This window comes from Sinorhizobium alkalisoli (assembly GCF_008932245.1).
GTDB classification, from domain to species: Bacteria; Pseudomonadota; Alphaproteobacteria; order Rhizobiales; family Rhizobiaceae; genus Sinorhizobium; species Sinorhizobium alkalisoli.
The window spans coordinates 115,343-170,416 of sequence record NZ_CP034911.1 but is presented as its reverse complement, the minus strand read 5'-3'; the positions used below and the strand labels follow the sequence as shown (position 1 = coordinate 170,416).

General features: G+C 60.3%; 56 protein-coding genes and 8 pseudogenes (2 of these 64 only partly in view). 30 read left to right on the top strand and 34 right to left on the bottom strand.

Translation table 11 applies throughout. The annotated features are described in order from the left end of the window. The 3 genes and pseudogenes from EKH55_RS27900 to EKH55_RS30215 all read right to left on the bottom strand — a co-directional run. Positions 1-272, bottom strand: partial view of a hypothetical protein gene (locus tag EKH55_RS27900; RefSeq protein WP_069456596.1) — the beginning only. The gene continues 319 nt to the left of window position 1, outside the view; the window shows 272 of its 591 coding nt (coding positions 1-272); the start codon lies at positions 270-272; the stop codon falls past the left edge of the window. Positions 273-561: 289 nt separating this feature from the next. Next, positions 562-1,260: a hypothetical protein gene (locus EKH55_RS27895; protein WP_245314443.1), complete on the bottom strand. Its 699-nt coding sequence runs from the start codon at positions 1,258-1,260 to the stop codon at positions 562-564. A 456-nt stretch (positions 1,261-1,716) separates the two neighbouring features. After that, positions 1,717-2,031 (bottom strand): annotated as a pseudogene (locus EKH55_RS30215) (hypothetical protein). A gap of 673 nt (positions 2,032-2,704) precedes the next feature. Here EKH55_RS30215 and EKH55_RS27885 point away from each other — a divergent pair. Then, positions 2,705-3,622, top strand: a complete 918-nt coding sequence (locus EKH55_RS27885; protein WP_069456578.1) for a recombinase family protein — start codon at positions 2,705-2,707, stop codon at positions 3,620-3,622. Here the strand turns inward: EKH55_RS27885 and EKH55_RS30115 are convergent. Beyond that, positions 3,609-3,734, bottom strand: a complete 126-nt coding sequence (locus EKH55_RS30115; protein ID WP_269808430.1) for a hypothetical protein — start codon at positions 3,732-3,734, stop codon at positions 3,609-3,611. The two genes, EKH55_RS27885 and EKH55_RS30115, sit on opposite strands and share 14 nt — an antisense overlap. 65 nt (positions 3,735-3,799) lie before the next feature. On the opposite strand from EKH55_RS30115, the pseudogene EKH55_RS29565 reads away from it, so the two are divergent. Next, positions 3,800-4,838: pseudogene (locus tag EKH55_RS29565) on the top strand (site-specific integrase). 6 nt (positions 4,839-4,844) lie between these two features. Here EKH55_RS29565 and EKH55_RS27870 read toward each other — a convergent pair. The 11 genes and pseudogenes from EKH55_RS27870 to EKH55_RS27820 form a co-directional block, all read right to left on the bottom strand. Then, positions 4,845-5,186: a hypothetical protein gene (locus tag EKH55_RS27870; protein WP_069456598.1), complete on the bottom strand. Its 342-nt coding sequence runs from the start codon at positions 5,184-5,186 to the stop codon at positions 4,845-4,847. Between the two features lie 166 nt (positions 5,187-5,352). After that, entirely contained in the window at positions 5,353-5,559 is a 207-nt protein-coding gene (locus tag EKH55_RS27865) for a cold-shock protein (RefSeq protein ID WP_069456580.1), read from the bottom strand. Positions 5,560-5,706: 147 nt separating this feature from the next. Further along, a pseudogene (locus EKH55_RS27860) lies at positions 5,707-6,359 on the bottom strand (NYN domain-containing protein). A gap of 137 nt (positions 6,360-6,496) precedes the next feature. Continuing rightward, positions 6,497-7,711, bottom strand: a complete 1,215-nt coding sequence (gene repC, locus EKH55_RS27855; protein WP_069456581.1) for a plasmid replication protein RepC — start codon at positions 7,709-7,711, stop codon at positions 6,497-6,499. Positions 7,712-7,914: 203 nt separating this feature from the next. After that, positions 7,915-8,937 (bottom strand): plasmid partitioning protein RepB, encoded by a 1,023-nt coding sequence (gene repB, locus EKH55_RS27850; RefSeq protein WP_069456582.1) that lies wholly within the window; start codon positions 8,935-8,937, stop codon positions 7,915-7,917. After that, positions 8,934-10,196, bottom strand: a complete 1,263-nt coding sequence (repA, locus tag EKH55_RS27845) for a plasmid partitioning protein RepA (RefSeq protein WP_106407720.1) — start codon at positions 10,194-10,196, stop codon at positions 8,934-8,936. Before repA ends, repB begins: the two co-directional genes overlap by 4 nt. Before the next feature lie 416 nt (positions 10,197-10,612). Beyond that, a pseudogene (locus EKH55_RS27840) lies at positions 10,613-11,526 on the bottom strand (DUF2493 domain-containing protein). 401 nt (positions 11,527-11,927) lie between these two features. Then, positions 11,928-12,227, bottom strand: coding sequence for a hypothetical protein (locus EKH55_RS27835; protein ID WP_069456583.1), 300 nt, complete (start codon positions 12,225-12,227; stop codon positions 11,928-11,930). Next, positions 12,202-13,422 (bottom strand): transglycosylase SLT domain-containing protein, encoded by a 1,221-nt coding sequence (locus EKH55_RS29970; RefSeq protein ID WP_246232054.1) that lies wholly within the window; start codon positions 13,420-13,422, stop codon positions 12,202-12,204. Before EKH55_RS29970 ends, EKH55_RS27835 begins: the two co-directional genes overlap by 26 nt. 77 nt (positions 13,423-13,499) lie before the next feature. After that, a pseudogene (locus EKH55_RS27825) lies at positions 13,500-13,841 on the bottom strand (antitoxin of toxin-antitoxin stability system); the annotation flags it as partial. 400 nt (positions 13,842-14,241) lie between these two features. Then, positions 14,242-15,351: a site-specific integrase gene (locus EKH55_RS27820; protein WP_083265180.1), complete on the bottom strand. Its 1,110-nt coding sequence runs from the start codon at positions 15,349-15,351 to the stop codon at positions 14,242-14,244. A gap of 124 nt (positions 15,352-15,475) precedes the next feature. On the opposite strand from EKH55_RS27820, the gene EKH55_RS27815 reads away from it, so the two are divergent. Then, positions 15,476-16,429, top strand: a complete 954-nt coding sequence (locus EKH55_RS27815) for a DUF1403 family protein (protein WP_246232052.1) — start codon at positions 15,476-15,478, stop codon at positions 16,427-16,429. Between the two features lie 2 nt (positions 16,430-16,431). Then, complete coding sequence (scpB, locus tag EKH55_RS27810; RefSeq protein ID WP_151613995.1) at positions 16,432-17,112, top strand: SMC-Scp complex subunit ScpB; 681 nt, start codon at positions 16,432-16,434, stop codon at positions 17,110-17,112. A 59-nt stretch (positions 17,113-17,171) separates the two neighbouring features. Here scpB and EKH55_RS27805 read toward each other — a convergent pair whose 3' ends face one another. Continuing rightward, positions 17,172-17,549 (bottom strand): PIN domain-containing protein, encoded by a 378-nt coding sequence (locus EKH55_RS27805; RefSeq protein ID WP_151613994.1) that lies wholly within the window; start codon positions 17,547-17,549, stop codon positions 17,172-17,174. Positions 17,550-17,587: 38 nt separating this feature from the next. Between EKH55_RS27805 and EKH55_RS27800 the strand changes: the two are divergent. Further along, a pseudogene (locus EKH55_RS27800) lies at positions 17,588-17,863 on the top strand (helix-turn-helix domain-containing protein); the annotation flags it as partial. Between the two features lie 125 nt (positions 17,864-17,988). Here the strand turns inward: EKH55_RS27800 and EKH55_RS27795 are convergent. The 6 genes from EKH55_RS27795 to EKH55_RS27770 all read right to left on the bottom strand — a co-directional run bounded on the left by EKH55_RS27795 (position 17,989) and on the right by EKH55_RS27770 (position 22,607). After that, positions 17,989-18,909 (bottom strand): Kiwa anti-phage protein KwaB-like domain-containing protein, encoded by a 921-nt coding sequence (locus tag EKH55_RS27795; RefSeq protein ID WP_151613993.1) that lies wholly within the window; start codon positions 18,907-18,909, stop codon positions 17,989-17,991. A 2-nt stretch (positions 18,910-18,911) separates the two neighbouring features. After that, entirely contained in the window at positions 18,912-19,511 is a 600-nt protein-coding gene (locus EKH55_RS27790; RefSeq protein ID WP_151613992.1) for a hypothetical protein, read from the bottom strand. Then, the gene (locus EKH55_RS27785; RefSeq protein ID WP_151613991.1) at positions 19,496-20,395 is read right to left on the bottom strand and encodes a hypothetical protein; all 900 of its coding nucleotides are present in this window, start codon (positions 20,393-20,395) and stop codon (positions 19,496-19,498) included. Before EKH55_RS27785 ends, EKH55_RS27790 begins: the two co-directional genes overlap by 16 nt. A 12-nt stretch (positions 20,396-20,407) precedes the next feature. Next, entirely contained in the window at positions 20,408-21,484 is a 1,077-nt protein-coding gene (locus EKH55_RS27780) for a DUF4417 domain-containing protein (protein WP_151613990.1), read from the bottom strand. Positions 21,485-21,681: 197 nt separating this feature from the next. After that, positions 21,682-22,032, bottom strand: coding sequence for a hypothetical protein (locus tag EKH55_RS27775; protein ID WP_151613989.1), 351 nt, complete (start codon positions 22,030-22,032; stop codon positions 21,682-21,684). Next, the gene (locus tag EKH55_RS27770; protein WP_151613988.1) at positions 22,032-22,607 is read right to left on the bottom strand and encodes an STAS-like domain-containing protein; all 576 of its coding nucleotides are present in this window, start codon (positions 22,605-22,607) and stop codon (positions 22,032-22,034) included. Before EKH55_RS27770 ends, EKH55_RS27775 begins: the two co-directional genes overlap by 1 nt. 366 nt (positions 22,608-22,973) lie before the next feature. Between EKH55_RS27770 and EKH55_RS27765 the strand changes: the two genes are divergently transcribed. From EKH55_RS27765 to EKH55_RS27755, 3 genes are read left to right on the top strand one after another with little or no spacing between them, the layout of a single operon-like run. Continuing rightward, positions 22,974-23,894 (top strand): S1 family peptidase, encoded by a 921-nt coding sequence (locus tag EKH55_RS27765; protein ID WP_246232049.1) that lies wholly within the window; start codon positions 22,974-22,976, stop codon positions 23,892-23,894. Positions 23,895-23,904: 10 nt separating this feature from the next. Further along, positions 23,905-24,873 (top strand): DNA-processing protein DprA, encoded by a 969-nt coding sequence (locus tag EKH55_RS27760; protein WP_246232048.1) that lies wholly within the window; start codon positions 23,905-23,907, stop codon positions 24,871-24,873. Between the two features lie 12 nt (positions 24,874-24,885). Next, positions 24,886-26,130 (top strand): phosphoribosyltransferase family protein, encoded by a 1,245-nt coding sequence (locus EKH55_RS27755; protein ID WP_151613987.1) that lies wholly within the window; start codon positions 24,886-24,888, stop codon positions 26,128-26,130. 33 nt (positions 26,131-26,163) lie between these two features. Here the strand turns inward: EKH55_RS27755 and EKH55_RS27750 are convergent, their stop codons facing one another. The 5 genes from EKH55_RS27750 to EKH55_RS27730 all read right to left on the bottom strand — a co-directional run bounded on the left by EKH55_RS27750 (position 26,164) and on the right by EKH55_RS27730 (position 30,361). Then, positions 26,164-26,823 (bottom strand): hypothetical protein, encoded by a 660-nt coding sequence (locus EKH55_RS27750; protein WP_151613986.1) that lies wholly within the window; start codon positions 26,821-26,823, stop codon positions 26,164-26,166. Beyond that, positions 26,786-27,697: a DNA-processing protein DprA gene (locus tag EKH55_RS27745; protein WP_151613985.1), complete on the bottom strand. Its 912-nt coding sequence runs from the start codon at positions 27,695-27,697 to the stop codon at positions 26,786-26,788. The genes EKH55_RS27750 and EKH55_RS27745 overlap by 38 nt, the downstream gene beginning before the upstream one ends. Positions 27,698-28,154: 457 nt before the next feature. Continuing rightward, positions 28,155-28,622, bottom strand: a complete 468-nt coding sequence (locus EKH55_RS27740) for a thiol-disulfide oxidoreductase DCC family protein (protein ID WP_069456662.1) — start codon at positions 28,620-28,622, stop codon at positions 28,155-28,157. 62 nt (positions 28,623-28,684) lie between these two features. Then, positions 28,685-29,062 (bottom strand): DUF3861 domain-containing protein, encoded by a 378-nt coding sequence (locus EKH55_RS27735; RefSeq protein WP_245314448.1) that lies wholly within the window; start codon positions 29,060-29,062, stop codon positions 28,685-28,687. 186 nt (positions 29,063-29,248) lie between these two features. Then, a complete protein-coding gene (locus EKH55_RS27730) occupies positions 29,249-30,361 on the bottom strand; it encodes an S-(hydroxymethyl)glutathione dehydrogenase/class III alcohol dehydrogenase (RefSeq protein WP_069456661.1) in 1,113 nt (370 codons plus the stop codon). A gap of 364 nt (positions 30,362-30,725) precedes the next feature. Here EKH55_RS27730 and EKH55_RS27725 point away from each other — a divergent pair, with 364 nt between their 5' ends. Both EKH55_RS27725 and EKH55_RS27720 read left to right on the top strand, forming a co-directional pair. After that, entirely contained in the window at positions 30,726-31,082 is a 357-nt protein-coding gene (locus tag EKH55_RS27725; RefSeq protein WP_069456660.1) for a DoxX family protein, read from the top strand. A 68-nt stretch (positions 31,083-31,150) separates the two neighbouring features. Then, complete coding sequence (locus EKH55_RS27720; RefSeq protein ID WP_069456659.1) at positions 31,151-31,753, top strand: TetR/AcrR family transcriptional regulator; 603 nt, start codon at positions 31,151-31,153, stop codon at positions 31,751-31,753. Positions 31,754-31,929: 176 nt separating this feature from the next. On the opposite strand, the gene EKH55_RS27715 is transcribed toward EKH55_RS27720, so the two are convergent. After that, complete coding sequence (locus tag EKH55_RS27715) at positions 31,930-32,346, bottom strand: DoxX family protein (RefSeq protein WP_069456658.1); 417 nt, start codon at positions 32,344-32,346, stop codon at positions 31,930-31,932. Between the two features lie 350 nt (positions 32,347-32,696). On the opposite strand from EKH55_RS27715, the gene EKH55_RS27710 reads away from it, so the two are divergent. The 12 genes from EKH55_RS27710 to EKH55_RS27655 all read left to right on the top strand — a co-directional run bounded on the left by EKH55_RS27710 (position 32,697) and on the right by EKH55_RS27655 (position 43,425). Next, positions 32,697-33,503, top strand: coding sequence for an ABC transporter ATP-binding protein (locus tag EKH55_RS27710; RefSeq protein ID WP_069456657.1), 807 nt, complete (start codon positions 32,697-32,699; stop codon positions 33,501-33,503). Next, positions 33,496-34,200 carry an ABC transporter ATP-binding protein gene (locus tag EKH55_RS27705; RefSeq protein WP_069456656.1) on the top strand — a complete coding sequence of 235 codons (705 nt, stop codon included), beginning with the start codon at positions 33,496-33,498 and terminating at the stop codon, positions 34,198-34,200. Before EKH55_RS27710 ends, EKH55_RS27705 begins: the two co-directional genes overlap by 8 nt. Position 34,201: 1 nt before the next feature. Further along, positions 34,202-35,083, top strand: a complete 882-nt coding sequence (locus EKH55_RS27700; RefSeq protein WP_069456655.1) for a branched-chain amino acid ABC transporter permease — start codon at positions 34,202-34,204, stop codon at positions 35,081-35,083. Next, on the top strand, positions 35,080-36,090 hold the full coding sequence (locus EKH55_RS27695) for a branched-chain amino acid ABC transporter permease (protein WP_069456654.1): 1,011 nt from the start codon (positions 35,080-35,082) through the stop codon (positions 36,088-36,090). The genes EKH55_RS27700 and EKH55_RS27695 overlap by 4 nt, the downstream gene beginning before the upstream one ends. Position 36,091: 1 nt before the next feature. After that, positions 36,092-37,333 (top strand): ABC transporter substrate-binding protein, encoded by a 1,242-nt coding sequence (locus EKH55_RS27690; RefSeq protein ID WP_069456653.1) that lies wholly within the window; start codon positions 36,092-36,094, stop codon positions 37,331-37,333. 207 nt (positions 37,334-37,540) lie between these two features. Beyond that, positions 37,541-38,215 carry a 4-carboxy-4-hydroxy-2-oxoadipate aldolase/oxaloacetate decarboxylase gene (locus EKH55_RS27685; RefSeq protein WP_069456652.1) on the top strand — a complete coding sequence of 225 codons (675 nt, stop codon included), beginning with the start codon at positions 37,541-37,543 and terminating at the stop codon, positions 38,213-38,215. Further along, positions 38,205-38,762, top strand: coding sequence for a cupin domain-containing protein (locus tag EKH55_RS27680; RefSeq protein WP_069456651.1), 558 nt, complete (start codon positions 38,205-38,207; stop codon positions 38,760-38,762). Before EKH55_RS27685 ends, EKH55_RS27680 begins: the two co-directional genes overlap by 11 nt. 74 nt (positions 38,763-38,836) lie before the next feature. Then, complete coding sequence (locus EKH55_RS27675; protein ID WP_069456650.1) at positions 38,837-40,051, top strand: NAD(P)/FAD-dependent oxidoreductase; 1,215 nt, start codon at positions 38,837-38,839, stop codon at positions 40,049-40,051. A gap of 27 nt (positions 40,052-40,078) precedes the next feature. Then, positions 40,079-40,396 carry a 2Fe-2S iron-sulfur cluster-binding protein gene (locus EKH55_RS27670; protein WP_069456649.1) on the top strand — a complete coding sequence of 106 codons (318 nt, stop codon included), beginning with the start codon at positions 40,079-40,081 and terminating at the stop codon, positions 40,394-40,396. A gap of 60 nt (positions 40,397-40,456) precedes the next feature. Further along, on the top strand, positions 40,457-41,605 hold the full coding sequence (locus EKH55_RS27665; protein WP_069456648.1) for a Re/Si-specific NAD(P)(+) transhydrogenase subunit alpha: 1,149 nt from the start codon (positions 40,457-40,459) through the stop codon (positions 41,603-41,605). Next, positions 41,605-42,015 (top strand): NAD(P) transhydrogenase subunit alpha part 2, encoded by a 411-nt coding sequence (locus EKH55_RS27660; protein WP_069456671.1) that lies wholly within the window; start codon positions 41,605-41,607, stop codon positions 42,013-42,015. The genes EKH55_RS27665 and EKH55_RS27660 overlap by 1 nt, the downstream gene beginning before the upstream one ends. A 9-nt stretch (positions 42,016-42,024) precedes the next feature. Continuing rightward, positions 42,025-43,425, top strand: a complete 1,401-nt coding sequence (locus EKH55_RS27655) for an NAD(P)(+) transhydrogenase (Re/Si-specific) subunit beta (protein WP_069456647.1) — start codon at positions 42,025-42,027, stop codon at positions 43,423-43,425. A gap of 400 nt (positions 43,426-43,825) precedes the next feature. On the opposite strand, the gene EKH55_RS27650 is transcribed toward EKH55_RS27655, so the two are convergent. Then, positions 43,826-44,935 carry an alcohol dehydrogenase catalytic domain-containing protein gene (locus EKH55_RS27650; RefSeq protein WP_069456646.1) on the bottom strand — a complete coding sequence of 370 codons (1,110 nt, stop codon included), beginning with the start codon at positions 44,933-44,935 and terminating at the stop codon, positions 43,826-43,828. Positions 44,936-45,218: 283 nt separating this feature from the next. Between EKH55_RS27650 and EKH55_RS27645 the strand changes: the two genes are divergently transcribed. The 7 genes and pseudogenes from EKH55_RS27645 to EKH55_RS27615 all read left to right on the top strand — a co-directional run bounded on the left by EKH55_RS27645 (position 45,219) and on the right by EKH55_RS27615 (position 51,390). Then, positions 45,219-46,409: a cytochrome P450 gene (locus tag EKH55_RS27645; RefSeq protein ID WP_069456645.1), complete on the top strand. Its 1,191-nt coding sequence runs from the start codon at positions 45,219-45,221 to the stop codon at positions 46,407-46,409. Further along, positions 46,409-47,434, top strand: coding sequence for an amidohydrolase family protein (locus EKH55_RS27640; RefSeq protein ID WP_069456644.1), 1,026 nt, complete (start codon positions 46,409-46,411; stop codon positions 47,432-47,434). Before EKH55_RS27645 ends, EKH55_RS27640 begins: the two co-directional genes overlap by 1 nt. Before the next feature lie 27 nt (positions 47,435-47,461). Continuing rightward, the gene (locus EKH55_RS27635) at positions 47,462-48,367 is read left to right on the top strand and encodes an ABC transporter substrate-binding protein (protein WP_015887573.1); all 906 of its coding nucleotides are present in this window, start codon (positions 47,462-47,464) and stop codon (positions 48,365-48,367) included. An 80-nt stretch (positions 48,368-48,447) separates the two neighbouring features. Continuing rightward, positions 48,448-49,281, top strand: coding sequence for an S-formylglutathione hydrolase (gene fghA / locus EKH55_RS27630; protein ID WP_069456643.1), 834 nt, complete (start codon positions 48,448-48,450; stop codon positions 49,279-49,281). 191 nt (positions 49,282-49,472) lie between these two features. Beyond that, entirely contained in the window at positions 49,473-50,327 is an 855-nt protein-coding gene (locus EKH55_RS27625; protein WP_069456642.1) for a hypothetical protein, read from the top strand. A 16-nt stretch (positions 50,328-50,343) separates the two neighbouring features. Beyond that, positions 50,344-50,925, top strand: coding sequence for a YceI family protein (locus EKH55_RS27620; protein ID WP_083265189.1), 582 nt, complete (start codon positions 50,344-50,346; stop codon positions 50,923-50,925). Positions 50,926-51,097: 172 nt separating this feature from the next. After that, positions 51,098-51,390: pseudogene (locus EKH55_RS27615) on the top strand (type II toxin-antitoxin system RelE/ParE family toxin). Positions 51,391-51,562: 172 nt separating this feature from the next. On the opposite strand, the gene EKH55_RS27610 reads toward EKH55_RS27615, so the two are convergent. From EKH55_RS27610 to EKH55_RS27600, 3 genes are all read right to left on the bottom strand, one after another. Beyond that, positions 51,563-52,201, bottom strand: coding sequence for an ROK family protein (locus tag EKH55_RS27610; protein WP_069456640.1), 639 nt, complete (start codon positions 52,199-52,201; stop codon positions 51,563-51,565). A gap of 166 nt (positions 52,202-52,367) precedes the next feature. Then, positions 52,368-52,901, bottom strand: a complete 534-nt coding sequence (locus tag EKH55_RS27605; protein ID WP_069456639.1) for a LysR substrate-binding domain-containing protein — start codon at positions 52,899-52,901, stop codon at positions 52,368-52,370. A 754-nt stretch (positions 52,902-53,655) separates the two neighbouring features. Next, positions 53,656-53,985 carry a hypothetical protein gene (locus EKH55_RS27600; protein WP_069456638.1) on the bottom strand — a complete coding sequence of 110 codons (330 nt, stop codon included), beginning with the start codon at positions 53,983-53,985 and terminating at the stop codon, positions 53,656-53,658. A gap of 55 nt (positions 53,986-54,040) precedes the next feature. Between EKH55_RS27600 and EKH55_RS27595 the strand changes: the two are divergent. After that, positions 54,041-54,298: pseudogene (locus tag EKH55_RS27595) on the top strand (helix-turn-helix domain-containing protein); the annotation flags it as partial. Between the two features lie 63 nt (positions 54,299-54,361). On the opposite strand, the gene EKH55_RS27590 reads toward EKH55_RS27595, so the two are convergent. Together EKH55_RS27590 and EKH55_RS27585 are read right to left on the bottom strand one after the other, a co-directional pair. Next, complete coding sequence (locus EKH55_RS27590) at positions 54,362-55,063, bottom strand: response regulator (RefSeq protein WP_069456637.1); 702 nt, start codon at positions 55,061-55,063, stop codon at positions 54,362-54,364. Further along, on the bottom strand, positions 55,060-55,074 hold the 3' portion of the coding sequence (locus EKH55_RS27585; RefSeq protein WP_069456636.1) for a sensor histidine kinase. The gene runs 2,682 nt beyond the window's last position; 15 of the gene's 2,697 nt are visible here — the last part of the coding sequence; its start codon lies off the right edge, out of view; its stop codon occupies positions 55,060-55,062. The genes EKH55_RS27590 and EKH55_RS27585 overlap by 4 nt, the downstream gene beginning before the upstream one ends.

Below are 55,074 nucleotides of genomic sequence, written 5' to 3'. Positions count from 1 at the left end.
GCAGATTCAGTATGGATCGGCGGTCTTAACGCCTGTGCGACATCGTCATCGCTATTCGCCTTAACCGATGCCACCGACCCTTGATCCGCCGAGATGTTCTCATCGTGAGCAGGTGGACGGGCAGCTACCGTCAAACTGGTCGGATGTGCGGACGTATCCACTTCGCTCTCGTGAGCCTTAGGATCAGTATCATTCCCGATCGAACTCCCTTGCGCTTTCGCCGATGGTCGCCGCGACGTCAATCGGGCAAGGAATTTCCACGGTGTCTTCATAGTGTTCCCCACCTTGAGCATGCCGGACTGCGATCCTGCTGCAGCTGTTGCTTCTTCACAAGTTTCGAGACCGGCAATACTATCGCGGTAACGAGCCTGCACAACCGCTTGCTACGGCCTAAGAGAACGCCATAGGAACCGTCCGGGGCGTTGAAGCGTCCGAGTTCGGACCTATCGAAATAAATGGGATCGTAGGCCGCCGAGTAGAAGCGGTGGAGGGTCGTGCCCTTTGGGATTTCCACCAGGAGCGGATCACGCGAACTGAGGTCACGCGGCGGAAGTGGCGCGGTCACGCTCCCTGCTCGCCATGTCGTATTGCTGCCTCGATCACCGGTGCTACGTCACCGGTCCTTAACAGCTCGATCGGCTGACGGTCATTCAACCGGGCGTCGGGATTGACGAGGAAGTTAAGGACCGTCCAGGGATTTGTCGTCTGCAGAGCGTCGCGCACAGCCTTCAGGCCAGGCACCACTGTTCCATCGCGCTTGAATTGAACGGTTGGATAGGTACGACGGTTGCTCGGGCCGGGAACCGCGATCAGAGAGCCTTCATGTACGCGTTTGTCGACAGCCTGCCGAGAGATGCCACGCATCAGGGTGCGGACTTGCTCGAGATCATAGGCACCCCCAGCTTCACGCAAGTCCTCTTGGGCGATACGAACCCCTTCAAGAACTGCGCGGCTGCGCGCGTCCGGTTCATACGCACTCTTGTCTATGGAAGGCTTGGCCCTGCTGAGTTGTGATGCGGACTCACGCGCCACAACTGCGGCAACCTGTGCGTATCGACCGCTGAAGGTCTTCTCGATCTTTCTGACTGAGTCCGGCCTTTTGGAAACAATCGCAATCTCGGCGCCTGCGGGCAGCTCATATCCTGCAAGAGCCTTTGCCGCCCCACGCTTCATCGTGAACACGGTCATGACGTCTTTGGATTTCCCGCGCCGCGCTCTTGTCGAGCGCGTTGGAGCTTTGGACATCGCCTTTTCAGCCATTTTTCTCCACCTCCGACACCATTAGCATAGGCGCCGGTGCAATTTTGTCAACCAAAGCAACTTAGTAAACCACTGCCCGAAGTGATTCAAATGCCACAGACGAATCCGCGATCCATGCAGAGCCGCCCATAAACCCCGCCTGAAAAGCGAGCAACAAACGAGACTAGCAATTCGATTTGGTGTTTTGGTTCACAGCGACTAGGCCCCCCCTGCCCCCCGCGTGAAGCGGCAAGTTCGGAATGGGTCTGATAATCTACCGATGCCTCCTGGGACGACCTACGGGCCTTCGTAACCGGGCGGCGCAAGATCTTCAGTGGCACGGTAAAACGACATGTGACAGGTCTTCATGAGGCCGAGCTGGCGTCGCGGGCAATACCGCCGTTTAGGCCGATAGTCGCTATCTCGGTGATTGTATCGGTCCCGCAACTGGCGGATCTGAGCATACCCGCCCGACGGTCACCCTTTCCTCGAAAACGGCACGAGATTGCCGCCTTGAGCGGCGACTGTTTCCTTTCGCAAGAGCTGCGGCGAAACGTGCCATTGCCGGCCATTGTCGCCATGCACCGTCACCGTCTTGCGGTTTCGACGGGTGACGATTCCAACCTGCGTCTAGCCGCTATTGTCCTCGAACATCACCCGCTCGCCGATCGCGAGTTCAAGCAAGGCATGCGTCGTCTTCTGCCGATGCAGAAAGTGGAGCCGATCGACGATCGCATCGTGCAAGGCGATCAGCTCCACTTCGTTCAAGTCGTCAAGGTTGATGCCGTGCATTCTGGGCCTCCATCCAGAGGCAATCGTCGCTGCGAAAACCGACCGATGCAACGCGGGTCAACAGCTACCCACAACATCATTTCAGCCCGTTGATACAGCGCCGCCCCCCAATCGGCCCACCCACCTTCGAGCAGTCCTTGTTCGGGCCTCATTCACGAACCATTAACCATATGATGTTGCGGGTAAAATTCTGTAAACAGAAGCTAACTACACCTTACCTTCCGTCAGCCGGATGCCGATTATCATGCCTCACTATCGAGTGATGGTTTTGAAGTCGCAGAACGTAAGTATCAGTCGGCGTGGATCGCCAAAATGCGAGGTTTTCCGGGCTTCTCGAGCGATTTCGCCCGGGATGTCCGCACACCCCAACACAAAATTCGGTCGCCGCCGTCGCTGCACTGCGCTCTTCCTCTTTTTCGGAAACGAGCGCGGCGGCCTTTCAGCATCCCCCCGCTGTCTAAGCCGTCTCTGTGAGCACTGTTTTTCCGGTATTTCCGCCACAGAAGCCCGCTGACGCGCGTTTGCCTATGTGGAGGCTCCGTTACTCGTCTTGGGTGACGACTTGGGTCTGACGGGCCGCAATTCGATGTCTAAAACATGCTTGCAACTGACTAATTTCTCACGCATTCCTTATCTGTACAAATCACTGCGAAACGGGGCCGTTAAAAGCGCGATGGCGACGCGACAAAGAGTTAACGTCCAACAGCCTCTAAGGCGGCTGATAGGCTATGCCCGCGTGTCGACAGACGATCAGGTCCACGATGCCCAGATCGACGAGCTGCGCGCCGCCGGCTGCGATCGGATCTATCAGGAGCATGGCTCCGGGGCATCACGGGCCCGGCCAGTCTTGACCCGGCTACTCGGAGAGCTCACCGCAGGAGACGTCCTCGTCGTCGTCCGCCTCGATCGGCTGGCCCGATCGGTGAGCCATCTCCTGCAGGTGATCGAGGATCTTGAAGAGCGTGGCGTGCATTTTCGCTCGATCCGCGATCCGATCGACACCTCGACGCCACAGGGGATGTTCTCCCTCCAGGTTCTCGGCGCCGTCGCTCAGCTCGAGAGAGTGCTGATCGCCGAGCGCACGAAGGCCGGCATCAAGGCGGCGAGGGCGCGCGGCAAGCTTCCGGGAAACCCCGGCCTGCGAGAACGGCGACCGGAGGCGATCAAGGCAGTCTCCAAGGCACGCGAGAAACTCTATCTCGATGAGCTTATTGCATCCGCGCAGACGTGGCTGCCAATGGTGCGGCAACTGCGGCCTCATCACAGTTGGGACAATGTCGTGCGCGTGCTCAATCGCCGCGGTCACGACTGGACCGTCGAGCGCCTTCGTCGCGCCGTTCATCGCCTGGTCCGCGAAAAGCTCGCGGAAAAGGAACTTCTGGCCCGGTCCCCTCGCCGCGCTGCCGAGGACCATCTGATGAAGCTGGTGGCGGCGATCGCCCTTGCCGATCCCGATCTGTCGCTTCGCGACATTGCCGCTCAACTGGACCAGATGGGAGAACGCCCTGCGCGAGGCGGCAAAAAATGGCAGCCCTCCTCCGTCCGGGACCTGCTGGACAAAGCCCACCGGTTTGGCCTTATTCGCCGCTGAGGGCACGGTTTATCAGGCATCCGATCACGCCGTTCTTTTTCCTGCCGCTGTTCGCCGCCAGCGTCTTCCAGCCTTGGCTATTGAGGATCTGCAGCGCCAGGCGCCATTTCAATACTCCCCATTTCCGGAATACACGGATTTTCCGAAATGCCCACAAGCGCGTCGGAGGCTGAAGCGATGATCGACGACCATAGAGTAGCGGGTTCGAACAGCGAAGCAGTGCACCGCCGCACCGAACAGCTCGACGCGCTCGACGCCCTTCTGCCGTTCGACCGGCGCGATCAGCTGGCCGCGCTGTTAACAGACGACGATGTCGAAACCTTGAAACATCTCGCGGCGAAGGCATGGGCGAAAAACACGCTGCGGGCGCTTGCCTCCGATCTCGGCTACCTCGAGGCTTGGTGCCGACTGGCAAACGGCGACCCCCTCCCCTGGCCATCGCCGGAATCGCTGCTGCTGAAATTCCTTGCCCATCACCTCTGGGATCCTATGAAACGCCGCGAGGATCCGGCTCACGGCATGCGGGCCGACGTCGAGGCCGGATTGGGCGTCGAAAGCCTGCTCAAGGCGCGGGGCCCGCACGCGCCGTCGCTGACGAGTGCACTCAGGCTGGCGGTCAAAGCGAGCAGCCGGCCGCGCGGGCGCAAGAGCAAGAAGGCGGTGACCATCGATGTTCTCGTCCGGTTGCTTGCCACCTGTTCCGGCGAACGGCTCGTCGATCGGCGCGACCGGGCGCTGCTGCTGACCGCCTTTGCCTCCGGCGGCCGCCGCCGCTCGGAAGTGGCAGGCTTGCGCGTCGAGGATCTTCATGACGAGGAGCCGGTGCGCGCCGATCCCGCCGACAGAGACTCCCCTCCCTCCCATGTCTGTCGATCCGCCTCGGCCGCACCAAGACGACGACGAGCGACGATGATGAACACCTCTTGATCGGCCGGTATTCCGCCGCATTGACCAGTGGGGCAACCTCGATCGTCGGGCGCTCACCCCTCAGTCGGTCAATCTGGTCTTGAAGGCTCGCGCCAAGCAGGCCGGGCTCGATCCGGCGTTGTTTTCGGCGCATGGGTAAAGGTCGGGCTATCTCACCGAGGCTGCCAATCGCGGTATCCCGCTGCCCGAGGCGATGCAGCAGTCGCTGCACAAATCGGTGACCCAGGCGGCCAGCTATTATAACAACGCGGAACGAAAGAATGGACGAGCGGCCCGGCTGATCGTCTAAGCGGCACTACTCGCCGAAGAATACATCGGCTCGCCTCTCAAACGACTGCCATTCTTCCGCTTCCGCCTCCGCCTCCGATCTATCGTGCTGGTTAGCACCCGATGTTGCCCTGCCCCAAGCCTCAGCACGTTGCATCAGCGACGCCATCTCTGCCCTCAAGCGATGCGAGCGTTGCAGGTCGGCGGCATGCTCGGCGTTCTGGCAGGGATCGTAGAAGACGCCGATCGCCTCGCCGGCGACCTGTCGTGCCGCCTCCAACTGTTCTTTCAAGCTCTCCAGCTCGGATTTGGCCGCAAAATACTGTCTCATCACCGCGATAAACTCGCGGTCATTGGCGCTAAGTTCCACGATCCGGCCTCCTTGGAATTCCTCCTTGCCGGAATTGATCGATAAGAATGGCAAAATCCGGATAGACTTCCTGCGAAAACGACAAAAGCCCGGCGCGGAGGAGATGCGTCCGGCTTTGAAGCTAACGAAAGCTTGGGAGGGGAGCGCTCCGTAGGACCGAAGCGGCTCAGGCCTGCAGGTTGTCCGCCGACATCTTGCCGGACTCGCGATCCTTTACCAGTTCATAGGTGATCTTCTGGCCGTCCTTCAGCTCCCGCAGGTCAGCCCGCTCCACCGCGGAAATGTGTACGAAGACATCGGCGCTGCCGTCGTCCGGCTGGATGAACCCGAAGCCCTTTGTTGCGTTGAACCACTTTACCGTACCGGTCGCCATAACGTCTACCTTTGATCATTGTCTTGCCGAGCGTCGGACCTCGGCGCTTTTCTTTGCGCCAGCATTGATAGACGCTTCTGGCCCCAGGGGAAAGCCGAACGATCTGTCGCCGCACTCCCGTCCTCCCCAATCGCCGCGGCGGTGGCGCTATTTTTTGTTTCGTTGTTTCACCCGGATGCTGATGGGACCGCCCTCGGCCTGGCGAACTTCGAATTGCTTCGTCGTACGGATAAGATCGCTGAGATTTCGGAAGCCGAAGGTGCGGGGGTCGAAATCCGGTGCCAGGTTCAGGAGCTGCCTGCCGACCGTGCCTAAATTGACCCAGCCGTCCTCGGTGTCCTCCTGCGACAGCACCTTGTTGATTAGCGGAACGGCCGCGCTCGCCGGCTGCAGCGGCTTGTCGAGGGAGGCTGTGTTCTGCTCGCCGAAGCCGAACACATCGACTCCCTGCTCGCGTATGCGGGCGGCCGGTCTTGTGAAGTCGCTGTCGGAGGAAACAAGGCAGAAGCCGTCGAAGCGACCGCTGTGCAGCAAGTCCATTGCATCAATTACCAGAGGGTGATGTCGGAGGCATTCTTTCCCGTTGTATAGGCAAACTGCTGCTGCGGAATAATCGCGTGTTTCGCCAGTACATCCGCCCACCCTTTTGAGCGGCTGCCCGAGAAATCGCCATAGATACGCCGCACGCTCGCTTCACCTATCTTGGCGACCTCTTCGAACAATCCGTCGACGATCTTTGCCGACGTGTTATCGGCATCGATCAGGACCGCAAGGCGCGGCGAACGCGGCTCAGAGGGCATAGGCGTTCCTTCCTCGAACGTGGCAAATCTTAACACCCACTTTGCCATCGCACTATCCGGCTTTCCGGCCCGCACCTTGGTTCGGCCGCATATTGAAAACCCTGACAGCTGTCAGGGTTTCGCCATTGCGGTTCAAATCACCCGACTTGTTTATCACTTTGCCCATGAGCTCTTAGAAGCGCCATGAGAACCGGCCCAAGCGAAAACTCACCACGCGCCGCCTTGCGTGTCAGGTCTCTGAGATATCCGCCCGGCGAGTTGATGTGCCCTGCTCGCTCGAGAATGCAAGCGATCACTGAGGCGGCATTTTCTGGCCCCATGACCTCGCAGGCGTCCTGATAGGCCGACGGGCTGATCCCTAGCATTGACCGAACGACGACCCCGGCTGCCATCATGTCGCGCCAGTTGTCGATCGCTCCCCCCCGCCCATACATCACGATATCGGGGCAGGCGCGCAGCACCATGCCAAGCGGAAAATTACGGATCGTCTCCTGCTTCGGCTTATCATTATCCGCCGGCTTCGCCTCCTGCTCAGCTCGAGAGCAAGGTTCAAGTTCATTGATGGATTCGGTTTTAGAATTCTGTATGTGACGCTCAATGTGAGCATCATTGGTGCCAATAATTTTGGCTTTTTGTTGAATTTCCAAAGTGTTGATGACGTCTTCGCGGAGGAGTTCCATCTCATCCAGGATCGACCTAAGATCGTTGAGCGTTGGGGAGCGCGGAATCCTGCTCACAAGGCCAATGTAGATTCCTTCGATTGTTTCCCAGTCTCCCGGCACCCCTTCCTCGACCGCAGCGGTAATGATCTTTCGTACGTCGCGACGGCAAATCGTCAGACTTTCCTTGGCTCGACGGAACGCTGCTCGATCGGCAGCAACCTGTTGCGCCATGCCTGCGAGCTCTTCAGCCCGCAACAGGAGTGGCGAAATATCGAAACCAAACGCGCTTTCGATCTCTCCTGCCCTGTCTTTCCGTGCGTAACGTTTTCCATTGGCACTGTCCTTCCGCACGATCAGACCCGCCTCCACAAGAAGCGCTAGGTGCCTGCGAAGCGTAGCGCCGGCTATGCCATGCGCTCGGACTGTCAACTGAGCATTGGATGGAAAGACAATAAGCTGCGCCTCTTGGCGAAGCTCATTGTCCGGATAGAAGCTTAGCAACGCGTCGAGCACAGCCAGACTGCGGTCCTGTAATCCAAGCACTTCCCGCGCCTCTGATACATCCCGAAAAACTCTCCACTTGTCAGCCGACTTGCCGGCCCTGATCTCGGTCGTCGCGATCTGTCGCCGCACCAAGGCAAGCGTCATCGGCCGCCGCCCGAATGGCGTCGTCACATTCCCAATCTGCATCTTCCTTCACCTTCAACAAGGCAAAAGAAATTCGCTCGCCAAAAACGACGCCAAAGACTCTTGACTAAGATTCGTGGAAATGCGATTCTTGAGGTGCTAAATCAGAGAGAGGCTTCCACGACGGCAACGTTTGGGGGGCCTTTTTCTTTTGCTGTGCTTCCTTTCCTCTATAAGCTCCAGAACCCTGACAGCTGTCAGGATTGTTATTGCTCTCGCTGGCGGGCGAAGCGCTCAGCAAGGCTCGGCAGCTCCGCCTCAACAAATTTCAAAAATTCGGTCCCGAGCGGTCCCGCGGCCGAAATTCGGACTTCTTTCGGGGACATCACGAAGGCGGCGAGCTTTGTGCCGTTGCCATCCGAAATGGGAGTTGGGTCAACGCCGGTTTTTGCAGCTGGCTTGAGGGCATTAAGGACACGCTGAAACCTCTGGTCCGAGGTTTCAGCGCCATTGCCCTTCATGCTTAGCGCAGCACGAATGGAATCGAGTGTGCTCGGGTCGCCCGCAACCGCCTTCGCAAGATCGAGCCAACGCGGCCGACCGATTTTAGGAGCCCGCCCAATTGCCTCGATGATATCCGCTGGAACTGTGCGGTAGACACTCCGCATCCGCGCCAGTTCGGCGTCTTCGATCGAAAGCGCTGCGTAGATATAGCGTGGCTTTATCCCCGCATCGTCCATTCGCGATGCAAACAGCGCACGTTCGATCCACGTCAGGTCTTGGCGGCTAGCGTTCTCGATGCCCTGCGCCAGGACAAGATCAAGGTCGGAAATTTCGACCTCGAGGGCGCGAACGGGCATCCCAAGCTGTTTAGCGGCGAGCCAGCGTCGGTGACCGTAGACGATTTGATAGCGACCAGGTGAGGTGGGGTGTTGCCGAACTTGGACCGGGACCTTTTGGCCCTCGGTTTCGATCGATCGCTTGAACGCCTCGAAATCTGTCCCGTCATCGTCCGGCAGTCTGTCCGGGAAAGGGGAGGGGTCGATGAGCGAAGGATCCAGCTCGCGAACTGCACCACCACCCGACTCGACGAGAGCCTTCAATCGATCACGCTCTGATCGTATGTCGTCGATTGCCCTGTGAGCTGCACCAATAACTCCGGCGCCGACACGACTGGCGGAAGACGAGACGGTGGGTGCCGACTGACGGTCGTCTGCCAGCTTATTCTCCAGTTCCGCGGAAAGCAGCCCGAAGCTGGCGACGATCGACTTGCGAGGGGATTTGCTCATGTCCGCCCCCAGCTATCGCTGATAAGGCGAACAATCGCCTCGTTTACCGCATCAACCGCCTCGCGGGCACGCTTATGGGTGTCGCGTCCGATTTGCCCAATTTCGAGCTCGTATATCGAACGTTTCGCCAAGCCAGCTGCCTCGACAGCCGTGCTTTCGATCGCGGTCGGTAACAAGACATCGGAACCAAACAAATGACGAAGCATCGCAACGACTTGCGACTGCGGCGCATCATTCGGGTCGTGCCGTGTGACCAGATAGCGGATGAAGTCCTGGTCCAACTGAGCACCGCTCTCATTCAGAACGCTGATCAAGTCGCCCATCATGAGAAGGAACTGGCTCATCGACGCAACGTCGAGCATGGCCGGGTGGACCGTGATGATCATGCTGGTCGCGGCGTATATCGCGCTCAACGTCAGGAAACCGAGCGACGGCGGAGTGTCTAGGATGACGATGTCGTAGTCGGTTTCGACCTCCATAAGGGCGAGCTTAAGTCGTTCGAAGAAGATAGCTCCGGAGCTAGACCTGTTCGCCAGAATACGCGGCGTTTCATGCTCATATTCCATGACTTCCAGATTGCCAGGAATGAGGTCGATGCCATCAAAATATGTCTTGCGAATAATATCTCGGATTGGACGACGTTCGGCCTCGTCGTAGCGCAGAGCGGCATAGATCGTTTCATTCGACCCAACGTCGACCTCTGGCTGGGCACCGAACAGAGCGGACAAGGATGCTTGTGGATCCAAGTCCAATGTGAGAACGCGATAGCCATGAAGGGCCAGATAGTGGGCAAGGTGAACGCAGGTTGTCGTTTTCGCGCTGCCGCCCTTGAAGTTGGCTATAGCAAGAACTTGGAGATGCTCGCCAGCCCGACGGCGGGGGAGGAATCGCAGAGCTTCTACAGGCTTTTGCTTGGCGAATAACTCGCGCAACTCATTGATCTGGGCCAGGGTGTAGACGCGATGATTATTCTCCAGCCTGCTGGGAACCGGCCCGCGTCCTTCGGTTGACATGAGTTTTAGAGTTGAATCCGGTATAGATGTCAGCTTCGACACTTCATTGGTCAAAAACGGACGCAACGTCTTTTCCGACCTTGGTGGATACATGCGAGTTCTGAGCTGCTGCAACTGCCCGGACAGAAGCCCTGCATGGCGCATTATTTTGCTGCCAGCATCTTCCTGTGAGCCGACAACTGATTTCACTCGGTTCGCTATCGCCATCTGTTCCTCTTGGCGGCTTTCTGCCGGTTTACCGGCCATTACCCGCCAAAGGTAGAACACGATTCTCCTTACCCGTCCAGAAGTTTAGGGTTAACAAAAGGTTAACGGATTGGGATGATCCGCGGCGAGCTTTCCCGATTTTTGCTTTGGACCCCGAGGGTTAGCCCCATATGTCCGACTTCTCGTCGCCGGATTGTTTTCCTGTGAATGCTACAATCGGTTGGTGCCAGGCTCGTATGTTGTACGTTCAACGAGGACCGACTCACCTCGAGTGGTCTTGTGGGACACTGCCCAGCGATGCCGCTCCATGCGCGTTCCCGCACCCGAATCTTCCTACCCGAACAGCACCAGAGTGCCGGGTGCGAGTCTCCGAGAGGATGGGTGAGAGGTCAGCGTTCTCGACGATCGGGAAATGGACACCTGTTGACGTCTTCCGAACAGCCGAGAGGCGCCGATCACGGCGCCGTCCTGTTGCCGATCCGCTTGACCGGGATGCCAAGCTTGCGGGCCTTGTCGACCAGGTTGTCGGTGATTCCAGTGCCCGGGGCGGCGATGACGCCGATCGGCATGGTTTCCAGAAGGGCATCGTTGCGCTTGAAGGGAGCGGCCTTGCGGTGCGCTTTCCAATCAGGCTTGAAAGCCACCTGGGTGACGCCGCGAGCCTCTGCCCATTTTGCAGCGATCAGTTCCGCGCCGTTCGGTGTTCCGCCGTGGAGTAGGATCATGTCCGGATGCTTTGCACGCGTCTGGTCGAGAACCTTCCAGATGACGTCGTAGTCCTGGTAGTCGCCGCCAGTGAAGGCGATGCGTGTACCGGCGGGGCAATGGACTTCGATTTCGGCCCGGCGCTTGGCTGAGATGAAGTTGCGGCTGTCGATGACGGCCGCCGTCAGGGCCCGGTGTGAGACCTTCGAGCCTGTGCGGGGAAGCCAGGCCGATCCGGTTTCAACGCAGTAGTGTTCGGAGGCGATATCGCGCATCGCCTCGAAGGCATTCCGGCTTTCGGTGAGCGAAAAGCCCTCGGCCACCAGCTTTTCCAGTTCGACGCTCCTGACCTCGGAGCCGTCTTGTTCGGCCAGAGACGTACGTTGACGACCCTCATTGTCGTCAAGCCGCTTTTGAGCGTGGGTCAGGCGCCGGTGGAAGATGTTGACGACGGACCAGAGCACTTCCTCGACCTCGTCCTCGAGGCGCGTTCCGACGAAGATCGACTGGATCGCTTCGACCATCGACGCGATGCCCCTTCGACTGCGCCGAGATCGGGGAGGGGGCGGAAATCCGGTTCGTCGGAGTTGGGCCGCACGCCGTAGAGTGCGAGCTCGTCGAGGAGGGCTGCGGTCGGGCTGGAGGTGGGAACAAGGTGCGGCATCATGGTTTCGGTCCTTTTGCTGTGGCCTGCATGGCCTGGAATGAGGCGATAAGAACCCGGAGGAGAGCGCACACACCCGAAGGGCCGAAGCGAAGCGGAGGACGCCGGAGCGCAAAAAATTGCTGGGCGAGGAGCCGGGTTTCCCGGCGGGGAATTTTTTGTGGGCGGCGGCGGCGTTGTGCGGGATCGAGGGCGCCGCTGCGCCCGACCCGAAGGGTTATGTCGCGAACTCATCCAGGTCGTGCGGGCCACGGCTTTGACCGAGCGGCAAGCCGGACCTCTCTCCTTTCAGGCCCTTGCCCGTGTCCCACATCGAAAGTTCTCGAACGCGGTTTGCAGACGCCCGCGCATAGCTGTGAGGGAGCGCCTCGAGGATTGTAATCGCTTGGACGCGATAGGGCTCATAGAGCCCGGAGGGCTGAGCAGGCGCATCGGCTGCGTCGATGCGAGGCGCATACCGCATTCGCGCTGTCGAGGATGATCTGGTTCAAAGCCGAAATATCAGCTCCGAATGCCTCACGCACCTCCTGCCGGCGAAGAATCGGAGAGCGAATGACCTGCGTGTCCGGAGCATCCTCGCGTGCAATCATTCTTTCGCGCACAGGATCCTGGCGCTTGAGGATGCCGGCGTACCTGTTGCGGTCCAGTTTCTCCAGATCGACCTCGAGATCATCATCAACCGGCGCGGTGGCATCCGGCATTGTAACCTGCGGCAATCAGGTCATACCTGTTGCCGAACATGCCTTGCAGCTTCTTGATATATTTCACGCCACCACGAATATTGTCCCGCGTGTCATACGGGTTGACGCCGAGTTCCCTGGCCGTTCCCGGCATCAACTGCATCACCCCGGTCGCGCCGACGGGCGAACGGGCCGACTGCCTGAATCGAGACTCCTGCTCGGCGATCGCCATTGCGAAATTCGGATCGACCCCCTGTCGAATAGCCTCCTCCTCCACCATGCGAGCGACCTCTTGCTGGCTATGGGTCCGCTTCGTCGGCGGAGCTTGTGTCGTGTCGCCCCCCATCACTTCTGCGCTGCAGTCCAGCGGCGAGCCGGATCCCTGCCCGGGAGCAAAGCTGTCCGTTGTGCCGCCAGAAGCGCCCTTAACCTTCGTTATGTCGCCCTGGTAGGTGGTGTACCAGCTCTGCGTTTGCTGCTCGATGTTCACCCGAGCGTTGTCGATAACGGGGACCTGCGCCAAAACGGATCGGACGTGCTGCATGGTGGCAGCCCTGAAGCGACCGTCGACGTTCGGCGCGGTCGAAAAGGGCGGGTTCATCAGAACGACAGAGGGAGAGAGGGACGGCTCCAGACGGTCATGGATGCTGGCAGCGTCATGGCGCGTAACCGGCTGGCCGGAGATTTCAGCCAGGAGGTGAGCGCGATCTTCCGCGATTTCATTGAGGATGAGGCCTGCGCCGGCGATTTTTGCGAAGCAGGCGAGAAGGCCAGTGCCCGCCGATGGCTCGAGGACCAGATCGTCGGACGACAGGCCCGCTGCATGAGCGGCGACAAAAGCCAGCGGAAGAGGAGTTGAGAACTGCTGTAGGCGCTGCGACTCCTCGGAGCGGCGGGTCTGGGACGGAACGAGAGCAGCTATTTTTTCCAGCATCCCGAGTTCGGTCACTGGATCGGCGGCTTGGCGGCGGATGTGAGCGCCATATTTGAGGATGAACAGGATCTGCGCGCATTCGAGCGCCTCATAGGCGTCTTTCCAGACCCATGCTCCGTTCGCATCGCTGTCTCCATAGGCGGTTTCGATGGCGGAGCGCAGCGTGTCAGTCGAAATCGATTTGCCAGTCTCGATAAGGAGGAGAAGGGCGCGCGCCGCTTCAAGCACTGGTGCGGCGCGCGGGACGAGGATTGCCGAAGAGGGGCTGAAGGAAACGTTCATGGATGGCCTCCGGGTTACAAGGGAATCTCCCGGCGGCTCTCTTTGGCCGCAGGAAGGCTTGCCCTTCCCGGCCTGGGTCAGCCGAAACGTCGGCCGCTTTCGGTAGAGGTTAACCCGTTCACCAACAGCGCCTCGTCGACCGCCTCATCCGAGGTGAGGTATTCGTATTGCTGCTCGAGCTGGCGATAGAGCCAATTGGCGAGATCGCGCAGCGCATCGATGACAATAGTTTCGTCGCTTCTGGAAAGCCGCTGATAGGTGGGGCTGTCGCGATCGACGCAAACATCCACCGAATATGCGTGGTAGTAGCGGCCGCGGTGGCTGGTTTCGGCCGTGATCTGGTAGAAATTGCGCTTCTGCACTTTCAGGAGTGTGTCCGCGATCCGATGGAGCTCCTGATCGAGAGGAGCGTGTGAGCGATTGTCTCATGCAGCGTCGAATTTGGAGCTTAGCGAAATATAAATTTCTAAAATCCGTTAAACGTTTCCTAAGTATCGCGTTGGCGAGATGTAATCACTGCGGGAATGTCTGGAGTTTCGTTTGAGTTCCAATAAGGGTTACTTATCGGGGTAAGCCACCGCCGGCTCATTCGTCGGATGTAACGAATAGTAACTATCTAATGGCGATTCGTTTAGGAAATCGTTTACGATAATATCAATGGCTTACGATCTATCGAAAATCAGCATGACAACCCTGATGCAACCAGCTTTTCGAGCCGGCTGTGGCTTTTACTTAACGATTTCAATTGCAGCGCTAAGCTGAAATTTCGTCCTTCGATTTTTACCTTACGGTTTCAGCGGGGTACCAGGGGAGGGACCCTCAAAGCCCGGATGCCTTGGTCAGATTGACCCGGAAACGGTCGCGCCGACGCTGATATTTGCGGGTCATTTCCGCACTCGCATGGCCGAGCTGCTTTTGCACATGACGCTCATCGACCTCAGCCGAGGAGGCCAGGCCCGCGCGCAGCGAGTGACCGGAGAATTTGGCCGCACGCTCGTCCTCGCCAAGGTCGCCATGCAGGCCGGCGGCAAGGGCTGCGGACTTGACCAGGCGAGCGACAGCCTTGTCATTGAGGCGGTCGGGGCCAACGTCTTTGCCGCTTCCGGTGACGCGGCGGAAGAGGGGGCCGTTGGCGAGCTTGGCGAACCGGATCCAGGTCTCGACGGCGACGAGCGGGCAGGTGGTGTCGGCGGAGCCGCGGCCGATCTCGACCTCGCGCCAGCCGGTCTTGCCACGCAATGTCAACAACAGCCCCTTGTCGAGGATCTCGATCCAGCCGCGCCCGTCCTCGGTCTGATCGCGTCCGAGATCGAGACCGGTGATTTCGGAGCGGCGCAGGCCGCCGGCAAAGCCAATGAGCAGGATTGCCCGGTCGCGCATGCCCCGCAGCGTACCGCGTTCCAGGGTCTCGAGCATGGCGATGAGATCTTCCGGCAGGATCGCCTCCTTCTGCCGCGGCGGGGCGGCATGGCGATTGCGGATCCCCGCCATGACTGTAGCGATGGCGCGGTCCTTGCGGTCGAGCGATTGGCCCCATTGGGTATAGTTCCAGGCGATCGCCGACAGGCGGCGCTCGATCGTGGAAACGGAATTGGCCATGACGCCCCGTTCGGCGTTCCCGGAGGCGCAGGCGGTGACGTAGAGGCCGACGACGTGCGGATCCGGGGGGAGGGGAGCGAGGTTTTGACGCCGGCACCAGGCGGAGAAATGCTTCCAGTCCGAGGCATAGGCCTTGCGGGTGTTGGCGGAACTCGCTGCCTCGACATAGCCGCGGGCGCGATCGGCAAGGTCTTCGAGATGGCCGGGAAGAGGGGAGGGGCCATCCGTCGACACCAACGGCGGATCCTCATCAGAATGGGCCGTGCTGTCAGACGGAGCAGAGGTCTCTTTTGCGTGATTTTTACCGTTTTGCGCGACGATTTGGGCCATTCCTTCTATAAAGCGCAAAATGTCCGATAAGGCAATCTTATCGGTCATTTTACGCTGAAGACAAGCCGTGCGGTTTCAAGGAAATCTATGGCAAAAACTGCACGCTTCGATTATGCTCCGTGGTATGGATTCGCTCGCCACCGCCCCTGCTCGGACCAAACTGCCGCTGGCCAATTTGCCGGCTTGGGCACTTCCGCGCGGCCGCGAGCTGACGGAAGCGGACGCCGCCTTCGCCGCCGGTATCGCACTGAAATCACTTGATGATCTTGTTCGCCTCAACCCTGTCTGGGCCGGTTGCTGGCGTGCCCGCCAGGCTTTGAAATGCGCCGCGGCGGCGGTGCGGTTGATGGGGCGCACCGAGGACGAACACGCGTTGCGCGACGCCGCGTTGCTCACTGCCGCCGGCGACGATCCCGGTCCCGCCGGAAGGGTGTTTGTTGCCCACAGAAGGCTCGTCAGCCGCAAACCCGGTTTTTCGACGAAAGCCATTGCGGAATTGGCCGACCTTCTGGGCCTCGCCTGGGAAGATCGGCTGGCTGCGGCCGTCGACCATGCCGACGGCGCATTGCAGTCGGGTCGGCCGGTGCCCTTTGCCGCGGCGGACCTTGTTTCGGCGATTTGTCGCGACCGGCCGGATGCCGAGCCGCTCGCCTGGGCGCTCGCCGACATGCTGATGGCGGCCCTGCTGAAGTGGAACCGACCCTTGCCGCTGCTGATGGCCGAGCGATATGGTTCCGCGTTCCGCACGCTTGGTGGCCGGGGGCGCGTGTGTCCCGGCGAACCCGGCTTTCCGCGCGCGGTCTGCCTGGCGCTGGTGGAAGGCGCGGGAGCGGCCTTGCGCTCGGCGAACGAGATTGCCCGGCGCGCCGATGCGCTTCTGGCCGTGGCGCCGAAGGTACGGACCAAGGGCGCCGGCGTCGTCATCGCGCGCCTTCTCGAGGAGGACGCCGTGCTGGCGACCGTGCCCGGTAGCAATCTCTCCCGCTGGGCCGCGACGAGACTGTTCGAACGGTTGGAAGGCTTTGGCGCCGTCCGCGAACTGTCGGGCCGCTCTTCCTTCCGGATTTACGGGTTGTGACGATGGCCGGATCAAGCACAGCCAGAACGGATCGAGGACGGAGGTCGGAGCATGAAATTCTCTTCGACCGGGAGCTGGAAGATCTGCCGCCGGAGCTGCGCTGGCGGGAATGGATGTTGCGCGTCGAGGCGGTGATCTTTGCGTCGAGCGAGCCGGTGACGCGAGAGACGCTTGCCCGGGTCGTCGGAACGGACTGCAGCATCGATTTGTTGATTGATGATCTGCGCGAGGAACTCAGTTCCCGCCCCTACGAACTCGTGTCCGTCGCGGGCGGCTGGCAGCACCGGACACAGGTCCGTTTTGCCGACACCATCCGCGCTTCTGCCGCGCCGACGCGGGGAGGAGCGGCGGCGCTGTCGGAGTTCGAGGCGATGGTGTTGATGGCGGTGGGATATTTCCAGCCGGTCACTCGCGGGGAACTGTCAAAGATCTTCGGCAAGGAGGTCAGCCGAGACACCATCGGTTCGCTCCGCGGAGCTGGCTTTCTCGCCTCTGGGCCGCGCAGCCCGACGCCCGGCGCGCCGTATACCTACGTTACGACAAAACACTTCCTCTCGGCATTCGGTATGGAAACGTTGCGTGACCTCCCCGACATCGAGGCGCTCGAAGACGCCGGCTTGCTGAGCAGAGCTGCCGTGCAAGAGGAGCGGCTTTCAGCCGAGGCGGAAAGTAAGGAGGAATAAGGCTACTGCCCTCGGCGCGAGGGCATTCGGTTATCGATCTCTGCATGGATGACGCCGGCTCACTTCAGTGCGGCGATGTTCCGGCGAAGAACGCCCGAGAACTTCTTCAACCCGCCTTGCTGCAGCGCGTCGACGAACGCCTCAACCGATGGCGTTGTCTTGCGCAGATTATGTCGCGCACATCTGACGCTGGATATGAGCGCATCGGGAGACGCCGCATGGAGATCGGTCAGGAAATCATCCGGCGACTGGCTGGCCACGCCGTGGGGGAGGAGGTGTCTTGCTGGAAAGTCCTTGAGGTTCCAGGTGACGATAACGGAGGCTTTCTCTGCAATGGCGGCTGCGAGAACATGCCGATCGTCAGGATCAGGTAGTTCGAGCTTTGCGATTAACGGGCGATAGTCCGCCACATCCGCCTCCTGCAGGACGGCTTTCATCCGGTCACGCGTAGCCGTTGATATACGGATATACGGGAGCCCATGGGTTATTGGCGGCCGCCGAGATCGGCATGAAAGAACATGACCGGCTGACGTTGGCTCGGCAGATGATGGAACGCAAATTGGCGGGGAGACGAACGTCTTCGAAGCTGCCGGAGTTGGTCGAGCTCGTCATGGCGAAGCCACTGGTGTCGGCCGGAATGGTAGCCAAGACGCTCGACGTCACGCCGCAGGCGGCGCGGCGGATCGTTTTGGAACTCGGCCTGCGCGAGATGACCGGGATGGGGAGGTTTCGGGCATGGGGAGTGACGTAGATCACCAATCCGGCTACTCGGTTTCGAGATGTGGTTTTGGATAGGGGCCGCCAGCGCCCCGGACAAATCGCATAACTGCGAAATTGCAGATCGCAACAATGTCGCTACTTCAAGCAGCACACCACTCAGTGAACCGGGGTTGTATCCGGAACGTCGTAGACGTTTTCAGAGAATGGCGATGTTAGGCGGTGGTCCAGAAACGCGCGGATGATGTCTACACATGACTCTTCGGTGGGGTCAATTCGACCTTGCGCATCGAAAATTAGTAATAATCCGAATTGCTGGTGTGTCTGTCTCAATCTATTCATGAATGCCGCGTTCCGGTAGTGGCCTTTCTGTCTAATAGCGCATACCCGCCGCAGATGAAGCTTATTCGTTCCCACAAAAGTGACTAGAGGGGCGATGCTGGAAAACAAGGAAGAAAAATCTTGCTCCGCCTGCAAGGCGATAAAGTCGTCGGCGTGAGCCTGCTTATAACTCAGGACCGATTCGAAAGCCGCTTTATTCGTCATCAGCACGTCGTCCTCGAAAATAAAAAAGTCGACATGCCGAGACACTGAAAAGCTCGGTGACTCTTGTAGCGTTAGCTCATCGTCGTCAAAGAGAACTGTCAGATAATTGACTGCTTTTTTCGACTTCCATGACGCGTCCGTTTTTCGAACCGCGTAGAGGATAGAATCACCGCTAACGAGTTTGATGGCGTAAAAATCACTGTTTTGAACATCTTTCAAATTGCGCACTTTCTTTGTGGCAATCTCCGCAGCCATCTGTGCCGTCAGCAGCCCGGCGTGTGTGAGCAGGCCATCGATCCGAAGCGCGCTATCCTCGTTATTTTGAGCCAGCAGGCCGTATTCATTGACTTCAAGAATTCGAGCCCGCTCTTGAATGACCGCTTCCTTTAGGGCGCCATCGAGTGCCTCGTCTGTTTGCACCCAGCGCCCTGTGAAAACAGGTGCCGCTCCCGGCCGAAATGATTTCTTGAAGACCCAGAGAGCGACGGTCGCTGCATTGATATCGAAATCCGTAAATGCTTGCGGTACAGCCATTTTCAATCATCCATGTTGCGAGTGGGCTTAACGATGAGAATATCTTGGATGGCAACCTGCCGATGACGCTCGCCGGTCGCGACCGCACCGTAGACGAGCGCATTGCTGGTATGATCCGTCGCATCCCCGACGAATCGGTACGAGAGATCATAAAGCCGCCACCCAAACGCGATCAGGATCGGGTTCAGAATGATTTGCCCCGAACGATATGTGATCCAAAACATCCAGCCCAGGAAGATCAGAAAGCCTACGAACTTCCCTGTCTCTTGATAGTCGATGCTCATGAAAGACACGACGTACGGCAATGTGTAGTTCATGAGATCGGCCGGCACGTGCTTCACTTCTGTCAGTTGAATTTCGTGCTTCGGCTGGACGAGCGTCAGGGCAACCAGCGTGACGATGAAACACAGAATGCAGGCCCCAAAAATTCCAAGTGCAAAGCCCGGGTTATTCAGCGGCAGCGAGCATCCCTGCTCCCAGAACTTCCAACATATTGCTTGATTCAGGCGCGTGTAATCGACGTTCTGCGCAAGCAGAATAAGGCTGAGGGGCAGGTACGAACCGACGAAGATGAATATCGCGCTAATCAGGCGAAGTTGCATACGGCACCCTCCTCATTTCTTCCGCAATAAAATCGGGTGTTTTGGCCCTTTCCTGTAGCGCATGCGGCATTTTCGCGCCAATATTGTATTAACGTCGACTGATTCATCCTATCCGATAGCCGGTCAAGGGCACGTCCGGTGTCGCCAGTGGTGGCATGGGGGTCGGGATTGTGTTGCGTTGCGGAAAAGAGCATTGGGGGATTTGCAAGGACGGCATGCAGGCGGCACGTGACATTGAGGGCAGCTTTGAGAATGCTGATGATCTGCTTTGGCAGGCTGTCTCTGGCCGACTTCCACAAGCCGGGGACATCCGCATCCGAAAATCGGGAAGAATTGGTCCTCTGATTGAACTGGCCATGGCTCGCCGCCTCTTGCCAGACGCATATCGAGCCGTGGCGTTCGAAGCGCGTTTCGTCGGGATGGTGGATCAAGCACTGGATCACGGCACCATTACCGGTAACGGGATTAATGACGTCGCGGGCGTTTTCCCCCTGTTCCGTCACGACCCTCAATCCGACGATCAGTCGCTCTGGGATCAATGGGCCAAACGCGCGGAGAATGCCGCAGCCGCGCGCGATATTCCGCGAAGACTTGTTGAAGGTCTTCTTGGTGCGCTGGGGGAGCTCCAGGACAACGTCTATACCCATAGCGGCCGGATTGACACCGGGCTTGCCGCCTATGCAGTAAGTGGCGATGCGTTTGAGTTTGTTGTTGCCGATGCTGGAATGGGTGTTCTGGCAAGCCTCAGACAAAACGCCGAGTTCACACAACTTGAGCATTCTGGCCAAGCGCTGCGTGAAGCCATATCCGACGGCGCCTCGAGGTTCGGGCGCCAATCGGGACATGGCTATGGGATCGGTCAGCTTTTTCGTGCGCTGGCGCATGAGAACGGTGACCTACGCTTTCGCAGCGGGGATCATGTCCTCACGCTTAGTGGTGACAACTTGAGCCCGAATGGCAAGCTGAGCATTGTCAAAAAAGCTGATCTGCCCGGCTTCATCATTTCGGTTCGGTGCGACACCTTTCGTGCGCTGAACAAACCGCATCGGCTTTGACGGCTCTTGCATCGCCATTTCCATCGCCATGCGCATGACCTTGACGTTATGAGCCAGAAGCTCGTCGAGGGGTGCCCCCACTTCCGTCGGTGACGGCGCCCAGTGCAAGCGCCCTGCCTCGTTGAGGTACGCGCGGCGCCGGCGCTGCGTTCGTGAAAACGATTGGGTTTCAAGGAGCGTTACTCGGCGGAATGCTTGCGTCAGCTGCGGCAGGATGTGGAGCCCACCGCGGACGACCATATCGAGCGGCCGGCCAACCCGGCGGGCAAGCAACATCAGCTGCGAAGTATGGAAGGTGATGCGTTCGCCGCGGCCACAGCCGGTCGCGAATTCAAAGGCAACCACGCCGATCTCAGGGCGTTCCCGGATAAGCTCGGCCCAGCGCTTATAATCGTGCTCGGTACGCGCATTCACATGGAGCGCCGCGGGCAAACCTGCCGCGGCAAATTCGCTCCAAACCATAAAAATGCGCTTCATGGCGTGGAGATTGTCTGTTCTTGGTACGTCAGTGAGAACGCTGTAGTTCGGCGCCGTCACCATCGTGATTCCAAGTTTGCGAAGTTGCGCGATTAGCACAGGGCGGTTGTCTAATTCCCACCAGCGCTCGATGATGTGGTCCTTGTCTACCCCGCTCACGATTATCGCAGCCTCGGCTGGCACCAGAAATCGCGCCGATAGTTCGTCCCGTGTGCGAACGTGCAACTGTCCGCTTCCCAAATCGACAAGTTCGCAGAGGGGGATGGCGACGACCGCCTCGTTTAGCGGTATGGATCGGCTGTATTTGTGATGAATGAGCGGCACGATGGGCGGCAGGCTAGGTAGCGGCAGTTCTTCAAGACGTGGCAATGTGCCCAGGTCAAGACCGTCGATTTCGCGCATCCGCGCAACGAAATGGGTCGGATTGAAGCGGCAAACCATGTCGCACTTCGACTTGTCAGAGCAGGTGCACAAGTCATGGCAATCGAGAAAAATCCCGGCGTCCGTGTGAAGCCCTCCGCAGATGCCGAAGTCTTTGCATCCGCGGCAGCCCAATGCTGGGGTATGAACGGCGGGATCATCCCAAAGTCGCTGTGGCTGCCGAAATGTGCGTGACGGTTCATGGGCAGGACGTACGCTCATGCAAAATTTACCTCCGCCGTATCGCCAAAAAGCCCAACGTGCGTCACGCGAGCCTCGATGAAGCCCTTGCCCGCTATGACGGCCGCTGAAATTTCACTGCTGGGGTTGCGAATACGGCCGACCGGGTGGAGCCCCTTTGTTACCGCAAAGTCATCGCTGCCGCGCTCAACGATGCAGGTATCGCCAAGGTTGAGACGCGTGCCCGGAGCCAGTTCGACCGTTACGCTGTGGCTTGTCTCCGTGATCGAAAGGTCGAATAGCGTTGGTCTCTTCAGACGATCAAGGCCGCCATTCCAGCGCTTTTTCCACGGCTTACCGGTATTGCTGCGTATGTAATCAAGACCCATCAGCCAACCTCCAACAGCGGCACAAAGTTCTTCGTCTTGCCAACACGGCGTTCAACAACAAGGCCCTTTGCCGCTAGCGACGCGAGGCGGTTGTTCCAAGCAGTAGGTTTAATTCCCTGATCTTCACCGAGCGCCGCGAGCTGAGGCGCAGTTGCTTCCCCAAGGCGATAGATGCGTTCAAAGGTCGTGCGAAGGGCGGGCTCAAGCTCGCCCACCAGCTTGATATCAGCCAGAGCACCATCGTGATCCCGGGTGCATGACCAAAAAACGTCGCCTCGTTGCCGCGCAAAGAAATCCAGTTCCTCAACGACCAAGGCGCCTGCGTTCACGAGGACGGGATAAAGGTTCGCCTGGCCTCGGGCGAAGTCGCGAAAACCAACGACGCATTCGCGCAGAAATGAGGACGTCGCCACTTCGATGCCCGCGAAGTCAAGAAAGACGATCTCGCCGCTCGCTTCGGGCTGAACTGCTGCGATGAGATCTGCCAGCACCTTCCTACCGGGCAAACTGCCCGTCAGTATGCTCTTGCCGCCAGCCAGGTCGAATATCGAAATATGCACTTTCACTTCCTTCATTTGGTAAAATGAAGATAGTGAGGTGATTGGCCTCCGTCAAGACCGTTGATTAAGGAAGTCTTAAAGACAAGCTCCACACCTGGTCGCGGCCGCTGGTTGTCTAGCGTCGCATATCCGACCGAGGATCAACAGCAAGAACCATCTCTTCAGGGACGGGGTGACAAGCTCACCGTCTGCGTAAAGCAAATGCATGATTGCTCCTCGCTTCGAGGGGCCAGTTTCGCAGAGCTAATTCTGTGGTTCATTTTACACATCTCGTCCTCAGCGACATTGCCACCCAGGATACTCTTTGAGAGAGTAAAATAGGACACAGCCCAAGTGCGGTGAGATCGGGTCTCTAATTCTCAATGAGTGGATTGTAGCAATATGAATGAACCGCTCGCGACAGACAAATGGCCGGAAGGGGGCCGGCCAAGGCCAATGACCTCCGAAGAGGCGGAGCGACGCGCTGAGTGGTCTGAGGATTTTCAACGATTGATCCTAAGAGTTGGTGCGTTGGCTTGCGCTGCCGTGGTGGTCAAATTGCCCTCAGGTGACGAGGGAATTGGGACGGCCTTTCACGTCGGAGAGGGCGTGTACCTTACGGCTCGGCACGTATTGGAGGATAATGAAGTCCTTTCGGTCGTTCCTTATAGCAGGGGCTGGATCTTCAGAGATGAATTGATCGAAGAAGCCCGAACCGGAGGAATGCTTAATGGCGAAATCCCCATCTGGTCCATGCGGCACGAGAATCCGCACATCCTTCGGGGTCCGTTTTTTCACGAGGATGACGCGATTGACGTCGCTGTCTTCGTAATGGGCGGAATTGACAGAAATACTCCATCGATGGCGTTGGGATTTCACTACGACGATTGGATTGTCGATGCCGATTGGCTGCTCACGAAGGGTATCGTCTTTGGATATCCGCCAGTGCCGACCGCCAAGGATCCAATCCAACTTGCTGCCACTGTGGAAGTCAATGGCGTCGTGGACACGTATCGCGACCGTTACGTCCGCTTCGTAGTGTCGGGACCCCCACGCGGTGGCTTCAGCGGTGGCCCCGTCTTTCACGAACGCGGCTTCGTTCTAGGCATGGTGATTGAGAGCTTGGAGCAGCTCGGAAAATCTGAGCCGGGTTTTTTCACTATATTGAGCATTGAGGCGCTGCATGAAGTTTTGGAGCAGCATAAACTGACACCGCAATGTCAGCTGCCGCCGACTGTCGCGGAAACGATTGCTATGGCGCGCGAAGATCTGGAAGCGCGGCAAGCTGCGCAGGCGGCCATGCCCTCCGGCATCACAGAATGAGGCTAATAGGGTGCAAGTGGACAATCAACCGGATTTGACCAGCGAGAAAATAGCGTTCCTCTCTTTGGCGATGATGAAGGGTGTAGGCTTCCATACGCTCTGGCAGATCGCAGAGTCGAAACTATCATTTCAATCGGTTTTTTATTCTCAGGGAGAGGAGCTGTCCGAGCTACTCAAATCGAAAGGCGCGCGCCTTCCCAGTACCTCGAATGCCGATTGGGATGGGATAAGGAAGGCCCTTGCTGAATCCGTCGACCAGCTGAGAGCTGTTTTCGAGGCAAGCAAAATCCGGATCGCTTTCCGATCCGATAAATGCTACCCGCGCACCCTGCTTCATCTCGACGATCCGCCGCACTGGCTTTTCGTACAAGGCAATGCAGAGATCCTCAGCGCGCCATCGATTGCGATCGTCGGAACGCGCGATCCATCTCCTGACGGGCTGTGGCTCGCGGAATATGTCGGGTTGACTTTGAAACACTGGGGTCACCCTACAGTCAGTGGGCTCGCATTGGGGATTGATCAAGCCATCCACAACGCCAGCTTGACCGCAAAAGTGCCCACAATTGCGGTTCTGGGAACAGGAATAACCGCTGACTATCCAAAGAACATTGGGCCGCTTCGAAAGAAGATAGTTGAGAGCGGTGGCGCCGTTATCACTGAATATCTGCCGGGTGAAAGCTACAGCGCGATGAACTTTGTCCGACGCAACAGGTTGCAAGCTGCGCTAGCGAGAGCGCTCATCCCTGTCGAGTGGAAGGAACGCAGTGGGACGGCGCATACAGTCCGCTACGCGGCAGGACTCGGCAGGGCGATCGCTGGTCTGCGGCTGCCCACATGGGATCATCGACAGATAAGTCTTCCGGGGGGGCAAGGCCCCCGACAAGTGTTCACAGTGCCGGGTCAGGATGAAGCATTCCGTGCCTTCGTCGAGCGATCCTTGCGCGATGATCATCTATATCGCCAGGCCAGTTTTCTTTAGCGAGACACCTAAATGTACACCTTGAAAGGCGCGATTTTTTCTCTGCGCGATACCCTCGTTGTCGAGGGAAGCATCGATCCGCTGTTAATGGACGAGACCATCAAATTGCTGAGGTTTTTGACGGCCAGGAATGTCTCGCCTGTGATTGTCAGCAACAGCAGTTGGATTGAGACTGGGTCCAAGCGTCAAATCCCAGATATCCTGAGCGAGGCCATTGGGCATACGATTCCTTACTATCGCGGTGGTCACGATATGCCGATGAAACAGTTTGCCGGTGCGATGGATCATGTGTTGCAAACACAAAACTGGCAGCCGGAGGAGGCGATCTATATTGGCTCGACGAAGGAGGACATGATCGCAGCCAGAAACGGTAAACTCATGTTTCTCAACGCCCGCTGGCACGCGCAAAATAGCGCTTACGGGTTTGAATTTGAATCACCAAAGGACATCGCTCGCTTTATCGATTGTTGTTGCCTGTCAATTGGCGACTGGTTTTGGGCGATCGAGAAAGACGACCTGAAGGTCTATTCCATCGCCCCGCTCGCTGAGTATTCCAAGTCCTATCCAACGGCTGGTGCCTATTCGACGGATGCGAAGCAGGCTGTGAAATTCAACAAGGGCGATTTGCGGTTCTGGGGCCGCTTGATGGGCGCACGCCTCTATTTCTCTGGATTGGGAAGGGTCATCAACTACGTCGCGCCGTATCCAGGCCACCATCCCAGTTCCACGCAGAAGGTGCTATCGAACGCTCTCAAGATTGTGGCCGATACACTGCGTGCAAGCTATTTAGTCGATCTCGTGGAACGCCATGCTCCCGCGCAAAAGTCTCAGGCTGCGCGTCAGCAGGGCATTACGCTAGACCACGGAAATCAGCTGTCGACGATCAGGCTTCGCCGCGATCCCTTGAAGACAGGACAACTCGGCGGCCGATATAAAGCCAGCCCACTTAAGCCAGGCAAGACGGTCTTGGTCGTGGACGACATCCTAACGGAGGGTTTTTCCCTCGAGGCGGCCCGAGCGTTCGTTAGGGCGACGGGGGCCAACGTCATCTGTGCGTCTTGGCTGAAAACGCCTGGAGGAAACCATTACCGTGCCCTGACCGGCATGACTCCTGAACTCAAGGACCCCTACAAGCCCTACGTCAGCGCAACGACGCAAGTAAGCGTCTTTTCCAACGGTGCGCAAATACGAAATCCCAAGGCGCCGGAGCAGGTCGCTGACGCTTTCAAACGATACTCTGCGTGGGACTGGCCATAGAGATGGATGGAAGAAAAGCTGACCCGCCTCCGACTATTCCAAATCGAGTGCAGAAAAAGGATTTGTCGGTACTCGACGAGCCACGAATACGCCGATGACCGAAGACGCGGGCCAGATCTCGACAATCATCTCCTTGCAAACTTTGAAGCTACATCCCGTAGTCAACACGTCATCGAGCAGAACGACCTGCTGACGGGGATTGGAGGTGAAACGAGGATCGATTGCCAGCGAGGCTCGGAGCGCATCGCGGTCACGCCGATCGGTCTTTGTATGCCTAGCTTCTCGTTCCACTGCGGTATAGAGCAACTCGCGTACATCAGCATTGTGCCCCATCGCTTGAGCGACACGTATCATCCGGTCGTCATAGTCTGGTGAATCCCGTCGTTTCGATGGAGGAATCGGAACAAAGACTGTGTTCTGCCAACTCGCAGCGTTGACGTTCTGAGCAATGGCGGCTCCGACAGTCGCAATAGCGCGCTGCTTATACTGCCATTGTCCGGTGTTTCGAACGGATGGGCTCTTCTTGAGGTTGCTGATGATCTGATTTGTGTAACTGTGCGCGAAACCTGCCCGTGGCGTGTAGGTGCCGAAATAAGCACATGTATCGGTATCATCGAGATAGAAATGATCGGGGCGCTCAAGCTCGCCGACGACCCTAAGACGAGCTGACCAACTCGCGTCTAATGTCGTCATATTCCCGCACTCTTATGGCTCCTTCGGCTTCAAAACGCTTCGGCCACGTGAGGTCCGATCGCTCGAAGCAGCTGTTTAGAATGAATAGCTTCCGTTTCTGCTTGAGAGCCTCTCGCGCCTGCACAAGCGTCCCAGACGTTTCCCCGGCTTCTACTATGATGGTTGCCTCGGTAAGGGCCGACATTGTTTTGTTTCGCTCAGGGAAAAAGAACCGGTTCACCCGGAAGTTCTGGGCCTCGTAACGCTCAAGCGGAACTTGGCTGATCAGGAGGTGCTCTCGCGCGATAGTCTCTTGAAGGAGCGCGTTCGATTTCGGGTAAACATGGTTCAAAGGAGTTCCGATAACGGCGATCGTCTCACCCCCAGCTGCGATCGCAGCGTTGTGAGCTTCGGTATCGACGCCTTCGGCAAGGCCAGAAACAATTGTGAAATGATCCTCCACAAGTTTTTTGACGAGTTGCCGGGTTCGGATTTTACCCTCTGCAGTTGGCTTTCTCGTTCCCACGACGGCAACCGATCGGTTGGCGATTAACTCCCATCGGCCTTGGAAATAAAGAAGCTCCACAGGGTGAGTGGCTTCCCGCAATCGCTGCGGATATTCGAGCTCACCTCTGACACGCACGTCAAAACGCGCACCGCCGGGACCGCGGAGTTTGTCGATCACCCGACTTGCAACCAACCTCGCTTGTTCCGGGGGGATAAAATCAGATGGTCGCGCGTCAGGAGATTCTGCGAACTTCTCAGCCAGCGATTTGAAGCTCGCATTGTGTTCAGTCCATAAAGCCTCATACGCGCCGAGTTCGAGCGCGGCATCGATAGGATCAAATAAAGGTCCCACGTCGTTTTTGACGTTCCAAAGTGTCGCCTGCTTCATTCTACCCATCCGTATCCATTTTCATTCACATGCCATTGCAAGGATGCGTCAAGCTTAATCCCAGCACCCCGGCGTCTTCTCAACATCTTATATGGGAACATATAGTGAACATCAATAATGATCTCGCAGAAGTGAGAGCCAATCGCGCACGGCACGCGCCCTTGCTGCGGATCCTCGATCAGATCAACGCTTCCTACAGCGAAGCTGGAAAATTCGTTTATGCAAGGATGGGATGCACCTTCACGAGTTCGAAAAAAGGTTCAAGCCGCCTCCGTTGTCTCGCGTAATCCTTTCCAACGCGGCCAACGCTAAAGGAAATTTTCCGGCATGGGATCACGGGGTCGACGGTTCGTTTCCGTTCAAGACCGCCGACGGCAGAGGCTGCTCCAACGATACGGAGCGAACTCGCGCTCCTTGGACGCTGGCCACGGGAGTCAACGTCGCCAACCCGTCATGCTCAACGGTTGTTGCGGGCCACGGGCGACATAAATCGATCGGCGTCCGCTGGATTGGGGAGGGAACAGGAGGGCGATGTCCTTGCAATTCTATAGCGATTACGCGCGATATGATCATAGAGCGCGTCTGCCCATAGCCGTGGAATAAGACCGAGAGCGTGGCATGCCGTCCAGGGGAAGCCAAGACCGGCTAGCAGCCGAATGATGCCGTTCACGCGCAGATACGGTCGGCCGTTTTCCAGGAAAAGGCTGGTCTCGTGCAAACGCTCGTCAAGGCCGTAGTGGCGATAGAGTGCTGCACCGATCTCCGATTGTGCGGCCAGGAAGCGATATCTTCGGCGCCTGTCGCGCTTCAACGCAAATTGGACCCAAGCCGAGCAAAACCCGCATTGGCCGTCGAAGACGAAGACGGGCTTGTCATCAGGGAAAGGAGGCACGGCGGGATCGTTTCTGTAACTGTAGTCGGTCATCGAGGCCGCTGTCTTCGCCTGTCATCCCTCGAGTCGTTCGTCGCCACAACAATCGCCGGCACTTATGTTGCAGTCTTCTGCTTCAACGAGGTGATAAACTCGTGGAGCCCGGCGCGCAGGGGATCAAACAAGGGGTTCTTCTTATCCCTTATCATGACTTCGCCGAGCAATTTTGTTCCGACAGCCACGGCGGCAGACGCACTCGAATCGAGGCCGGAACCGTTGCGCATGCGTTCGACAATGCCGAGAATGTCATCATGGCTGACGTGTTCGAAGGTAAGCGACGCTGGGTCGGTCGGAACGCTGCCGTCGCGTGCACGAACAAGCTTCAGCGATATCTCATAGGTGTAGCCGGAAGAAGCCATGATCATTCCCGTGGTTGGCTGCTGTGCTTGGATGGTTGGCGGCGATTGATTGTCGTCCAGCGTCCGACCGACCAAACCGTCTGCCTTTAGGCGAGCAGGGCCGATGGTCTGCTCAGTTATGCTGCGCCGCCTTGGATCTGGCCGCCGTCCTGGACGCCCTGGTCGGTAAGGGGGTGAAGCGAGCTAGGATATGTCATGGCTTCCTCGTTGTTGCAGCGCTGCCGCCGGCGCGTTTCGATGAACGCTTTGCGGCTTTCTTCTTCAGAAGAGAACGACGGATCGGATCGACTTGCCTTCGTGCATCAGATCGAAGGCGGTATTGATTTCGTCGAGAGGCATGGTGTGGGTAATGAGGTCGTCGATGTTGATCTTGCCGTCCATGTACCAGTCGACGATCTGCGGAACGTCGGTCCGGCCACGGGCACCACCGAAGGCCGTTCCCTTCCATACGCGCCCGGTAACCAGCTGAAACGGCCGCGTCGAGATCTCCTTGCCGGCTTCGGCAACGCCGATGATGATCGACTCGCCCCAGCCGCGATGGCAACATTCGAGCGCCTGGCGCATGACATTCGTGTTGCCCGTGGCATCGAAGGAAAAATCCACGCCGCCGCCGGTCAGATCCTGAATCGCCTCTACGACCTTGTCGGCACCGACCTCGTTCGGATTGACGAAGTCGGTCATGCCGAAGCGGCGCGCCATTTCCACCTTGGCCGGGTTGAGGTCGACGCCGATGATCCGGTCGGCGCCGACCATGCGCGCGCCCTGGATGACGTTGAGGCCGATGCCGCCCAGGCCGAAAACCGCGACATTCGCACCCGGCCAGACCTTCGCCGTGTAAATCACCGCCCCGATCCCGGTCGTCACCCCGCAGCCGATGTAGCAGATCTTGTCGAAGGGGGCGTCCTCGCGCACCTTGGCGACCGCGATCTCGGGCAGGACCGTGTAATTCGAAAAGGTCGAGCAGCCCATGTAGTGGAAGACTTCGCCGCCGTCGCAGGAGAAGCGGGTGGTCCTGTCCGGCATGAGCCCTTGGCCCTGCGTCGCGCGAATTGACGTGCAGAGGTTGGACCGTCGCGACAGGCAGGTTTTGCATTCGCGGCACTCAGGCGTGTAGAGCGGAATGACATGGTCGCCGGGCTTGAGTGAGGTGACGCCAGGCCCCACCTCCCTGACGATGCCGGCTCCTTCGTGGCCGAGGATCGCCGGGAACTTGCCCTCCGAATCGAGGCCAGACAGCGTGTAGGCATCCGTGTGGCAGACGCCTGTCGCCATGATCTCGATGAGAACCTCCCCTGCCTTGGGGCCGCCGATATCGATCGTCTCGATCGACAGAAGTTTGTTGGCCGCCCAGGCGACCGCCGCGCGCGATTTCATATGGAACCCTCCCTCGGTGCAAGCCGTCTGGCGGCATTGACGTTCGCATTGGTTTGTAGATACTAAGTGGTATCCGAAATTGCAAGACACAGTTTCGAGGTGTTGTTCACAAGATCGGCTCGCGAGAGGCGCACGCCGCCGGGCGAGCGAGATCAGGCTTTAAACGAGAAGATATCGGGAGGTTTGAATGTTTGACGTCGCTGGAGCTCAGCCGCAGCGAGATTCGCGGGCTGAAGTGAAGATACCGGTCCCCTCAGTTGGAGTCCTCGCCCCGCCAGAGTCTCGTCAGATGCGCGATACGACAGCAGCGAGTGGCGGCAAGCGCCTGATCGAAGCGCCCGAAGCTGCATAGGAGGGCCTGGCAATGGATCTCCTCCTCGTCGAGCCGAGCTCAATCCTCCGGGTGCTGTGCGGCCTGTGGTTCCTTCCCCATTGCATCGGCAAGATGCGCAATGTCGGGCCTGCCTCGGCAACATTTGCCAAGGCCGGGTTCCATCCGCCTGGTGCATTCGTGATCATTACGATCATCGTGGAGCTGATTGCTGGCACCGGACTGGTTTTCAACATCTTACCGCAGCTTGCCGCGGGCCTGGCCGCCGCCGTTCTTCTTGGCGCCAGCTATGCCGTCGTTCGGATAAATGGATGGAACTGGCGGTGGCAGAAGCAGGGACCGGAATTCATGGTGTTCTGGTCGGCAACCTGCGTCCTGACCGTGCTTTGATTTGACGCTCGGGCGTTTTCAAGATACTGGAGGGTATCCGAGTGCCATAGCAATCAGGGAGAGTAATCTTGGCGCGATTGACACGCGAACAGAGCCAGGCGCGGACGAAAGCAAAGTTGCTGGCGTCCGCGCGCGAGGTTGTCGCCCGCGAAGGATACGAGGGCGCAACGGTCGAACGCATCGCCGAGGAGGCGGGGTTCAGCAAGGGTGCCTTCTACTCCAATTTCAATGGCAAGGAAGACCTGTTCCTCTACCTGCTCGAGACGCATGCCGGTGAAGACGTGACCGAGCTTGAAGAGCTCCTCGGCCCCATAACCGACGGCCGCCTGTTGATTGACACTCTCAGCAACTGGTCGCAGGAGCGTTCTACGGATCCGAGCTGGGGGATGCTGGCATTGGAGCTTTTTCGCCACGCCAGGCGAAACGCAACGTTTGGCGAGCGCCATTCGAACCTGTTTCGCGCCCAATGGGAGGGTCTCGGCAAGATCCTGCTGCGGCTTTTTCCGGAAGGCAAGGCGCCCGCCGGCCCGACGGCACTCGGCGGGATTGTCTTCGAACTCACCTACGGCGCAGCTTCGAGTTTCACCAAGGGGCCGACGGTCGGCGAACTCGTGAAAGTCGCCTTGACTTCGATGTACGATGCCTATGGTGCTAAGGAAAACGTGTCCTGAGCGGCCTTGCTTCTTCATTTGTGGGGCCAATCTCTCCGACCTGCCGCGAACATCGAGTGGGCGCAAGTCGACGCTGATCCCGCCGGGCACTTTTCCCGATCGATACACACTGATGGTGGGGTGAATGCGAGCGCGAATGGACCCGCGCCACCGGGTGACGCGGGTCCAACGATCGATCAGCCGCGTGCATTGCTGCTGAACGTGGGGCGTATTGCAAGCGCGCCATCGCCCGCGAGAACGACCGCGGCCAGACCGACGATCCAAAGTGCCGGAAACTCCCAGCCGCCATTCGGGTTGGTGAAGAAGAAGCCAGCCGCGGCATGGACCGTCATGATCGCGCCGAGCAACACCGGGATAAGTGCCAGCGCAGCAAGACGCGCGAAGAAGCCAGCGACGAGGGCGAGGCCCCCCACGATCTCGAGGGCAATTGTCAAATAGGCGAGGGCAGCCGGCAGGCCCAGGCTGGCGAAGAATTGTGCGGTACCCGCCGGCGTGAAGACGAACGCTTTCAGGCCGGCATGGGCGAGGAAAAGTAGCCCGAGTGCCACGCGCAGTATGAGTATGGCGTAGGGGGCGGTACGTGGGTCGATCATCAATGTAGCTCCTGTTCGGGTGGGTCGCCAACTACCGTCCGGACCATCCGGCGGACCATTGGCGTAGTGGGGTTGCGCGAAGGTGGCGGTGAGCGGACGAGCTGCATGGACCTGATCATTTTCCAACTCCCCTCCGAACGGTTCACCGGCGTCGCAGGTGCCATGCGAGCATCCGCCAATGGCCGCCTCCCATCACTGCATCCGCTGGATGTCCCTACACTTCAAAGTGGGCATTGACATACCAATAGGATTTCAGATACTTTGTGGTATCTTGAGGATTGTCAAGCAGCCGCGAGGAGAAACGGCGCCGATAGTTCCAGGAGCGAAGGAACAGCCCCAGGGAGGATAGGATGGCTGTGGATCTGCAGGCTGCCGGTGGCAATGGCCCGGTGCTTTCCGTCGAAAATGTCGACGTCCGCTTTGGCGGCATTCATGCGCTCAAAGGCGTCTCGCTTAGCGTCAATACCGGCGAGATATGTGGCCTGATCGGACCGAACGGCGCCGGCAAGACCACGTTGTTCAACTCCATTACCCGGCTGAGCGCGGTGACCGCGGGTTCCATCCGGCTTTGCGGTCGAGGGATCGAAACCGTTCCCGCCCGGCAGATCATTCGCCTGGGCATTGCGCGCACCTTTCAGAACCTCGGCATCTATGGCGGTATGACGGTACTCGAAAACGTCATGCTCGGCGCTCACCATGTGACCGGCGGCAGCTTCTTAGGGGCCATTCTTCGACCCGGTCTGACCCGTCGCCGGGAAAGCGAGATCGAGCAGAATTGCCGGGCAATCCTCGACGAGCTCGATCTCTCCGGCGTTGCCGAAGAAGCAGCGGGCTCGCTGCCCTATGCGACGCAAAAGCGTATGGAAATCGCTCGCGCGCTTGCCTCGCGCCCCACGATATTGCTGCTCGACGAGCCGGCCGGCGGCCTCACGCACAGCGAAGTCGCCGAATTCGGCGAGCTCGTGTCCCGCGTCCGCGATCACCATGGGGTGACGATCGTGCTGATCGAGCATCACATGGGGCTCGTCATGCGCCTTTGCGATCGCATCGAGGTCTTCCACCTCGGTCGCAATCTGGCGAGCGGGACGCCGGCAGAAGTGAGGGCCAATCCGGCAGTCATCGATGCCTATCTCGGGAGGACACGGGACAATGCTTAAGGTGCAGGGCCTTTCGGCGGGTTACGGCGCCGCCGATGTTCTTCATGGCGTCGACTTTTCCGTCGAGCAAGGCACCATCGTGGCGCTGCTCGGTTCAAACGGCGCCGGCAAGACGACCATTCTCAGAGCCCTGTCCGGGCTGATGCCGGCTCGCGGAACCATCGATTTCCGCGGTCAGGACCTCGGGAAATGCAATGCAGGACAAAGGGTGGCAATTGGCCTTGCGCACATACCGCAGGGCCGCGGAACCTTCGGAGAGTTCACGGTCGAGGACAACCTTGCGGCTGGCGCCTATACGATCGGTGACAGGCGACAGATCGCTCAAGACATGGAGCGGTGGTACACGGCTTTTCCGCGCCTCGCCGAGCGTCGGCGGCAGCAGGCCGGCAGCCTCAGCGGCGGCGAGCAACAGATGCTGGCGCTCGCCCGGGCGCTGATGTCGCGGCCGAAGCTGTTGATGTGCGACGAACCTTCGCTCGGGCTGGCGCCGGCAATCACCCAAGAGATCTTCGAAATCTTCAAGACGCTCAATCGGGAGCACGGCATGACGCTGCTGGTCGTCGAGCAGAACGCCGACTTGACGCTGCAATTCGCGCATCGCGCCTACGTGCTCGAGTCCGGAGCCATCACTGTCAGCGGCACGGCGCGGGATCTGCTTGGCAATGAGGCCGTACAGCAATCCTATCTGGGGGTGTGAGATGGCATTGTTCTTCCAACTGACCGTCGACGGACTCGCTTCGGGCGCAATTTATGCCTCATTGGCATTGGCACTCGTTCTGATCTTTCGCGCGACCCGCATCGTGAATTTCGGGCAGGGCGAGATGGCGACATTCTCGGCCTATTGCGCGTGGCAGCTCTGCGAATGGGGCGTGCCGATGATGATTTCGTTCCTCGTCGTCACCCCCCTGGCCTTCCTGCTCGGGATAATCGTCTTCCGTTTCGTCATCAGGCCGGTATCGCGCGCGCCGGTCGAGGCCGTCGTGGTGGTCACGCTCGGATTGTTCGTGGTCTTCCAGGCGCTCTGCTTGTGGCTCTGGGGCTCGGACCAGCGCGCGTTTCCCTCGCTGTTCCCGAATCTCGGCTGGGACGTTCTCGGCATACGCGTGACGGCGAGCGCCGTCGGCACGCTTGCCGTCCTTCTCGGTCTGGCGCTTGCCATCGGGGCTGTCTTCCGCTTCACGCGGCTGGGCCTCGCGATGCGCGCCTCCGCCTATGACGGCGAGAAGAGCCTTCTTGTCGGTATCCCGGTCGAACGGATGCTGATGCTCGGCTGGGGCTTCGCCGCGATGATCGGCTTCATTGCAGCCCTGCTTGTCGGGCCGCGACTGTTCCTGAGCCCGACGATGATGATGCCGATCCTTCTCTACGCCCTCGCGTCGGCCACCCTTGGCGGCTGGGATAGTCCGCTTGGCGCCATGATCGGCGGCCTGATCGTTGGCGTGGTCGAAAGTGTCGGCGCGGCTTTCCTGCCGTTCATCGGTGCCGATCTGCGCGTCGTGATCCCGATCATCGTCGCTCTCGTCGTCCTGCTCGTTCGGCCGATCGGCCTTTTTGGTACTCGCACGGTGGTCAAGCTATGAGAACGCATCTTCTACGATTTGTCTCCGCGGGTCTTGTCGGGGTTGCTGCCCTCGCTTTGCCTCTCTTCGTTCCCGACTTCCTGCTGTTCGAGATCAGCATTGCCATCGCCTACGGCATCGCGATCCTCGGCCTGAACCTGCTCCTCGGCTTCACGGGGCAGATCTGTCTGGCGCAGGGTGCGCTTTTCGGGGTCGGCGCCTATACGACGGCCATTCTCAACGTCAACTTCGGCTGGGATCCGGTGGTGACGCTGCCCGTGTCGGCCATTACCGCCGGTTCGGTCGGTGTGCTTATCGGCCTGCCCGCCCTGAGGCTGCAGGGGCTGCAGCTGGCGATCATCACCTTCGGCGTGGCGGCGGCATTTCCGCAGCTGCTATTGAAGATGGACAGTTTGACCGGTGGCGTCACCGGCCTTGCGACTGACCAGCCGTTCGCCCCCGAATGGTTTCCCGGCAGCCAGGAGGCATGGCTCTACGGCCTGTCGCTGATCTGCGCCGCTGCTTCGATCCTGGTGATTAGCCGGCTGATGCAGGGCGATACGGGACGCCTGATGCGGGCGCTACGCGACAATCCGGTGATCGCCGAGGCTCTTGGTGTCAACCTGACCAAAGGCCGGCTTGCGGCCTTTGCCGTAAGCTCGGCGCTCGCCGGGCTGGGCGGCGGACTCTTCTGTATCCTGAACGGCTTCATCAGCCCGCAGTCCTTCCTGCCGATGAAATCGATCGACATCCTGATCGGTGGCATCGTCGGCGGCATCACCAGCATTGCCGGTTCGTTCGTCGGGGCCGTCTTCATCGTCTTCGTGCCGGGCTTCACCACAGACGTCAGTCCCGCCCTGGGCGGACTGATCTACGGCCTTTGCCTGATCGCCATGATGATGGTTGCCCGCCAGGGCATCGCCGGCTTGCGGCTCGACAGGCTCACTGCGGCCATTCCTGGCATTTTCAGGTTCAAGGTTTTTTCACGGATGCCGGGCGCGTTGCCCGGTCAATTGGGAGGAGAATGACATGCCGAGAGGCGTTTTGAGAGGTGCTTACAGCATGCTACAGGTGATCGCCCTGACAGGGCTCATTGCCGGCGCTGCGCAGGCGCAGGAGAGCGAGGCCCCGGGTATCACGGACGATGCCGTCCGGATCGGAATATCGGGACCTTTGACCGGTCCGGTTGCCGCGCTCGGCGCGATCTCGGGGGGCGTCAGGACGAAGGTCGACGCGATCAATGCCGCAGGCGGCGTGAAGATGGGTGACGGCAAGACGCGCAAAATCGACCTTGTCGTGGAGGATGACGGGCTTGATCCGCAGCGCACGCTCACGAATGTCCGCAAGCTTGTCGAGCGCGAGGAGGTGTTTGCCGTGCTTGCTACGGCGGGGACGCCCAACAACCAGGCGATCGGCCGGTACATGACGCAACGCGGAGTCCCGAACCTCTTCATGTACTCGGGCGTCCACGAGCTTGCCGGGCCCGAATGGGAGATCGGGCTCGTTCCGTCCTTCACGACGGAGGCCGCTGCTTTCGCGCGTTATCTGCTCGAGACCAAGCCCGAGGCAAAGATCGCGCTGCTTTATCTGAACACCGAGACAGGGCAGACCTTCCAGAAGGCCCTCGAGGACGCGATCAGCATGTCCAGTATCACGATCGTCGCGGCCCAGCCCGTGACATCGGCCGACCCGACCGTCGAAACGCAGCTCTCGACGCTGAAGGCATCCGGCGCCGATACACTGGTGGTGATCACCGGGCCGAAGCAGGGTGCGGAGGCCGTGCGCTTCGCCGCGGAGAGTGGCTGGAAGCCAACCACTCTCGTCTCGAACATCGCAGCTTCCGTCGCTTCGCTGAAGCCGGCAGGTCTCGAAAATGCGAAGGGCGTGATAACGAGTCAGTATCTGAAGCAAGTCAGTGCAGCCGCACCGGGGGACGACAAGGGAATCACGCGCTACATCGCCGATCACGAGGCGGCGAAGGCAAGTTTCGCCATCGACGACGCGCTCGGCCAGGTCGGGTATGTGACCGGAGATGCACTGGTCAAGGTGCTCGAATCGATGAAGCAGCCGAGCCGCGAGGCGATGATGGAGGCCGCCCGAAACCTTCAGGGCGTCGAGTTGGATCTTCTACTGCCCGGCATCACCTTGAACACCAGGAGTGGCGAGGACGTCTATCCGATCGAATCGCTACAACTCTTTCAGTTCGACGGAACCGTGTACCAGCCGATCGGCTCGATGCTCTCGTTCGAAGGGAAAACGCCGACACATTGATCCGGGAACGGCTGTCACTTTGAAGGGGCGCAGCAGCGCCCCTTTTTGCGTCTGATGCTGGTGTCTGTAAGGGGGCTGTCATACGATTTGGTATTGACATTCTTTCTGGAATTGGAATACTACATAGTATCTTGAAATGGTGATGGCGACCGATTGAAGCTCTTTCGGGTGGGGTCGCCGGAGATGGCTTGCCGCGGGAGGGGCGTCATGGCGAAGGTGATGAGGAATATAGTGCGAACCGATGACGCCATCGTGCGCGGTCTCGGCGAGCTCGGTGTTGCAACCGTTCATGAGGCGCAAGGCAGAAGGGGCCTGCTTGCTCCATATATGCGCCCCATCTACCGACCTGCGAAAATATCCGGCAACGCGCTGACCTGCGAGGTCGCCCCCGGCGACAATTGGATGATCCATGTGGCGCTCGGTGAGGCTCGCCCCGGCGACATACTCGTGGTTTCGCCGACCTCGCCCTGCGACGACGGCTATTTCGGTGATCTCCTCGCCACCTCTGCCAAGGCGCTCGGCATCCGCGGGCTTGTCATCGACGCCGGCGCTCGCGACGTCGCGACGCTTACTGAAATGCAATTCCCGGTCTGGTCGAAATCGATTTTCGCCCAGGGCACCGTAAAGGAGACCTTGGCCAATGTTCAGATTCCGATCGTCTGTGCCGGCTGCCTCGTCAATCCCGGCGATGTCATCATTGCCGATGACGATGGCGTATGTGTCGTCCCGGCCGGGAATGCGGCAAGGGTCCTCGAAAAGGGGCGGCAGCGCGAGCGGATGGAGGAGGAGAAGCGCCAGCGCTATGCAGCGGGCGAGCTCAGCCTCGATGTCAACGGCATGCGGGCGAAGCTGCTTGAAGAGGGTCTCGTTTATGTCGATTGACGAAAAAGCAGACCTGCCGCGGCGGGTCGTTACCGGCATCAGGGACGGCCGCTCCATTTTCGTCAGCGACGGTCCGGTGCCCAACGCGCATCTGCATGAATCGATTCCGGGTTTCATGACCTCCGTTTGCTGGGCGACGCAGCCCCATGCGGAGCTGCCGGTGGACGGTTCCGACCCCGCTTTGCCCGGAATCGTGATCACGCCCGCGATCGGCGAGACGCGTCTGATGGTCGTTCGTTTCCCGCCGGATTCGGTGATGGCCGACCCGTCCTTCGATCCGGCCGCGGCCGATGCGGAGCAGCGCATGCACCTGCCCGGGCTTGCAGAGCTCTTCGAGCGCGAAAATCCCGGCATGCACACGACGGACTCCATCGACTACGACATCGTGCTCGACGGCGAGATCTGGCTTGAGCTCGATGATGGAGCTGAGGTGCATCTCACGCAGGGCGATGTCGCGATCCAGTGCGGCACGCGCCATGCCTGGCGGAACAAGGGAACGTCGCCGGCCACGATGGCCTTCGTCCTGATCGGAGCGGCCCGCTCCTGAGCTTCGCCTGCTCGAGCGGAAGACCAACCGGAAACCATGAACCTGTGCAATACACGCGGCCGGAGGAGGGCGCGATGCATTACGATTGCCTTATCGTCGGAACTGGACACGGCGGCGCCCAGGCCGCGACATCGCTTCGTCAGCACGGCTTCCAAGGGTCGATCGGCCTCCTCAGCGAGGACCGGGATCCGCCCTATGAACGCCCGCCCCTGTCCAAGGATTATCTCCTCGGGGACAAAGGTTTCGAACGTATTCTGATCCGACCGGCGGAGTTCTGGGCGGCGCGCAACATCGACCTGCTGCTCGGCCACGAAGTCCTCAGCGTCGACGCCCACGGGAAGCAAGTCCGTTGTGCCGACGGTCAGACCTTCAGCTACGGCCATCTCGTCTGGTCGGCCGGTGGGCGTCCCCGCCGCTTGGCCTGCCCGGGGCACGATCTCCAGGGCATCCACACGATCAGGACCCGCTCGGATGTGGACCGGCTAGTCGAAGACCTTGGCAGGGCAGAACGGGTGGTCGTCGTCGGCGGCGGATACATCGGGCTCGAGGCCGCAGCTGCGCTGATCAAGCTTGGAAAGGCGGTGACGGTGGTCGAAGCGATGGACCGCGTGCTTGCTCGCGTCGCCGCAGAGCCGCTGTCGCGATTCTATGAGCGGGAACATCGCGACCACGGCGTCGAGATCCGCCTCAAGGCCGGCATCGAGAGCTTCGTCGGCAGCGAGGGGCGGCTGACCGGCGTGTCGCTGACGGATGGTGAAACGATCGATGCGGATATCGCCATCGTCGGCATCGGCATCCTGCCCTGCGTCGAGCCTCTGATCGAGGCCGGGGCGGCAGGAGGAAACGGCGTCGATATCGACGACCATTGCCGGACGAGCCTGCCGGACGTCTTCGCGATCGGCGACTGCGCCAGGGTGAAGAGCGCCCACGGCCTCAGGATAGAGTCCGTCCAGAACGCCCACGATCAGGCGACGGCCGTGGCAAAGACGCTTTGCGGTGAACCGACGCCCTACAGGGCGACACCCTGGTTCTGGTCGAACCAATATGACCTCCGGCTTCAAACCGTCGGCCTTTCGGCCGGTTTCGATGGGACGGTTGTCAGAGGCGATCCCAGCACCCGCAGCTTCAGCATCGTCTATCTCCGCGAGGGAGCGGTAGTCGCCCTGGACTGCATCAATTGCGTCAGGGATTACGTCGAGGGCCGGATGCTTGTCGAAAGGGCCGCGCGCATCAGCCCGGAAGTCCTTGCAAACAGCAGCGTCAGATTGAAGTCGCTGGCCGCCGCGTGAGGGCGCGCAGGGGATATGGAGGAAAAAATGTCGAACTTCACGGTAATCTCGCGAAATGGACAGGTCGTGCCCGTAGAGGGGCGCGAAGGGATCTCGGTCATGGAGCATATTCGTGACGCGGGGGTCGACGAACTGCTCGCCCTATGCGGCGGCTGCTGTTCCTGTGCCACCTGTCACGTTTATGTCGACGACGACTTCCAGGAGCACCTGCCGGCACTCTCCGTCGACGAAGACGATTTGCTCGACAGCTCCGACCATCGCCGGCCGCAGTCGCGGCTTTCGTGCCAAATCCGGTTTGCGCCGGAGCTGAAGGGCATGATCGTGACGCTGGCCCCAGAAGACTGAGGGCCGCGCGAACAATTGCTTCGACGTCAGTGATCGAGAACCGGCCGGAGGAAGGTGACGGTGAGTGTGAGTGTGTACATAGCACGGGAAAACAGTCCCGACGAGCCGCGCGTCGCCGGTTCCGTCGAAAGCGTCAAGAACCTGAAGGGGCTCGGTCTCGACGTGGTCGTCGAGGCCGGTGCCGGCCTCGGGTCGCGGGTGCCGGATGCCGAGTTCGAGAAAGCCGGGGCGCGGATCGGCACGGCTGCCGATGCGAAGAGCGCCGACGTCATCCTCAAGGTGCGGCGGCCGACGGCTGAGGAGATCGGCGGCTACCGGTCCGGGGCGATCGTCATCGCCATCATGGACCCCTACGGCAACGACGCGGCGATCGCCGCGATGGCGGCGGCCGGGCTGACCGCCTTCGCCATGGAACTGATGCCGCGCATCACCCGGGCCCAGTCGATGGACGTGCTGTCCAGCCAGGCGAACCTTGCCGGCTACCAGGCAGTGATCGACGCGGCCCACGAATACGACCGGGCCCTGCCGATGATGATGACGGCGGCCGGCACGGTGCCGGCGGCCAAGGTGTTCATCATGGGCGCCGGCGTCGCCGGGTTGCAGGCGATTGCCACGGCGCGGCGCCTCGGCGCCATGGTGTCGGCCACCGACGTGCGCCCCGCGGCAAAAGAGCAGGTCGCCTCGCTCGGCGCCAAGTTCATCGCCGTCGAGGACGAGGAGTTCAAGGCGGCCGAGACGGCCGGCGGCTATGCCAAGGAAATGTCGAGGGATTACCAGGTCAAGCAGGCGGCGCTCGTCGCCGAGCATATCGCCAAGCAGGACATCGTCATCACCACGGCGCTGATCCCCGGCCGGCCGGCGCCGCGGCTCGTCACCCGCGCCATGCTCGACGCGATGAAGCCGGGCTCGGTCGTCGTCGACCTCGCCGTCGAACGCGGCGGCAATGTCGAAGGCGCCGAAGCCGGCAAGGTCGTCGAGCTTGGCGGCGTCAAGGTCGTCGGCCACCTCAACGTGCCGGGCCGCATCGCCGCCTCCGCCTCGCTGCTCTACGCCAAGAACCTCGTCACCTTCCTGGAGACGATGGTCTCGAAGGAGACGAAGGCCCTGGCGGTCAACATGGAGGATGAGCTCGCCAAGGCGACGGCGCTGACCCACGGCGGCGCCGTGGTGCATCCGGCCTTCGGCGGCGCGAATGGGGGAGACAAGTGATAGCGAACGAACTTCTGGACAAGGCGCTGACCGATCTCGAACGGGCGGTCGAGGCGGTCAGGACGGCGGCCGAATACGTGCCGGATGCGGCCGGTGCGATGGCGCATGGCGCCACCGGCGGGGCGATCGACCCCTTCGTCTTCCGGCTGGCGATCTTCGTGCTGGCGATCTTCGTCGGCTACTACGTCGTCTGGTCGGTGACGCCGGCCCTGCACACGCCGCTGATGGCGGTGACCAACGCGATCTCCTCGGTGATCGTCGTCGGGGCGCTGCTGGCGGTCGGCATCTCCGCCTCGGGGCTTGCCACCGGCTTCGGCTTCGTCGCGCTGGTGCTTGCCTCGGTCAACATCTTCGGCGGCTTCCTGGTCACCCAGCGCATGCTCGCCATGTACAAGAAAAAAGACAAGTGAGGCGGGCCGATGAACGCTAACTTCGCAGCCTTCCTCTATCTCGTCTCCGGCGTCCTGTTCATCATGGCGCTCCGCGGCCTGTCGCATCCGACCACCAGCCGCAAGGGCAATGCCTACGGCATGATCGGCATGGGCATCGCCATCGTCACGACGCTGCTCCTGGCGCTGCCGTCGATCGGCGGCTTCCTGCTGATCGTCGCCGGCCTGGCGCTCGGCGGCGGCGCCGGCGCCTATATCGCCAAGCGCATCCCGATGACGGCGATGCCTCAACTCGTCGCCGGTTTCCATTCGCTGGTCGGGCTGGCCGCCGTGCTGGTCGCCGCCGGCGCCCTCTATGCGCCGTCCTCCTACGGCATCGGCGCGATCGGAGAGATCCACGCTCAGGCGCTCGTCGAGATGGCGCTCGGCGTGGCGATCGGCGCGATCACCTTCACCGGTTCGATCATCGCCTTCCTGAAGCTCGACGGCCGCATGTCCGGCAAGCCGATCCTCTTGCCCTACCGGCATCTGATCAATCTCGGGCTGGCGGCGCTGATCGTCTTCTTCATCGTCGGCCTGGCGCTGACCGAAAGCCATTTCGACTTCTGGGCGATCGTTGCCCTGTCGCTGGCGCTCGGCGTGCTGATCATCGTGCCGATCGGCGGCGCCGACATGCCGGTCGTCGTGTCGATGCTCAACTCCTATTCCGGCTGGGCGGCGGCCGGCATCGGCTTCACGCTCGGCAACCTGGCGCTGATCATCACCGGGGCGCTGGTCGGCTCGTCCGGTGCGATCCTCTCCTACATCATGTGCAAGGGCATGAACCGCTCGTTCGTCTCGGTGATCCTCGGCGGCTTCGGCGGCGAGACGGCGCAAGCCGGCGGCGACGACGGCGTGCAGCGGACCGTCAAGCAGGGTTCGGCCGACGACGCCGCCTTCCTGATGGCGAACGCCTCGAAGGTGATCATCGTGCCGGGCTACGGCATGGCGGTGGCGCAGGCCCAGCATGCGCTGCGTGAAATGGGCGACCAGCTGAAGGCGGCCGGCGTCGAGGTCAAATACGCCATCCACCCGGTCGCCGGCCGCATGCCCGGCCACATGAACGTGCTCTTGGCCGAGGCGAACGTCCCCTATGACGAGGTGTTCGAGCTCGAGGACATCAACTCGGAGTTCGCCCAGGCCGACGTCGCCTACGTGATCGGCGCCAACGACGTCACCAACCCGGCGGCGCGCGACGACAAGACCTCGCCGATCTACGGCATGCCGATCCTTGACGTCGACAAGGCCAAGACCTGCCTGTTCGTCAAGCGCTCGCTCGGCTCCGGCTATGCCGGCATCGACAACACGCTGTTCTATAAGGACGGCACGATGATGCTGCTCGGCGACGCCAAGAAGGTCACCGAGGAGATCGTCAAGGCGATCAACCACTGAGGCGCAACGCAAGGCCCCGGAACTCTGTCGGAGTCGAGGCTTCTTCCCGCCAACTTGCCCGGTCACCGCAGGTGGTCGGGCATTTTTTGTCCTTCTCCGTTCTGACCGGCGACAACAGTGCTCAAGCCCAAGGGTTCCTTCGGCTCCGATTGCGGGTGATCGATCGTCTCGCGAAGGGGGACCAACGACAAAATGCCCCGCGGCGCTCGGAGTTCGGCTCGGCATGCCGGCCAGCCTCACCGCACGGCTTAGGCTGGCCGCGTGCCGAGACCCACGGGGGCGTGCCAGCCTGGCACCGGCTTCGATGCTTCCGTCAAACGAAAGACCCGCCCGGGAGCACCGGGCGGGTCTTTCGTTGTGCCATGGCTGAGATTGGTTTTCCGTCAGGCAGCTCGGCGCGCTAGATGGCGACCGCGTAATAGGTGAATCCGCCGTCGCCCTTAGTGACACCGGAAATCGCTTCGTTGATTGCCTCCAGCGGCCAGACCATCGGCTCCATGATAGAGAGATCGATGACCTTGCTTTCCACCATGGCCGCTATCTCCATGGCCTCGGCGGCGGTGAACCAGACCGAGCCGATCAGTTCCATCTGCTCATCCATCCACCACTTCACGTCGACGGGCAAATCGCCGGCCGTGCCGCCGATATTGACGATCCGACCGCCTCTTCGAACGCCCTTCATCGCGTCGAGCATGGATTCGAGCGGAGCCTTGGCGCCGAGAGTGTCGAGCATCAGGTCAGCACCGACGCCGCTGGTTCGGGCTTTGACGAACTCCGCGCTCGATCCGGTCCGGTTTGAGAAGGTTTCGATCCGATCCGGTGCTATAGCTTTCAGGCGGGCAAGCAATTCGTCACCACGAGCGACGGCATATATCTTGCCGATGCCCATCGCCAAGGCAAAGATCGTCGCGCCCACGCCGAGCGTTCCGGTGGCGCCGTTGATGATCAGGGAACGGCCCACAAGCGGCCCGCATTTCTTCAAGGCCGCATAGGACGTGCCGAGGTATCCCATCCGCGATCCCTGCACAAACGACATATTGTCGGGAATTTTGATGACCTGTGCCTGCGGCGCCAGCATGTATTCGCAGAACCCGCCATAGGGGTATCGCTTGAACATCTCCAGGCTTTTCGGATTGTAGCCGAAATATCCGCCCAGCGTCCAATGCTGGCATGCCTGCGGATGGCCCGACGAGCATGCGTGGCAAGCGCCGCAGTAACGCCCCGGATTGATATAGACGCGGTCCCCGGGCTTGAGTGACACGACCTGCTCGCCGACCTGATGAACGATCCCGGAAGGGTCGAGCCCGTGGATTGCCGGCCGTGGCGGCAATGGCATCTGCGGATACCAAGTCTCCCAATTTGCAAGGACATTGCCGAGGTTTGGCACCATTCCGCAGGCCTTGACTTCAACGACGATATCGGTGCCTGAGGCAACCGGCCGCTCCACCTGATCTATTCTCATCGGCTCACCGACGGCATGTAGCCGTGCGGCACGCATGGTCTGCGTCATGATTTCCTCCCACTTGCAACTGGTTCAGACACCGATTGAAATACTAGACAGTGTTCTAATACCATTGAGTATCCAAAGACGCAAGGCTGCGCGACTTTCAGTTCCTGTCGAAGGTTTGCCGCTGAGCGCCTTCACCATAGCGCATTCGCAATCATGCATTGACACACGACGCATTCACATACTAAAAGGTATTTGAAGTCCAAATGGTATGTGAAATCCTGATGGCGGAAGGAGTGGTGCCGAGAGCGGCACCGATGCCGGAAGGTTTGCGTGGGAGGTGGAAATGGCAAGTGATGCGTCTGCCCTGACAGGGGCGAACCTGTACAATGATCCCTACCCGGTTTACGCGCGACTGCGCCGCGAGGCCCCGGTCGCGTTCTTCGCGGGGACCAACGAGTATTTCGTTACACGGTATGAGGATTGCCGCACGGTCGGCGCGAACGACAGGGTGTTCGGACCGTCGGGCGCTCCGGATCGGCCGGAGGCGCGCGTCATGGGCATGCCCAATGTCCTGACCATGTCGGGGGAGGAGCATGCCTGCCTGCGCGAGGGCATCGACCTCAACCTGACGCAGGAGCGCGTGCGCTCCTATGTCGACCGCCTGACCCGACCGGTGGTGCAGCGGTTTATCGATGAGATCAGACCGAAGGGCGCGGCAAATCTGACGACCGAGCTTTTCGAGCCGATCTCGGTGCGCTGTATCGGCGACGTGATCGGCCTGACGGAAACCTCGAACGACAATCTGGTCGAGTGGTTCCACGCGATGGCGCTGGGTCTCCAGAATGTTTCCAACGACCAGGCGGTCTGGGACCGGCTCGACGCCGCTCTCGCCGATATCGACAACCAGCTGGGCGCACTTTATGACGCAGCGCTTTCGAAGCCCAACCACACGCTGATGAGCCACGTCATGCATGGCGGCATGCCCGAGGGCAAGGCGCGCAGCCTTAAGGAGATTTCGCCGACCATGCGCGTCATCATCCTGGGCGGCCTGCAGGAACCTGGCCATGCGGCCGCAAACGCCTGCGCCGGGTTACTGTCGAACCCGGAACAGGCGAAGGTCATGGCGGAAGATCCGTCGGCTCACGCGCTGAAGGCTTTCGACGAGGGGCTGCGCTGGATCGCGCCGATCGGGGTGACGCCCCGTGTGGCCGCGCAGGATTTCGAGATCGCCAGCACCGTCATCCCGGCGGGGTCCTCCGTAGCCATCGTCATGGGGTCCGCAAACCGCGACGAAGCGCGCTTCGAGAATGCGGATCAGTTCGACATGTTGCGCAAGAAGAAGCAGCACGTCTCCTTCGGCTTCCGTCCGCATTTCTGTTCGGGGCATTTCCTGTCGCGCGCCATGGGCGAGATCGCGCTCGAAGAGGCGTTCAGGCAATTGCCGAACCTGCGCCTTGACCCCGAGCAGGAAGTGAAGGCCAAGGGCTGGCGCTTCCGCGGCGTGAACGTGCTGCCGGCAAAGTGGGATGCGTGATGACCCTGATTATCGACTGCCACGGCCACTTCACCACCGAACCGCAGAAACACCATGACTTCCGCAAGGCGCAGGTCGCCTTTGCGGAAGGCAGGGTCAGGGAGAGGCCGGCCTATCCCGGCATTTCCGACGAGGAGTTGTACGCGATCATCGAGGCCAACCAGCTGAAGCTTCAGAAGGAGCGCGGCTCGGATCTGACGATCATCAGTCCACGGGCCTCGGGGATGGGGCATCACATCGACAATGTGGAGATCGCCGGTGAATGGGCGCGAATCTCGAACGACAACGTCAAGCGCATCGTCGACCTGTTCCCGGAGAATTTCGCCGGCGTGTGTCAACTGCCGCAAACCGTCGACGGGGATCTGCGGGCCGTGATCGCCGAACTCGAGCGTTGCGTCGCTCAAGGCTTCGTCGGCTGCAATCTCAATCCGGATCCGTCCGGCGGACGCTGGAGTGCTCCGCCGATCTATGACGAATGGTGGGATCCGCTCTGGGAGGCGATGGTTGGGCTCGACGTTCCGGCGATGATCCACGTATCGGGCTCGTGCGAGCGCTGTCTGCACACGACCGGCGCCCACTACATCAATGCCGACACCGCCGTATTCATGCAGCTCATCCAGGGCGATCTCTTCGAACGGCATCCCAGGCTGCGGCTGATCATACCACACGGCGGCGGCGCTGCCCCCTATCATTGGGGACGCTATCGGGGTCTGTCGATCATGCTCGAAAAACCGCCGCTTACCGAGCACCTGATGAACAACCTGTTCTTCGACACCTGCGTCTATCATCAGGCCGGCATCGACACGCTCTTCCGCGTGGTGGACAAGAAGAACATCCTGTTCGGCGCGGAACTGCTCGGCGCCGTGAAGGCTGTGGACCCGGAAACGGGGCACAGCTTCGATGACACCAAGCGCTATATCGATGCGCTCGGCTTCAGCGCCGAGGACAGGCACGCGATCTTCGAAGGCAATGCGCGCCGCGCCTACCCCCTGCTCGACAAGAGACTCAAGGCGCAGAACCGCTAGTTCGCGGCCGCACAAGGAGGAACAATTATGACTATCGTTAAGTTGGCGGGTGGCGCACAGGGCTTCAACTGGCTTCCCGTATTCGTCGCCGAAGAGCAGGGCCTGTTCGAGAAATACGGGCTGAAGGTTGAATATCTGCGTCTCGGCAGCGTCGACAAGGCGACGACCGCCGTAGCCGAAGGGGCGGCGGATCTGGCGATCACGCCGCCGGAAGGGGCGGTCTCGAGCTACATCAAGGGCGGTGACCTGCGCATCGTCGCGTCGAACTCGAACCGCCTGCCGATGTCGCTCGTCGCGCATCCGTCGATCGGATCGATCGCCGCGCTCAAGGGTAAGAAAATCGGCACCTCGTCGCTGACCGAGGGAACGGCGATCTACACGCAGCTGCTGCTTTCCCGCGACGGGCTGAAATATCCGGGCGACTACGAATTCGCGCTTGCCGGCGTGCACACCAAGCGGTGGGAGGCGCTCCAGGCGGGAGATATCGATTGCGCCCCGCAGCCGGCTCCCTGGAACTTCCTGGCAGAAGCCGCGGGTTACAACCTCATCGGCGAGGTCAATGACGCCATTCCGGAAATCGTATTTGCGGCGCTCATTGCCAGAACAGATTGGCTCGAAGCCAATGGTGAGACGATGTGCAAGCTCCTGAAGGCGCTTGTCGAGGCATACCGGATCACCAACGATCCCGCCAAGGAGAGCATCACACTGCCGATCTTCCAGCGCGTTACCGTGCCGGATGATGCCTGGCTCGCACTCCGCGGCCTGCGCTATATGCGCGATATGGGCATGTGGCCGAATGGGCTCGCCATCCCCGAGAAGGCACTTGAGACCACGATCGACCTGATGATCCGGGCGGGGCTGCTGGACGAAGACCATCGCAGGTCGGCGACCGGCGTCTTCGATATGTCCTATCTCGCCAAGGCGCTTGCCTGACGCTACGCGCTGCGGAGCGTCAGCCGAGGGACAGGGGGCCGCGATGCAAGCGGCCGACGCCGATTGCTTGAGGGGCTTCCATGAAAATCATCTCGCAGACCACCGCCTTTGGCGGCATGCAGGGCGTCTTCGCCCACGAATCCACGGCCTGCAACGGAGAAATGACCTTCGCCGTCTATGTGCCGCCGCAGGCGACGCGGGAACCGCGCCCGGTGCTCTGGTATCTCTCCGGCCTCACCTGCACCCACGCGAACGTCATGGAAAAGGGCGAATACCGCCGCATGGCCGCCGAGCTCGGCCTGATCGTCGTCTGCCCGGACACCAGCCCGCGCGGAGCGGACGTGGCGGACGAGCTGACGAACTGGCAGATGGGCAAGGGCGCCGGCTTCTACCTGGACGCGACGGAGGCGCCGTGGGCCGAACACTATCGGATGTACAGCTACATCACCGAGGAACTGCCGGCGCTTGTCCGCGAGCATTTCCGCGTCGACATGGACCGGCAGGGCATCTTCGGCCATTCGATGGGCGGCCACGGCGCCATGACGATCGCACTCAGGAACCCCGAGCGCCTCCGGAGCTGCTCGGCCTTTGCGCCGATCGTCGCCCCCTCTTCCGCCGACTGGTCCGTCGGCGCCTTCGAGAAGTATCTCGGCGCCGACAAGGCCGCCTGGCGAAAATACGACGCCTGCGCGCTCGTCGAGGATGGCGCCCGCTTTCCGGAATTCCTGATCGACCAGGGCAAGGCGGATGGCTTCCTCGACAACGGTCTGAGGCCGGGGCTGTTCGAAGCGGCGGTGAAGGACACCGGCATTGGCCTGACGCTTCGCATGCACGAGCGCTACGACCATTCCTACTATTTCATCTCGACCTTCATGGACGATCACCTGAGGTGGCACGCCGACAGGCTCGGCTGAGCCGGCCGCTGTCGCGGCCGCTGCCATGCGTCTGCAGAAGGGAATTGACAAACCTCGATAATAAATACTAAAAGGTATTTCAAGACTGAATAGTATTTAAATTACCATTGGTCTGTGCCGCTGCCCTGGGGAGGAGAAACGGTGCTGCAGCAATCGCTCATTCAAATCTTTCCGCCGAGAGGGTGACTTCGATGGGAGACACCCCGCAGGAAGCCATCGTTATCGGGATGACGTCGGTATCGATTGCCGCCTTCGCGCTTGCGGGCCTTCGGCGCGCTCTGAGCCTCGACGCGGCCTGGACCGGCCTGATCGTCTCGGCTGCCTTTCTGGCGTCCTATTTCCTCGTCTATCAGAAGATTCCGCCGATTCCGGCCGTCGGGGCAGTGAACAAGATCTTCTACATATCCTTGGCCGGTGCCGTCGCCGGCTTCGCTGCCGATCTCGCCAATCGTCCGCGCCTCGCTGGCTGGCTGTCTTTGGTGCAGCCGCTCGCGGCAGCCTTGTACATCGCACAGAGTCGGCTAACAGTCGCCCCGCTCGAAATCGCCGTGGCCGTGGCCGCCGGCATGCTGTCGATGACGCTGCTGCAACGGGACTTCGGCGGTTCGGCCGCGGAGGACGGCATGAAACGCATGCTACTTCTCGCCATCGCCACCCTCGGCTTTGCTCCTATTGCGCTCCTTGGCGCATCGTCGTCGAGCCTGCAGGTCTGTCTGATATTCGCGGTCGCGCTCCTGGCGATTGTCGTTTGGAGTTTTGGGAGCGATGACAATCCCTTCGGTACGCCTGCCTTGCTAGGGGGAGCGGGCGGGATGTTGTCGGTCGTCTATGCGGTGACGCTGATAACCCGCAAGGCCGATCTCCTCGCGCTCGCGACGCTCGGGCTCGTCTTCCTCGTTCCGGAGCTCGCCAGGCGGATAAAATGGATCGGCCGTCTTCGGAGGCGCTTTGCACGTCTTTTCGCCTTCGGGTTGCTCTGCGCGATACCCGCCGCCGCCGCGGCCGCGATTGCAATCCTTTCATACGGTTCGAGCTTTCCAATTTGACAAGGGAGGAATGTCAATGATCAAGCTTGCATGCACCTATATCGCGTCGGTTCTCGTTGCGACCGCGCTATCGATCGGTCCGGCCCGGGCGCGAACTTACGATATCGACATTGTTCACTCCAATATCGTGTTTTTCATCGACCATCTGGGTTTTTCGCGCGTGGTCGGGGTCGCGCGGGATTTCGGAGGGAACTTCGAATTTGATCCCGCCAAGCCGGAAGCGAGTTCACTCGATGTGACGGTCAAGGTCGAGAGCATCTCCACCAACAACAAACAACGCGACAGCGATATCCAGGGCGCCGATTGGTTCAATGCGGCCGAGTTTCCGGACATCACCTTCGTTGGAAAGGCGTACGAGCGGACCGGGGAGAAGACCGGCAAGGTTGCTGGCGATCTCACGATCGCCGGAATCACCCAGCCAGCCACCCTCGACGTCACCTTCAACAAAGAGGGCGAAAACCCCTGGGACAAAAGCCAGGTCGTCGGCTTCAGTGCCGAAACCACCGTCAAGCGAAGTGACTTCGGCTTGAAGACCGCACTCGGTATGATCGGTGATGATGTGAAACTCTATATCGAGATCGAAGGCAGGGGCCGCTGAAGTCGCAACACAGCGAGGTCAGCTGATGCGAGTAGCCGTTGCCACCCTGGTAAAACGGGGTGGCAAAGTCCTTCGGGGATAGCAGCCCTTCGCCGCATGACTGGGCCGAGGCCGATGCGCGCTTTTGCGAGCGCCGGGAGACGGCCTTGTGTAAAGCAGGGGCGGGTGACCGATGAGGCTTGTATGGGCGCGATACGCGCTTGATGATCGCGGGACCATCTTCAGTAACATTGAACGAGAGAATCCGAGAGCTGCGGTCCACGCGGACGAAGATATCGTCCGCGCTGTACGCCGTCTCCTTGACTTTCCTGAGAGTGGTCGTCCTGGCCGGATTGCCGGGACTCGAGAGCTTGTTATCCCGCGTACGCCTTTCATCGCAGCAATACCATGATGGCCGACGAAGTTCGCGTTCTGCGTGTTTTGCAGGGCGCCCAGATCTGGCCCGTCGAGTTCAACGACGAATAGACGCCCGCTACTTTCTCGGGGGTCTCAGGTTCGATTCCGCTCAACTGCAAGGGCAATATGCTTTGGACTGCTAAACTCGCCGCATCAGCCGCTCGGAGAGCGCTCGAGATCAAAGTTGCTCTGCGTGGCAAGCGCGGCAGCACCCGAGCCCAGGAGCTCGATACCCATTCCGTCAGCAGCTCAGGCTTGGAGAAGGAGACAGACCCTTCCATCGCCGTCCGCAGCGGCGTGAGCAGCGCATCGCCGAACTGACGGCCTCCCCGCCGACGATGGCGAGCGCCGTCTCGTCACCCGCCTCGACGGCATCGACGAAGGTCGCGCGTGAAATCGGCGTTCCCCGCCGGCGCTGGTACTCGTCCAGCATGGCGGGCTCGGCGGCATGGACCATGAGGCAGCCGCGCCGGCCGCATTCGCAAAGCGCTCCGCCAGTGGTCGAGGTGATATGGCCGAGCTTCCCGGCGCTGCTGTTGCTGCCGTGGTAGATATCCCCGTTCAACACGAGCGAGCAGCCGATGCCGGTTCCGATGGCGAGCGCCGCGAAATTACGGTGGTTGCGGCCGGCGCCGAACAGTTTCTGCGCGATCGCGAAGGCATTCACGTCGTCGTCGATCCACACTGGCGCATGCACACGCTCGGCCAGCATCTCGGCGAAGTGGAGGTCGCGCCAGCCGAACCGCGGGCTCTGGAGACATATGCCCTTTTGCGGATCGACCTCGCCGGGTATCGAAACACCAATCCCCATAATGTCCTTCTCGGCCCGGCCGGCGTCCGCCAGCAGACGAGGGATCGCCAGTTCGACCGCATGTATCATCCCCTCTGGCGTCGTGTCCGCCACGCGAGCAGACCAATCTGCTCGTTGACGCACCTGCTACCGGAAAAGTCGGTGGCGACGAGAAAGGGGATCACGATCAAATTTGGTCATACCGCTAGATCCCCACATTTTCTCGACGGCCGCGAAATTTACAGTGCCCTGAAAACTACTCTTTAGAGGCGAGCAAAGTCTGCGCAATGCCCCGGTCATGGGCTCGGCCCTGCATTGAAGCGCCTGTTCGGATCTCCAAGAGATCCGAATCGGTCGCCATCCTCGACTGCAGCCATTCACAGATTTTGCGAGTTGGCGACGGAAGGACCCTGTTCCTGGGAGTGATCAGTCGGTGAATGCGGCCGGTGTCGACCTGCACCACCGAGGCCCGAGTTAATACGCCCTGCCTCAGAGCATTGGCGATCACGCTGATCCAACCCAAGCCTACGCCCTTGCCCTGACTGGCCGCCTGCAAGATGACTGCATAGTCCGAAAACTGGTTCGATGTCCCGCCTGAGGAGATCTCGGGATAGCTGGCTCCGAGAAATGGCTTCCACTGGTCTTTCTGGTGATCAGTCAGGTGCAGGAAAGTCGGCTGCGCCAGTCTTGAGGCGTCCTCCAGACAGCCATGACGTTCGAGATATTGAGGACCGCAGACCGGTACGATGATCTCCGGAGCGACGTCCCAAGATCTCGTAGCGTGGATCATTGTCCTCGACGATGCGGGTGGCGATATCCACATCGCCGGTGACCTCTTTCATCACACCCGCGACAAGCTCAAACCGCAGATCGATATCAGGGTAGCATGCCGACTTTAGCATCCACGATTCTTTCCTTGAGATCAAGAGCGTTGTCGGCTTCGGAGACTAGCGTAGCGTGGAGTGGAGGCGCGGACCCGCGTCTTCGCTAAGACCTGCGGGCTCATGCGAGGCAGACTTCCGTCTTCGGCCACCAGGAGCCCGAGATTTTTCCGAGCAGTGACCAACCTCTCAGCCTGTGAGCGGTGTACTGGTCACAAGCAGTCTGCGCCGGAGCTGGCTGAAAGCGTACACCTAGATATTCTTATCCGGCAGTTCGTCTGGGCGGCGCTTGCGCCGCCCAGTTTGCTTGGGATCACGCCTTGACGGGGGTTAGCCCAATCGTTCCGTTCCTCCACGCATCGCCTGCAGGTGCCGTGCCACGCTCGTAGGCCGGGCGAACGCCATGTACAGAGCTCCGCTTCCTGCCACGATGCCCACTGTCAGCAGTGTGGCGTAATTGGTGAACCAAGGTGCATCCGGCGCACGGGGCCACACCAGGTTCACGATCGCGCCCGTTCCGTAGGTCAGGGCCACGAGGTTGATCGGGCCGCCCCAAGGTCCGAGCTTGAATTGGCCGGCTGGCCGCCATCCACGTGCTCTTGCGTCCTCTAAGCCCGATGTCGAACTGTCGGAAGCCGGTGGGCTGCTCCATCTTGCTCATCGTCATCCCATTTTGCGCGTGCGGTTTCTAACAGGCACGAAGGTACCGATGGCCCACTGGTCAGGTGCCAAGCCGGTTTGCAGGAAGACGTCAAAACGTCTCGATTTGCCGTTGACCTCCGGTACTTCCAACGTTAGGCATGACGACGAACGGTCCTTTGCGGCAAGCGCCTTGGTGAGGCGGTCGACGAGATCTTTGGCTGTCCCCGCGAGGGCATCGAAGGACTTGTTCGAGGCTGCCACACGACTCTCGTTGTCGATCAGAACGCTTGGCTCATTGAGGCGGCCAACGAGTGCGGTCGCGCTCGCCGCCGCCGACGGCTGATGTTGCAAAAGACTCTCCGCGGTTATGTCCCGGCAATTGCCCCAAAGTCGAAGGAGCAGGCCCAGCTCGGCCGGAACAATGACGATGAACGTCCTCAACGCCGTTGCACAGTTCGAGCGGGATCTGCTGATCGAGCGAACGCAATCCGGCCTCAAGCGGGCGAAGTCGGAAGGCAAGACCCTTGGTCGTCCATCGAGCCTCGACGAAAGGCAAAAACGGGATGTGCGCGAGAACCTGGCCGACGGAATGAGCGTTTCGGCAGTCGCCAGAAAGTTCACCACCAGCCGGCAGACCATTATGCGCGTCCGAGATAAAGGCTAGCGGTCCGTTCGATCCGCCAATCCGCGGCCTTCGTGTCGTCGTCGCCCTGGCGAAACTGAATCGTCAGTCAGCCGAGTCCAGCATCCGGTAGCCGACGCCGGGATCATTCATGATGTAGCGCGGGCATGCCGGGTCATCGCCGAGCTTCTGGCGAAGCTGTCGGATGAACACCCTTAGATATTGCGTGTCATGCTCATGCGCCTTGCCCCAGACCTCGTGCAGAAGTGTCCGGTGGGTGACGATGCGGCCGGCGTGGCGCGCGAGCGTCCATAGGACCTCGAATTCCTTGCGCGTCAGCCTCAGCGGCTTTCCGTCCTTGCGAACCTCGTGCGCGGCGATGTCGATATGCAGATCGCCGATCTCCACGACAGCCTTGCTCAAGGCATTGTCCGTCGCCGACCTGTCGCGCAGCAGGCTGCGGATGCGGGCGAGCAGCTCCTTGATGCCGAAGGGTTTGACGACGTAGTCCTGGGCGCCCGCGTCGAGCGCCTCGACCTTCTCAGCCTCCTCCTGTCGGACGGAAAGCACCAGGATCGGAGTCTGCGACCACTCGCGCACCCGCGCGATAACATCCTTGCCGTCCATGTCCGGAAGCCCGAGATCGAGCACGATGAGGTCCGGTTCCTCCGTCGCTGCCATTTGCACGGCTTCCAGGCCCGTGGCGGCCTCGGCGACCGCGTAGGCGTGTGCCTCAAGGGCGACGCGCAGGAAGCGCCGGATCTGACTTTCGTCGTCCACGACGAGGATGCGGGCAAGCGCGCTCATGCATCGGCCCT

What these genes read in the sequence shown, in the direction of transcription:
- EKH55_RS27650 (WP_069456646.1), bottom strand. Translation starts at nt 44,935, where the DNA reads ATGACGCAGACCATGCGTGCCGCACGGCTACATGCCGTCGGTGAGCCG.
- EKH55_RS27715 (WP_069456658.1), bottom strand. Translation starts at nt 32,346, where the DNA reads ATGATCGACCCACGTACCGCCCCCTACGCCATACTCATACTGCGCGTG.
- EKH55_RS27795 (WP_151613993.1), bottom strand. Translation starts at nt 18,909, where the DNA reads ATGGCTGTACCGCAAGCATTTACGGATTTCGATATCAATGCAGCGACC.
- EKH55_RS27635 (WP_015887573.1), top strand. Translation starts at nt 47,462, where the DNA reads ATGACTATCGTTAAGTTGGCGGGTGGCGCACAGGGCTTCAACTGGCTT.
- EKH55_RS27690 (WP_069456653.1), top strand. Translation starts at nt 36,092, where the DNA reads ATGCCGAGAGGCGTTTTGAGAGGTGCTTACAGCATGCTACAGGTGATC.
- EKH55_RS27655 (WP_069456647.1), top strand. Translation starts at nt 42,025, where the DNA reads ATGAACGCTAACTTCGCAGCCTTCCTCTATCTCGTCTCCGGCGTCCTG.
- EKH55_RS29970 (WP_246232054.1), bottom strand. Translation starts at nt 13,422, where the DNA reads ATGAACGTTTCCTTCAGCCCCTCTTCGGCAATCCTCGTCCCGCGCGCC.
- repC (WP_069456581.1), bottom strand. Translation starts at nt 7,711, where the DNA reads ATGCAGATTGGGAATGTGACGACGCCATTCGGGCGGCGGCCGATGACG.
- EKH55_RS27725 (WP_069456660.1), top strand. Translation starts at nt 30,726, where the DNA reads ATGGATCTCCTCCTCGTCGAGCCGAGCTCAATCCTCCGGGTGCTGTGC.
- EKH55_RS27750 (WP_151613986.1), bottom strand. Translation starts at nt 26,823, where the DNA reads ATGACGACATTAGACGCGAGTTGGTCAGCTCGTCTTAGGGTCGTCGGC.
- scpB (WP_151613995.1), top strand. Translation starts at nt 16,432, where the DNA reads ATGGCCGGATCAAGCACAGCCAGAACGGATCGAGGACGGAGGTCGGAG.
- repA (WP_106407720.1), bottom strand. Translation starts at nt 10,196, where the DNA reads ATGGCCGGTAAACCGGCAGAAAGCCGCCAAGAGGAACAGATGGCGATA.
- EKH55_RS27815 (WP_246232052.1), top strand. Translation starts at nt 15,476, where the DNA reads ATGGATTCGCTCGCCACCGCCCCTGCTCGGACCAAACTGCCGCTGGCC.
- EKH55_RS27775 (WP_151613989.1), bottom strand. Translation starts at nt 22,032, where the DNA reads ATGGGTCTTGATTACATACGCAGCAATACCGGTAAGCCGTGGAAAAAG.
- EKH55_RS27710 (WP_069456657.1), top strand. Translation starts at nt 32,697, where the DNA reads ATGGCTGTGGATCTGCAGGCTGCCGGTGGCAATGGCCCGGTGCTTTCC.
- EKH55_RS27765 (WP_246232049.1), top strand. Translation starts at nt 22,974, where the DNA reads ATGAATGAACCGCTCGCGACAGACAAATGGCCGGAAGGGGGCCGGCCA.
- EKH55_RS27885 (WP_069456578.1), top strand. Translation starts at nt 2,705, where the DNA reads ATGGCGACGCGACAAAGAGTTAACGTCCAACAGCCTCTAAGGCGGCTG.
- EKH55_RS27610 (WP_069456640.1), bottom strand. Translation starts at nt 52,201, where the DNA reads ATGATACATGCGGTCGAACTGGCGATCCCTCGTCTGCTGGCGGACGCC.
- EKH55_RS27705 (WP_069456656.1), top strand. Translation starts at nt 33,496, where the DNA reads ATGCTTAAGGTGCAGGGCCTTTCGGCGGGTTACGGCGCCGCCGATGTT.
- EKH55_RS27625 (WP_069456642.1), top strand. Translation starts at nt 49,473, where the DNA reads ATGGGAGACACCCCGCAGGAAGCCATCGTTATCGGGATGACGTCGGTA.
- EKH55_RS27780 (WP_151613990.1), bottom strand. Translation starts at nt 21,484, where the DNA reads ATGGTTTGCCGCTTCAATCCGACCCATTTCGTTGCGCGGATGCGCGAA.
- EKH55_RS27645 (WP_069456645.1), top strand. Translation starts at nt 45,219, where the DNA reads ATGGCAAGTGATGCGTCTGCCCTGACAGGGGCGAACCTGTACAATGAT.
- EKH55_RS27895 (WP_245314443.1), bottom strand. Translation starts at nt 1,260, where the DNA reads ATGGCTGAAAAGGCGATGTCCAAAGCTCCAACGCGCTCGACAAGAGCG.
- EKH55_RS27740 (WP_069456662.1), bottom strand. Translation starts at nt 28,622, where the DNA reads ATGACCGACTACAGTTACAGAAACGATCCCGCCGTGCCTCCTTTCCCT.
- repB (WP_069456582.1), bottom strand. Translation starts at nt 8,937, where the DNA reads ATGAGCAAATCCCCTCGCAAGTCGATCGTCGCCAGCTTCGGGCTGCTT.
- EKH55_RS27785 (WP_151613991.1), bottom strand. Translation starts at nt 20,395, where the DNA reads ATGCGCCAGCGCACGAAAAAGCTGACCGATCCCATAGCCATGTCCCGA.
- EKH55_RS27805 (WP_151613994.1), bottom strand. Translation starts at nt 17,549, where the DNA reads ATGAAAGCCGTCCTGCAGGAGGCGGATGTGGCGGACTATCGCCCGTTA.
- EKH55_RS27745 (WP_151613985.1), bottom strand. Translation starts at nt 27,697, where the DNA reads ATGAAGCAGGCGACACTTTGGAACGTCAAAAACGACGTGGGACCTTTA.
- EKH55_RS27685 (WP_069456652.1), top strand. Translation starts at nt 37,541, where the DNA reads ATGGCGAAGGTGATGAGGAATATAGTGCGAACCGATGACGCCATCGTG.
- EKH55_RS27640 (WP_069456644.1), top strand. Translation starts at nt 46,409, where the DNA reads ATGACCCTGATTATCGACTGCCACGGCCACTTCACCACCGAACCGCAG.
- EKH55_RS27695 (WP_069456654.1), top strand. Translation starts at nt 35,080, where the DNA reads ATGAGAACGCATCTTCTACGATTTGTCTCCGCGGGTCTTGTCGGGGTT.
- EKH55_RS27590 (WP_069456637.1), bottom strand. Translation starts at nt 55,063, where the DNA reads ATGAGCGCGCTTGCCCGCATCCTCGTCGTGGACGACGAAAGTCAGATC.
- EKH55_RS27680 (WP_069456651.1), top strand. Translation starts at nt 38,205, where the DNA reads ATGTCGATTGACGAAAAAGCAGACCTGCCGCGGCGGGTCGTTACCGGC.
- EKH55_RS27700 (WP_069456655.1), top strand. Translation starts at nt 34,202, where the DNA reads ATGGCATTGTTCTTCCAACTGACCGTCGACGGACTCGCTTCGGGCGCA.
- EKH55_RS27755 (WP_151613987.1), top strand. Translation starts at nt 24,886, where the DNA reads ATGTACACCTTGAAAGGCGCGATTTTTTCTCTGCGCGATACCCTCGTT.
- EKH55_RS27730 (WP_069456661.1), bottom strand. Translation starts at nt 30,361, where the DNA reads ATGAAATCGCGCGCGGCGGTCGCCTGGGCGGCCAACAAACTTCTGTCG.
- EKH55_RS27770 (WP_151613988.1), bottom strand. Translation starts at nt 22,607, where the DNA reads ATGAAGGAAGTGAAAGTGCATATTTCGATATTCGACCTGGCTGGCGGC.
- EKH55_RS27835 (WP_069456583.1), bottom strand. Translation starts at nt 12,227, where the DNA reads ATGCCGGATGCCACCGCGCCGGTTGATGATGATCTCGAGGTCGATCTG.
- EKH55_RS27790 (WP_151613992.1), bottom strand. Translation starts at nt 19,511, where the DNA reads ATGCAACTTCGCCTGATTAGCGCGATATTCATCTTCGTCGGTTCGTAC.
- EKH55_RS27670 (WP_069456649.1), top strand. Translation starts at nt 40,079, where the DNA reads ATGTCGAACTTCACGGTAATCTCGCGAAATGGACAGGTCGTGCCCGTA.
- EKH55_RS27605 (WP_069456639.1), bottom strand. Translation starts at nt 52,901, where the DNA reads ATGATCCACGCTACGAGATCTTGGGACGTCGCTCCGGAGATCATCGTA.
- EKH55_RS27675 (WP_069456650.1), top strand. Translation starts at nt 38,837, where the DNA reads ATGCATTACGATTGCCTTATCGTCGGAACTGGACACGGCGGCGCCCAG.
- EKH55_RS27865 (WP_069456580.1), bottom strand. Translation starts at nt 5,559, where the DNA reads ATGGCGACCGGTACGGTAAAGTGGTTCAACGCAACAAAGGGCTTCGGG.
- fghA (WP_069456643.1), top strand. Translation starts at nt 48,448, where the DNA reads ATGAAAATCATCTCGCAGACCACCGCCTTTGGCGGCATGCAGGGCGTC.
- EKH55_RS27620 (WP_083265189.1), top strand. Translation starts at nt 50,344, where the DNA reads ATGATCAAGCTTGCATGCACCTATATCGCGTCGGTTCTCGTTGCGACC.
- EKH55_RS27820 (WP_083265180.1), bottom strand. Translation starts at nt 15,351, where the DNA reads ATGGCCCAAATCGTCGCGCAAAACGGTAAAAATCACGCAAAAGAGACC.